Genomic DNA, 46,682 nt, shown 5'->3' with positions numbered 1-46,682 from the left:
ACCCCCCCTTTTCCTCCCCTGTATTTTTTTTTTGGGCTTGGCCTTTTGGGGGTTTCCCCGCGCTCCGGGCCCGGCCCAGGCAATCGAGAACGTTCAGATAATGGCCAATTCGTGACTGGCCGTTCCCGATCCGCGATGGATGTATTATCGTGGCGAGGTGCGCATATAACAGCAGCCCGAGCGATCGGGCACTTGCAAGACAATCGAGGGTGTCATGAGTAACGAAAGCATTAACTGGGACAAGCTGGGTTTCGACTACATCAAGACCGACAAGCGCTACCTGTCCGTATGGCGCAACGGTGAGTGGGACAAAGGCACCCTGACCGAAGACAACGTGCTGCACATCAGTGAAGGCTCCACCGCCCTGCACTATGGTCAACAATGCTTCGAGGGCCTCAAGGCCTACCGTTGCAAGGACGGCTCGATCAACCTGTTCCGCCCAGACCAGAACGCCGCCCGCATGCAGCGCAGCTGCGCGCGCCTGCTGATGCCGCAGGTGCCAACCGATGTGTTCATCGAAGCGTGCAAGCAAGTGGTCAAGGCCAACGAGAAGTTCGTCCCGCCGCACGGCAAAGGCGCCCTGTACCTGCGCCCGTTCGTGATCGGCACTGGCGACAACATCGGCGTGCGCACCGCCCCCGAGTTCATCTTCTCGATCTTCGCCATCCCGGTCGGCTCGTACTTCAAGGGCGGCATGAAGCCGCACAACTTCCAGATCTCCAGCTTCGACCGTGCCGCCCCTCAGGGCACTGGCGCAGCCAAGGTCGGTGGCAACTACGCTGCCAGCCTGCAGCCGGGCGCTGAAGCCAAGAAGGCCAACTTCGCCGACGCCATCTACCTCGATCCGCTGACCCACACCAAGATCGAGGAAGTCGGTTCGGCCAACTTCTTCGGCATCACCGCCAACAACGAATTCGTCACCCCGAAATCGGCCTCGGTACTGCCAGGCATCACCCGCCTGTCGCTGATGGAACTGGCACAATCGCGCCTGGGCCTGACCGTGATCGAAGGCGACGTCGAAATCAGCAAGCTCGACCGCTTCATCGAAGCCGGCGCTTGCGGCACCGCTGCGGTGATCACCCCGATCGGTGGCATCGAGTACAACGGCAAGCTGCACGTGTTCCACGACCTGGAAAAAGTCGGCCCGGTCACCCAGAAGCTCTACAACGAGCTGACCGGTATCCAGAGCGGCGACGTCGAAGCGCCAGCCGGCTGGATCGTCAAGGTCGCCTGAGCCGCTGCGCCACGCTGATCGACGGGGCATGCCAGACACTGGCATGCCCCGTTTTGTTTCACGCGCCGTAGATGAATTTTTCTTAAATCGCCGTTTGGCTATTCTTTGGCACAATCAAGTCTCCATTAGACGCCCAGGATCGAGCATGCCACGCGTACTGACCATCGAAGACGACGCCGTCACCGGCCAGGAAATCGTCGCCGAACTCTCCAGCCACGGCCTGGAAGTGGATTGGGCCGACAACGGCCGCGAGGGCCTGGCCAAGGCCATCGCCGGCGGTTACGACCTGATCACCGTCGACCGCATGCTGCCCGAGGTCGATGGCCTGACGATCGTCACCACCCTGCGCAACCTGAAAATCGCCACGCCGATCCTGATGATCAGCGCCCTCTCCGACGTGGATGAGCGCGTGCGCGGCCTGCGCGCCGGTGGCGACGACTACCTGACCAAACCGTTCGCCTCCGACGAGATGGCGGCACGGGTCGAAGTGCTACTGCGGCGCAACAGCGTGCCCATGACCCAGACCCGCCTGCAGGTCGCCGACCTGCAGCTGGACCTGATCAGCCACGAGGCCCGCCGTGGCGAGCACACCCTCAACCTGCTGCCCACCGAGTACAAGCTGCTGGAATACCTGATGCGCCACAGCGGCCAGGTGATCACGCGGATGATGATCTTCGAGGAAGTCTGGGGTTACCACTTCGACCCGGGTACCAACCTGATCGACGTGCACATCGGCCGCCTGCGCAAGAAGATCGACTCCCCCGGCCAGTCGCCGCTGATCCGTACGGTACGGGGCTCGGGCTATGCCATTGCTGAACCCGTCTAAGGGCTGGAGTTCGTCCACCAGCCGCCTGCTGGCGCTGTACAGTTTCCTGTTCGTGGCCTGGAGCAGCATCCTCATGGGCGTGCTGTACTTCGAGGTTTCCAGCTACCTGAACAAGCTCACCCGCCACTCCATGCTGCAGCGCCAGCACCTGTTCGCACACATGAGTGGCAAGCAGCTGGACGACGCCCTGATCGCCAGCCAGGCATTCGAAGAGCGCAGTTTCGATGCCTATGGCCTGTTCGATGCCCAGCTCAACCCGGTGGGCGGGCGTATTCGCGCGATCCCGCCTGACCTTGGCCTGGACGGCAAGGTGCACGAGCTCAAGCACTGCCTGGACGCCGACGACCCGCACATGCCACGTGACAGCTGCGATGCGGTGGCGATCAAGGTGCAGGATGGCCGTTGGCTGGTGCTGTTCCGCGACAATGGCTCGTTGTTCGTGGTCACCCGCATCATCCTGCATGCCTTGTTGTGGGGTATCTCGCTGACCCTGATTCCGGGGTTTGCCGGGTGGTACCTGCTGCGCCGCCGCCCGCTCAAGCGCATTCGTGCGATACAGGCGCAGGCCGAGCTGATCGTCGCCGGCGACCTCACCCACCGTTTGCCGCTGTCAGCACGCCGCGATGAGCTGGACATGCTCGCCGATATCGTCAACGCCATGCTCGACCGCATCGAGCGGCTGATGCATGAGGTCAAAGGCGTCTGCGACAACATCGCCCACGACCTGCGCACGCCCCTCACCCGCCTGCGGGCGCAGCTGTACCGTATTCGTCAGCAAAGCGCGCACGATTCACCACAAGCCGAAGCGCTGGACCAGGCGATCGGTGAAACCGACACCTTGATGGCACGCTTCCGTGGCTTGCTGCGTATCAGCGAGCTGGAAGACCGCCAGCGCCGCGCCGGCTTCGTTCAGCTTGATCCGCACGACTTGCTGGTGGAACTGCATGACTTCTATCTGCCACTGGCCGAGGATGGCGGCATCCGCCTGAATCTCGAACAGCCTGCCCAGTTGCCGGCGCTGCATGGTGATCGCGAGTTGCTGTTCGAAGCGCTGGCCAACCTGGTGGGCAATGCCATCAAGTTCACGCCCGAAGACGGCCGGGTTGCCATCAAGGCGACTCAGGATGAGCTAGGTGTGCACATTGCTATCGAAGACAGCGGGCCAGGGATTGCCGAAGAGGAGCGGACTGCGGTGCTGAAGCGGTTCTATCGCAGCGAGGAAGGCCACCGCCATTCCGGCTTCGGGCTGGGGTTGTCGATCGTTGCGGCGATCGTCGACCTGCACGGGTTTGGGCTGGAGATCGGCGAGAGCGAACTGGGTGGGGCGAAACTGGTGTTGCACTGCCCGCTGGCCGGTTTGGCCAAGTAAAGCTGGGGCCGCTTCGCGGCCCCAATTACATCGATCAGTCAGCCAGGCGCCAGGTGGTTGCACCCTTGCTGTCTTCCAGCACCACGCCCATGGCCGTGATCTGATCACGGATACGGTCGGACTCAGCCCAGTTCTTGTCTGCACGCGCCTGCAGGCGCGCCTGAATCAAGGCTTCCACCTCAGCCGCATCGACCTTGCCTTCGGCCCCGGCACGCAGGAAGTCATCGGCCTCCAGCTGCAGCACACCCAGCACATCACCCAGCTCACGCAGGCGACCGGCCAGGCCCGCCGCCGCGTCGACATCGCTGTCACGCAGGCGGTTGATCTCGCGCACCAGGTCAAACAGTACGGCGCAGGCTTCCGGCGTACCGAAGTCGTCGTTCATCGCCACGCTGAAGCGCTCGACGAACGCCTCGCCCCCCTTGGCGGCAACCCGCGGCAGGCCGCGCAGTGCGTGGTAGAAGCGCTCCAGGGCGCCCTTGGCATCGCGCAGGCTGTCTTCGGAGTAGTTGATGGCGCTGCGGTAGTGGCTGGCCACCAGCAGGTAGCGCACCACCTCGGGGTGGTACTTGTCGAGCACGTCGCGGATGGTGAAGAAGTTGTTCAACGACTTGGACATCTTCTCGCCATTGATACGGATCATGCCGCAGTGCATCCAGCTGTTGGCGTACTGCTTGCCAGTGGCCGCCTCGCTCTGCGCGATCTCGTTCTCGTGGTGCGGGAACTCCAGGTCGCTGCCGCCACCGTGGATGTCGAAGCTCTCGCCCAGGCAGCAGGTGGACATCACCGAGCACTCGATGTGCCAGCCCGGACGGCCCGGGCCCCACGGCGACTCCCAGCTTGGCTCGCCCGGCTTGACGCCTTTCCACAGGACGAAGTCCAGTGGATCATGCTTGGCCTCGTCGACCTCGATGCGGGCACCGATGCGCAGGTCTTCGATCTTCTTGCGCGACAGCTTGCCGTAGCCGACGAACTTGCCGACCCGGTAGTACACGTCGCCGTTGCCCGGCGCGTAGGCGTAGCCCTTGTCGATCAGGGTCTGGATCATCGCGTGCATGCCGGCGATGTGGTCGGTGGCACGCGGTTCCAGGTCCGGCTTGAGGATGTTCAGCCGGCGCTCGTCTTCGTGCATCGCGTCGATCATGCGCGCGGTCAGGGCGTCGAACGCCTCGCCGTTTTCGTTGGCGCGGTTGATGATCTTGTCGTCGATGTCGGTGATGTTGCGCACGTAGGTCAGGTCGTAGCCGCTTTTACGCAGCCAACGGGTGACCAGGTCGAACGCCACCATGCTGCGGCCGTGGCCAAGGTGGCAGTAGTCGTACACGGTCATGCCGCACACGTACATGCGCACCTTGTTGCCTTCGAGCGGCTTGAAGGCTTCCTTGGTCTTGCTCAGCGTGTTGTAGATGGTAAGCACGGCGATTCCTTAGCTGCCCCAGGAGTCACGCAGGGTGACGGTGCGGTTGAACACCGGGCGACCCGGCTGGCTGTCCTTGAGGTCGGCGCAGAAGTAGCCTTCGCGCTCGAACTGGAAGCGGTCCTCAGGCTGTGCCTGGCCCAGCGAAGGCTCGGCGCGGCAGCCCGTCAGCACTTGCAGCGAATCCGGGTTGATGTTGTCGAGGAAGCTGCCGCCATCTTCGGTCTTCTCCGGGTTGGCGGAGCGGAACAGGCGGTCGTACAGGCGTACTTCGCACTCGATGCTGCCTTCGGCCGGCACCCAGTGGATCACGCCCTTGACCTTGCGGCCTTCGGGGTTCTTGCCCAGGGTGTCCGGGTCGTACGAGCAGCGCAGCTCGACGATGTTGCCGTCGGCATCCTTGATCGCCTCGTCAGCGCGGATCACGTAGCTGCCGCGCAGGCGCACTTCACCGGCTGGCTCCAGGCGCTTGTAGCCCTTCGGCGGCTCTTCCATGAAGTCGTCACGGTCGATGTACAGCTCGCGGGCGAACGGCAACACGCGCACGCCCATGTCTTCCTTCGGGTGGCGCGGCAGTTCAAGCTGCTCGACCTGGCCTTGCGGGTAGTTGGTGATGACCACCTTCAGCGGGCGCAGCACGCACATGGCGCGTGGCGCGGTGCGGTCGAGGTCGTCACGGATGCTGAACTCGAGCATCGACATGTCGACCACGCCATCGGAACGGTTGGTGCCGATCATTTCGCAGAAGTTGCGGATCGACGCCGGGGTATAGCCGCGGCGGCGGAAGCCCGACAGGGTCGACATGCGCGGGTCGTCCCAGGCGCTGACGTGCTTTTCGTCGACCAGCTGCTTGAGCTTGCGCTTGGAGGTGATGGTGTAGTTCAGGTTCAGGCGGCTGAACTCGTACTGGCGCGGGTGCGCCGGTACCGGCAGGTTGTCGAGGAACCAGTCGTACAGCGGGCGGTGGCCTTCGAACTCGAGGGTGCAGATCGAGTGGGTGATGCCTTCGATGGCGTCCGACTGCCCGTGGGTGAAGTCGTAGTTGGGGTAGATGCACCACTTGTCACCGGTCTGGTGGTGGTGGGCATGGCGGATGCGGTACAGGATCGGGTCGCGCAGGTTCATGTTCGGCGAGGCCATGTCGATCTTGGCACGCAGCACACGCTCGCCGTCCTTGAACTCGCCGGCCTTCATGCGGGCGAACAGGTCAAGGTTTTCTTCGACGCTGCGCTCGCGGAACGGGCTGTTCTTGCCGGGTTCGGTCAGGCTGCCACGGTATTCCTTGGCCTGATCAGGGGTCAGGTCGCAGACATAGGCCTTGCCACGCTTGATCAGTTCAACGGCCCAGTCGTGCAGCTGGTCGAAGTAGTTGGAGGCATAACGCACGTCGCCGGCCCAGTCGAAGCCCAGCCATTTGACGTCGCTCTGGATGGCGTCGATGTATTCCTGGTCTTCCTTGGCCGGGTTGGTGTCGTCGAAGCGCAGGTGGCAGACGCCGCCGAACTCCTTGGCCAGGCCGAAGTTGACGCAGATCGACTTGGCGTGGCCGATGTGCAGGTAGCCGTTGGGCTCCGGCGGGAAACGGGTGACGATGCTGCTGTGCTTGCCCGAGTCCAGGTCGGCCTGGATGATCGGCCGCAGGAAGTTCGCAGGGACAGCGGGGGCGCCTTTGGCAGCGGCGTTGGGCGCGTTGTCGGCAGTGGGCTTGCTCATAGGATCCTTGAATGCACGTGTCCGGCCTGGGTAGGCCGATTGAATCAAAGGGCCTATCATAGCCGAAGCAGTCAAGCTGCTGACAGCCGGGCACCGACAAACTGGCGCGATTTATCGCGATCCGTGCAAAATGGCCGCTGCGCGGCATGAACCATGAACATGTGTCGCGGTTGCCCGATCCTGCGTCAGGTGACTACACGCGCCCTGCGCACCTATTCCCGAATGCCTTGAAAGAGCGAATTTCAGCATGTCCAAAGTCAAACTGAGCACCAACCACGGCGACATCGTCCTGCAACTGAACGCTGAAAAAGCCCCTGTGACCGTGGCCAACTTCATTGAGTACGTCAAGGCCGGCCATTACAGCAACGTCGTCTTCCACCGCGTGATCAAGGGCTTCATGATCCAGGGCGGCGGTTTCGAGCCAGGCATGAACGAAAAGCGTGACAAGCGTCCCAGCATCCAGAACGAAGCCGACAATGGCCTGAAGAACGACAAGTACACCATCGCCATGGCCCGTACCATGGATCCGCACTCCGCTTCCGCGCAGTTCTTCATCAACGCCTCCAACAATGACTTCCTCAACCACAGCGGCAAGAACACCCAGGGCTGGGGCTACGCCGTGTTCGGCGAAGTGATCGAAGGCCGTGAGGTTGTCGACGCTATCGAGAAAGTTGCCACCGGTTCCAAAGCTGGCCACCAGGACGTGCCGAAAGAAGACGTGATCATCGAGAAAGCCGAGATCATTGAGTGATCCTGCTGATCTCCGATCTGCATTTGCAAGAAGAACGCCCGGACATTACCCGGGCGTTTCTTGATCTGCTCGACGGCCGCGCCCGTCACGCCAAGGCGTTGTACATCCTCGGTGACTTCTTCGAAGCATGGATCGGCGACGATGCCATGACCCCGTTCCAGCAGTCGATCTGCCAGGCCTTGCGCCAGCTCAGCGACAGCGGCACGGCGATCTACCTGATGCACGGCAACCGCGACTTCCTGATTGGCCAGGACTTCTGCACGGCCGCCGGCTGCACGCTGCTGGCCGACCCGAGCGTGATCGAGCTGGGCGGTGAACAGGTGTTGCTGATGCATGGCGACACCCTGTGCACCCGCGACCTGGCCTACATGAAGATGCGCCGCTACCTGCGTAACCCGGTGAGCCTGTGGATCCTCCGGCACCTGCCGCTGACCACCCGGCAGAAACTGGCACGCAAGCTGCGCAGTGAAAGCCGTGCGCAGACCCGCATGAAGGCTACCGAAATCGTCGACGTTACGCCGGAAGAAGTACCGAAAGTGATGGCAGCGCACGGCGTACGCACGCTGGTGCATGGCCACACCCACCGTCCGGCGATCCACAAGCTGGTGGTGGATGGCGAACCGGCACGGCGCATCGTGCTGGGAGATTGGGACCGACGGGGCTGGACCTTGCAGGTTGATGGGCAAGGCTTTGCCCTGGAACCGTTCGAGTTCTCCTGACGGATTGAGCTGTCTTCTTCGCGGGTAAACCCGCTCCCACAGGAATTGCACCGCATGTAGCCTTGGTGCAGTCCCTGTGGGAGCGGGTTTACCCGCGAATAGGCCATGACAGGCTATCGCCTCAAGGCCGGCTGGCCACGGCCCCCTTGTCCCGCTCACTGATCACATACTGCCGATACTCCGGGTCCGCCTTGATCTGCGCCTCGGTAAACGGTATCGCTGCCAGCTGCTTGGCCGAGAACACCTTGGTCTGGTCACTGAAGTGCGCCGAGCCGGCCTCGCTGGACTGCGAGAACGCCAGCAGCCCGCGCGCCTGTGGCCCATCTTCAGTGAAATTCACCACCTGCAGGTAGCTGGTACCACTGACCACCAGGCGCTTACCCGGCCCGTGCGGCACGCTGAACATCGCGTTGTAGACCCCCAGCTGCTGCGGCCCGCCCGGTACCGGCGTGCCATCGGCGGCTTGCTGGATCTGCCCCCAACGGCTGCCCTCCTCCACACCGGCCTTGGCTACTTGCTGCAATGACGTCAAGGCCGCTTCGCGCAACAGCTTGCGCACTGCCGCCTGCTCCACCGCCAGGCCACGCGGGGTGTGCTGCGGGTCTGCCGGGTCGAAGGCCACACGCCAGCTTTGCGGGTGCTTGGCCAGGGCCTCGACCATGTTCTGGAAATGCACCAGGCCGATACCACTGTTCAGATCGGCCTTGCCATTCCAGGCGGCGAGGCTGGCGCACACGGCCTGCAGGTCGGCCTCAACCCCTTTGCACCACTGCAGCAGGTCGGGCAGTACCAGGCTGGCCAGGTACACGTCGTCATCCAGCACCATGCGCTGCAAGTCGTCGACGCTCAGCTTGGCGCTGCCTTGCAGGCGCTCGAGGGCAAAGCGGCCGCGCATGCCCAGTGGCTGGTCGCTGCGGCTGATCAACGGCGAGAAGCCGGTCAACGGCTGGGCCGGGTTGGCCATCCACGCCGGGTCGTTGGAGTTCTGCACAAAGTCGTTGCGCTCCAGGCTGGGCAGCATCCGTGCCGGGAAGATGCCAGGCTGCGCGGCCTGGGCATCGACCTTCCACTGGCAGGCGCTGCGCGACCCGTCCAGCACCACCAGAGGGCCTTGCGCCGCCGGGTTGCTGCATTCACTCAGCAGTTGCTGATCGACATAGGGCACCACCGACTGGTTCAGGTACAGCGCCGTGCCTGCAGCATCGACCGCCAGGGTGTTGACCCAGGGGATGCCCTGCAACTGTTCGATGGACCCCTTCAGGGCCTCCAGGCTGTCGGCACGGTTGATGCGGTACCACTGTTGCAGCACGCGCGTGTTGTCCAGGTTGGCATCGCGCAGGCTATAGGCTGCCTGGGTGTCCCAGTCCAGTCGACCTGGCCACTGCACCACCGGCCCGAAACTGGAGCTGTAGACCTGGCGCTCGATCTGGCTGAGGGTGCCATCGGCGGCCTTGACCGTGACGCTCACGGTTTGCCGTACCATGGGGATGGACTTGCCATCCTGCAGGTAATGGGTCGGTTCCTTGGGGTCCAACTGCAAGCGATACAGGGTGAAGTGCTTCGAGGTATCCACCGTATGGGTCCAGGCCAGGTGGCGGTTGAAGCCGATGTTCACCACAGGCAGGCCAGGCAGGGCCGCTCCCATCACATCCAGCTTGCCAGGGATGGTCAGCTGCATCTGGTAAAAACGCATGCCACCCACCCACGGGAAGTGCGGGTTGGCCAGCAACAGGCCACGGCCATTGGCCGAGCGCTGCGCCCCCACTGCCACGGCGTTGCTGCCGCGTTCGGAGGCAAAGCGCTGCTGCTGGGCCAGTGCCACGTCAAAGGCTGGAGTTGCTTGCTGGGCTGCCAGCCTGGGCGGCTGAGCGCCCGCCAGCGCTTCGGCAAACTGGCCCACGCCGCCTTCGGCCAGCAGGCGACGGGTCAGTTTGACCAGGTCCTGGCTGGCGATCGGGCGCACCCACTGGCCATCGCCACACTCCGCTGGCAGGCCTTGGCTACGCCGCTCGGCCAGGGCGCGGTTGAAACCGCTGGCATAACCCTCCAGCAGCTCGCGCACCTGCGCTGGCTGGGCCTGCAGGAAGCCACTGACTGCTGCCGGCGTGTTGAGCCAAGTGAAGAACAGGTCGCTGGCCAGGTTGTCGCGTTGCTCGAGGGTTTTGGCCTGGGCGCCGAAATAACGCGAGCGCTCACCGTTGACCGTCAGTACTTCATTGGCCAGCAGGCACAGGTTGTCCTGAGCATAGGCATAGCCAATGCCATATCCCAGGCCGAGCTCGTCCTTGGCGACGATATGCGGCACGCCAAAACTGGTGCGGCGAATCTGCGCACTGGCATCAGCGCTGGTTTCCCGCGCCTGCACGGCTACGCTGGAGGCGACCAGGGCAGCCGCCAGGCTGGCACAGGTCAAGGGACGCGAAATTGGCAACACGGGCATTCCTCGGATTCAGGGGGTCATTCCCGATCAAACGAATGGCTGGATGAAAATTTTACGCACACAGGCGCCGCGAACCGTCTTCAAGAAACACCGGCAGCATTTTTTCAGGCAGAAGCTGCAGATTTTCCGTTCTCATTCGTCCTAATCAGTGAGGCACCCATATTTCGGGACAGTCCACGAAAAGGAGCATTCACATGTACAACCCGCAACCCACATTGCAGACCGGGTGCGTGCCGGGCAAGGCCGCCAATGGAGCGGCCGCCTGCGTGGACGAGCGTACCGGCAACGAGCAGATACGCGAACTGCTGCGCAACTACGGCCTGCGCACCAGCCTCATTCGCCTGAAGGTGATCGATGCGCTGTACACCGCAGATCGCACCGGGCGCAGCATCGGCGTGCGCGGCGTGCATGCGCAACTGGAGCAACTGGACATACCGTTGTCGTTCCTGAGCGTGCGCGAGGTGCTCAAACGGCTGTGCACGGAGGGGGTGATCAGCCTTGGCAGCGACAAGTGCTACAGCCTCAAGCCCGAAGCACGCGCCGTGCTCGCACAGCCCTTGTCGCGCTGACTGAAGGCCGGCCAGACGCGGCCGGCCGGCAAGCGTCAGGGTTTGACCTTGCGCCGCAGAATCCCGTTGATCACCACCACGACCACGGCAATGGCAATGGCCAGCATCTGGAAGGTCTGTTCACTGATCGTGCCTTGCTTCTGCAGATGCGACAGGCCCAGCATGAGGCCCAGCACCACCAGGATGATCAGAAGCGAGTATTTGAGGCGCTGCACGTGTGTCATCGAAAAATCCTTCAACATCGGGGGTGTTTGCTCACAACGAGCGGCAACAATGATACAACGCTGACGCCTTGCAGCGCTGTATTTCCTGCTTAGCGTGGCATGTCAGGCCTGAAAGCATCGGCTTTCCCCAATCCATGCTGGAGGCACCATGCGCAGGTTCGCGCTGTTCATCATACTGTTCGCTCCGTCACTTCCCATCCAGGCCCTGGACACCCGCCAGGCGCCGCCTGAGCAATTGCTCGAACTAGGTGGCCAGCTGGCTGCCCATGCTGGCAGCAGCCAATGGCAACAACTGTGGCAAAGAACCCGCGCAGCCGGGCACCTGCACGCCAGGCCCGGCCATGCCTACTTCACCGTCCCGCACCCGCTGCTGCCAGAACTGGCTCGCCAGGCGTTGGCCCAGGCAGACCAGGTCGAGCCCTTGGGCAACACCGTCGCCCGCTATCGGCGGACCTTTCCCGACAGGGTCATAGGCATGCTCGATAACCAGCCATTGAACAGCCTTTGCCTGGTCATCGACTGGCGCACCTTGCCACAAGTGCAGCCAACTAAAGCGCATGCCTACCTTGCAGGTGCAAGCCTGCTGAACAGTTATCCCTGTGAATAAGGGGGCTGGAACTTACTTGCTCCATGGAAAAGCAACTCTACGGGAAATCGGGCCTGCACGGCAGCATAGAGGCAACTTCCTACATCGCACGACACCGTTGCCTGCAAGCCCTGCTCACCAAAACTACAACTGCCAGCCCACTTGGCGCCTAGCGGCAACATTCGACACTCACCGAGAATTCCCCCATGCCAACGATAGGCATCGCGCCCCAACCACCGCGAGGAAGTCTCATATGGAACTGCCAGATCTCACATCCATCGACATCGGCCAGTTACCGCATTCGTTGCAGGCCCTGATCGAATGCATCGGCCTTGAAAACGCCTACCAGCTGACCTGCGCCTACGGCGGCAGGCCCAAATACATACCCAAGCATCGCGAACGCACCAAGCTCGCTGATGTACTCCCGGCAGACGCACTTGATGCCTTGATCAAGCGCTTTGCCGGCGTGGCCCTGGAAATCCCCAAGGCAGACCACTTTGTGCGCCAGCTGCGCAACCTGCAAATCCAGAAAGAAAGCGCCAACGGCCTGTCACGCAGCCTGCTGGCCGACAAGTACGGCTTGAGCCTGCGTCAGATCGGCAACATCCGTCGGCAGGAACATTGTTCACGCTGACGCCCCGCTGCGGCCCCCAATAGTGGCCGCACCCTCAACCCTGAAAAGAAGAGAAGACGCATATGTCCATCGACAACAGCCTCATCGGCTCGGTCATCAATGCCTTGCCCATGGACCGCATGATCGCCGCACCGCTGCAAGCCATGGTGCAGGCGCAGGTCACAGCCAGCAAATCCTATGCAGACTTCCTCATGCAGGTCTGCGTGCAAGATGGCAAAGCCGTTGCCATCCAGTTCGACTACGACGAAACCATCGTTGACGAACAAGGCGAGTACAAAGGCGTCGTCAGCAAGTCCATGAAGGTGCCACTGCTGGCAGCCATTACCCACCCGAACATCACCATCGAAGAAGGTAACGTCGAGTTCGAACTGACCATCAGCCAGATGGCCGAGGACTTCAGCGAGTCCAGCAAAAGCGGCGATCTGGCGGCCTCACTGGGTTGGGGGCCTTTCAAGCTGGATGTGAAAGGCAGCATCAGCAGCAAGTCCACGCAAACCCGCAAGACCGATACCCGGGCACGCTATGCGTTCAATACCTCGCTGCGCCGCCAGGATCCGCCAGAAGCCATGATGCGGGTGATCGACTTCCTCACCGAGGCCGCCACCAAGCCTACAGTGGTCAAGACTTCAACCCTGGAAAGCCAGGATGCAATTTCGCAGGGCGACACCCTCAAAAACTCCCCTGCCATCACCAACAACGCAGCCGCAGGTGCCACTACCCCTTGATGGTCCGCTCGTTGTTTGACCGGTTGCCCTGCGCGTGCCAGCGGGGCCTCTTCCTGCCTCAGGAGCCAACATCTTGGACAACCCACCAGCCCCCATGACCGCCATCGACCTGCGCGATATCACCCGCGGTCTCCAGGAGGCCGCTGCGGCCACCAACAGCCTGATAGCCCAGCAGTACATCAACCTGTTCGATCAATTTTTCGACTGCGACACCCAAGCGCTTGGTAGCCCGATGAAGGCGAAGATGGTCGAGGTTGCCATGGACGACCGCCACCTCATGCGCGTGCCTCTGTTCGCCCTGGTGGCACCCAAGGGCCTGACCCTGGAGCGCATGCAGGTAGACCTGTCGGTGCGGGTAAAGGCCACCGAGGGGCTGCATGCCTTACGCGAGGCAAGTGAACAGGCCGGTGCCGCCAGCTTCAAGGTGACGATCGGCGCACAGGGCCGCCAGGCTGAAGCCCGGGACCCTGACGAAGTGCAGATCCGCATGCAGTTTCATGCCAGCGAACCACCCGAGGCACTCAACCGCCTGATCGAGGAGTACACCAAGCTGATCACCCCCATCCGCAAGCCCGACACGCCTGCCCCCGCCGAAACCAACGAATTCATCGAGGCCGCCACCGTACGCTGACGCGCCCTCAGAAGTCTCGCTTGTAGAAAATATCCAACGAGCTTGCCAGCCCGCTGGCGGCTTCGAGATACACCTTCTTGCTGAGTTTGTAACGCAGCGCAATGGTGTTGGCCGGCTCGAACACCCCGACCCCGTAGCGCAAGCTGAGCTTCTCGGACAGGTTGCCACTGGCTACCACGCTGGTGCTGTTACCGGAGCCTTCGGTGTCCAGCTGGAAGTCATCGATCCCCAGGCCCGATGCCAGGCTGCCGGTAATCCCGGCACTGCCCGCCAGGCCCAGGCCCAATGCCGCTTCGGCGAGCATGTTGTTGTCCTCACCAGAGGTCCCCAGCGGGCGCCCGAGCACCAGATAGGACAACGCCTGCTCCTGGCTCATGGCCGGTTCCGAGAACACCGTGGTAGTCGGCTGCTCGGCACTGCCACTCAGGCGGATACCGGCAATCACATCGTCGACCTTGCGGATGGCCTCGATGTCCAGGTAGGGCTGGTCGATCGGCCCGGCGAACAGCAGCCGTGCGCGGCGAATGATCAGGCGCTGGCCGTAGGCACGGTAGCGGCCATCGGCCAGGCTCAACTCGCCTCGGGTGTCCATGTTGTCGCCAATGTGCACATGGCCAAGCAAGTTGGCGGTCAGGCCGAAGCCGCTGAACGACAGCGTGTCCTGCCCCACGACCACGTCGATGTCCATGGCCATCGCCATGGGCGGTTTACCCTCTTCGGTCTGGTGGCCAACAATGACCGTGTCGTCCGAGACCTTGACGGTAGAGGGTGGCAACTCGCGCACAACGATCTTGCCTTTGGGCACCAGCACCTTGCCGGTCACCGCCAGCTTGTCGTCGATCAGGCGCAGGTTCAGGTCTGGTGCAACTTCCAATGTGGCGTATGGCTCCACGGTCACGGGCAGCTGCTGGCCCTGCAGACGCAAGTCCATGCCCAGGGCCTGGCCCCAGGTCAGGTGACCGTTGAGCTGGCCGCGCCCGGCTTCCCCGCTGCGCCAGCCGCCATTGATCTGCACCTGCTCACCGGCGATCAAGGCCTGTAGCGACAGATCCTGCAGGCTGACCGGCAACTCGGCACCACTGACCTCGCCACCACTGAGCATCAGGTTGCCGTTGACCTGTGGCGCCAGCAAGGTGCCGGTCAAGCGCCCGCTGCCATTCAACTGCCCGGCCAGGCGCTCGACCATTGGCACAAACGGACGGGCGATCGACAGGTCCAGCCCGGCCAGGCGGAAGTCGCCCGACAGCGGCTTGTTCTTGCCCAACGGATCGAGGCGCGTGTTCAGGCTCAGTTCACCCAGGCGTTCACCGCGAAAATCCAGGCGTGTGTCGACCCTGCGTGGCGCCAGGGTGCTGTCCAGGCGCAGGGCCTGGTATGGGAAGTCGATCCAGCGGCCCTTGTCGCGAACGCGCAACGTACCGCCACTGGCATCGATACGCACGTTGCCTTTCGGGCCGCTGGCCGGAATATCCAGGTTCACGTCGGCGTTGAGCATGCCCTGCCAGGCAAAGTCCTTCGGCAGCCATTGCGCCAGGCTATCCAGCGGGAACTGCTTGAGGTGATAGCGCAGACGCGGCTCAGGCGCCAGGCGTTGGTCCTCGCCGCACAGGCTGGCCTGACCGGAGCGCCAGCAATGAGCAGCGAAATCCATCTGGCCACTGGCCAGCCGCTGCAGGCGGGCCGGAGCCTGCAGTTGCCAGTCCTGGCCGCCGGCCTGGATCCTGCCGCTGGCCAGGCGACCACGCCAGTCGCCCTTGTTCAGTTGACCATCCAGACCCAGGTCGAGCTTGAGCTGTGGGCCGTCCAGCGCCAGGGTCAGTGCCTGCTGACGGATGTCGCCCTTGCCATTGGCCTGCAAGGTGCCCAGCAGCGTGTCACCCAGGCGGATGCCGCTGGCCTTGAGGTCGATCACGCCCCGTTGAGCGCTGTCCAGGCGGGCCTCCAGATCAAGCCGCTGGAGGCGGTTTTCTTCCTGTGCCAGTTGCTGGCCCTGCAGGGTCAGGTTGCCCTGCGGCGCATTTAGCGTGCCGCTGACGTCCAGGCGCCCTTTTACCTGCCCTTGCAGCCTCGGCCACAGCTGGCCGAGCCGCGGCAGGTCGAGGTCGACACGCCCGGCCAGGCGCTGCTGCAGGCTGCCACTGCCGTTGATCCGGTTATCGCCCAATTGCACGGCCAGGGCGCCGAGCGTCCAGTTCTGCCCGGCCCCTTGTGCCTCGACCTTGAGCACCGCCGGCTGCCCGCGCAGGCGCCCCTTGAGGTCGAGCTGGGCATTCAGGCTGAGCTGCTCACCTTTCATTTCACCCTTGCTGCGCAACGGCCCGGCGAGGGTGCCGGGCAGCTCGGCGAGCCAGTAGGCAGGGTCCAGGGCCGACAACTGCAGGTCGACGTCCCAGGCCAGGGTATCGGCGAAGCGCACCGCGACGCTGCCCGCCGCCTTGCCCTGCCCGGCCGTCAGCGCCAGTTGCGGCAGGCGCACCTGGCCCAGGTCACCTTCGAACGGGCTGGCCAGGGTGAACGCCCCGGCCGGGCCATCGAGGTCACCGTTGAAGGTGCCTTGGTAATTGCCATCCTGGTATTGAACCTGGGCATTGAAACGCTTGAGGGTAACCTGCGGCGGTGTTTCCAGCGGATACAGGCGCAACCACGGAAAGTCCTGCCAATCCAGTTGGGCGTCGGCCTTCAGCGCCTGCTGCCAGTCTGCGCTGGCCTGCAGCTTGACGCGCTGGGTGTCACTGGCGGTCAGGTCCAGGGCATCCAGCTTGGCGCCCTTGGCGTCCACCTTGCCGGTCAGCACCAGTGCGATCGGTGCCTGCTCGGCCGGCAGGCTGGCGCTACCCGACAGTTGATAGCCTTTGAGCAGGTCGCCCCGGGCATCCAGCACGAGCTGATCGAGCTGCAACGTGTCGGGCAACGAAGCCGCTGGCTTGAAGGCCTCGGCGCGAATCTGCAGGTGCGCCGGCAGGTGTTCGGCAAGGGCCTGTACCGTCCCGCTCAGGCGTGCATCAAGGTAGCCGCTGCTGGTGGCATCGAGGGTAAGGGTTTTCTGCAATTCACCCTTGGCGTTCAGCGCCAGTTGCCATGCCTTGCCCTCTACCTCAGGCAACTGCACCTGGCCTTGAAGTTGTAGCGGCCAATCGCCTTCAGGCTGTAGATCGCCCTGCACTTGCACGTGCAAATCGTCACGTTGCAATTGCAGGCTGTCGATGCGCAGGCCACTCGCTGTCCAATGCGCCGCCAGTTGCAGATCGCCAAGCAGATCACTGCCATCCAGGCGCAACTGCCCTACCTTCACCTCGCCCACCTCGATCGCCACTGGCAAGCGCAGTGCAGGTAACTGCAGCGGACCGCTTTCGGCTGGTTGATCGCTTGGCACGAAGGCCATGTCGACCCGCTGGGCATGCAACCGGTCGATACACAGCGTGGCGCGCATCAGGCAAGCCGGGGACCAGCTCAGTAGCGGCGCCTCCACGTGCACCGTGTTGCCGCCGTCGATCCAGCTCAAATGGCTGGCCTGCCAGGTACCCGCCAGGCGCCCCTGGAAATCGTCGATCGTCAGCCCTGGCACCCGGCCGAGTGCCCAGCGGCTGCCAGCTTCGGTACCCAGCAACAGGCCCAGGGCCAGGGCCACCAGTAGCACACTGCCGAGCACGCCCAGCAGAATGAATTTCAACACACGCATCACAGCTCAGGCCCCATGGAGAAGTGCAGGCGAATACCGCCGTCGTCATCGAGTGCCTTGGCCAGGTCCAGGCGCAACGGCCCTACCGGCGAGACCCAGCGCACGCCGAAACCGACCCCGGTCTTGAGGCTGGGCAGCTCCAACGTGTTGAACGCGTTGCCCTGGTCGATGAAGGTTGCCACGCGCCATTTTTCGGCCAGCGAATACTGGTACTCGACACTGCCCGCGACCAGATAGCGGCCGCCGATGCGGTCGCCGTCGCTGTTCTTCGGCGACAAGGTCTGGTAGTCGTAGCCGCGCACGCTCTGGTCGCCACCGGCAAAGAAACGCAGCGACGGCGGAATGTTGTTCTTGTAGCCGTTGGTGGCGCTGCCACCGAACTGCACCCGCCCAAGGAAACGGTGATTGTGGCCGACGGTGGTCAGACCCTTGAGCAGCACATTGCCGTGCAACAGGTTGGTGTCGGACATCAGCCCTTCCTTGGCTACCTGGGTGTCGAACTGCAAGCGGTAACCGTTGTGCGGGTCGATGCGGTTGTCACTGCGCAGGTAGGAAAAGCTCACGCCTGGCATCAGCAGATTGCTCAGCCCCGAATCATCGCCCAGGCGATACTCTTCGCGCTGGTACTTGAGCGAGATCACCCGCTGCCAGCCACTGGCCAGCTTGCTGTGCCACTCCGGGCCGACGGTCAGCAGCTTGCTGAGGGTGTCGGTGCCGGCGATTTCTTCGTTCTGGTAGCCGCCGGCGAAGCGCAGTTTGTCGGTCAGGGGAGGATCCAGCGGCACGTCGTACCACAAGCCGACGTTCTGCCGCGGCGCCGAAATCTCGGTTTCCCAGCCATAACTGTGGCCTTGCGGGTTGACCCAGTGCCGTGTCCAGTTGGCCTTGCCACGCGGCCCCACGTCAGTCGAGAAGCCCAGGCCCAGGCCCATGGTGCGGGGCTTGCGGGTGTCGAGGCGGACGTCCACCGGGATGTCTTCGCCCACCGCCGCAGTAGGCGCGGCATCGACCCGCACGCCTTCGAAATAGCCGCTCGATTGCAGGTCGTTGTTGAGTTGGGCGATCAGTTCGGAGTCGTAGGGCGTGCCAGGCTTGAACGAGACCATGCGCTGCAGCAGGTCTTCGTCGAGCGGCGTGTCACCCGTGAATTTCACCGCCCCGAGGCGATAACGCGGACCGCTCTGGTAAACCAGCTCGATATCCGCCACACCGGCCTGAGGGTCGACCGCCAGGCGCTGGCGCGTGAAGTGGCCATTGAAGAAGCCATAGCGCGAAGCCTGGTTCTGGATCAGCCGCTTGGCATCTTCATACAGGCCATGGTTGAGTTGTTCGCCCGCCCTCAGGGCCCTGCTGTCAGGCACGCGAAAGGCTTTCATCTCGCTGGCCGGCCCTTCGACGCGCACGGTCACGTTGCGCAGGCGCACCGGCTCGCCGGGGTCGATCTTGATGATCAGTTGGGGGGGCTGGTCGGCCTTGGCTGGCGGCTTGACCTCGGTATCGATCTGCGCCTGATAGTAGCCAAGTGCCTGCGCAGCCTTGCGCGCCTGCTCCTCGGCCCCACGACTGAAACGCAGCAGCGCTTCTTCATCGCGGTCTCCGAGGGTACCGATATAGCCTTCGACATTGGCCTTGAGCTCCTTGTTGGCGGGTTTAACCTTCACCAGCAACTCGCTCTGGCCCCATGCTGCAAAACTGGCGGCCCAGAAAACCAGGCCCCAGGTTAGTCTTCCTGAATACGTCATGCGGCGCATGCTACCAGAGCCAGGCGCTCAAGGGAGGCGCCTGGCGGCCCACTTCAAGCAATTGATGGTATGGATGACACTGGATTGGGATGAAAGAACACTCTTTCTCGGATTGGCCCTACAGCGACCTCGCCTATCTCTTCATAGCCCTGGCGCGCGTAAAAGGCCAGGTAATGCTCGTTGCCAGAGTCCAGCACCACGCCCTGGGTGTTGGGGTCTTCCGCACACCAGTCGTGAACCGCTTGTAACAATTGTTCGCCGTAGTGGCAGCCGCGAAATTGTGGATGCACCCCCAGCAATGGCAGCATGTGCACCTGCCCGGTCGGCAGACAGCTGGCCAACGCCGCCTGGTAATCCATGTAACGCCGGGTGCAGCGCTGGCCGGTGCCCAGCAACATGCGCAAACGCCAGGCCCAGCTGTCGGCCACACCCAGGCGACGTTGCGGCGGCACGATCAGGGCCAGGGCGATCAGGCGGTCATCGAGCAGCAGGCCGATGGCCGGCAATTGCAGATAAAAGTGCTGGCGTACCCACTCGCGCACCATTACCCGCAGCCGGCGCTCGTAGCCTGGGCGCTGGGCTTCGAAGATATAGGCGAAGGTCGGTTCGTGACGGTAGGCGTTGTACAACAGCGAGCGTGCCTCACGGCTGTAGCCGTCATCGAGGGTGCAGATACGCGCCTGGGCGGCAGGGGCTTCGAGCATGGCGGGTAGTCCTCCTGGAAAGGGCATGTCAATGCCTTGGAGGTGCTCCACTGCGCATCGTTCACCTCATCCAGCACGTTAGCAGTGCCCGGACCAAGCTGCCACGCTGGTGATGAATGCCGATGTCGGCTAGCATCCGGCCTTTTACCAGGATTGTCTTTCCATGAAGATCGTCTGTTTCAACATCAACGGCCTGCGGGCCCGCCCGCACCAGCTGGCGGCGCTGATCGAAAAGCACCAGCCGGACGTGATCGGCCTGCAGGAAACCAAGGTCAGCGACGATCAGTTCCCGCTGGCCGATGTCCAGGCGCTGGGCTACCACGTGCACTATCACGGCCAGAAGGGCCACTACGGGGTCGCCCTGCTCTCGCGCCAGGCGCCGCTGAGCCTGTTCAAGGGCTTTGCCACCGATGAAGAAGATGCCCAGCGCCGCTTCATCTGGGGCACCTTCGCCGATGCCGACGGCACCCCGATCACCATCATGAACGGCTACTTCCCGCAAGGTGAAAGCCGTGACCACCCCACCAAGTTCCCGGCCAAGCAGCGCTTCTACAGCGACCTGCAGGCGCTGCTCGAAGGGCAGTTCAAGAACGACCAACCGGTGTTGGTGATGGGCGACATGAACATCTCGCCCCAGGACTGCGATATCGGTATCGGCCCGGACAACGCCAAGCGCTGGCTGAAAACGGGCAAGTGCAGCTTCCTGCCGGAAGAGCGCGAGTGGATGGAGCGCCTCAAGGGCTGGGGCCTGGTGGACAGCTTCCGCCACCTGTACCCGGAGGTGGCAGACCGCTTCAGCTGGTTCGACTACCGCAGCCGCGGCTTCGAGGACGAACCCAAGCGCGGGCTGCGCATCGACCTGATCATGGCCTCCCAGGCCCTGGTGCCGCGGATCAAGGCGGGCGGCGTGGACTATGAGTTGCGGGGGATGGAAAAGCCTTCGGACCATGCGCCGATCTGGCTCGAACTGGGATGAGTTGTCCGTGGTGCATGCCGTCAGGGATGTGTCGCCGGTGAGACCGAGCGCCGCGCGGGCGGCGCTCGACCTCAAATCCCCTGCATGCCTCAAGCCAGAAACACCCGCTACAACCCCAACCGCAACGCCTCCCCCACACCCGCCCCACGCCCATCGTCCGCCGCACTGACCAGGGCAAAGTTGTACGCCCCGTGCGACCAGTACCGCGCCTCCAGCTGCCCATCGACCCGTTGCCCCTGCGGCATGCGCTCATAGCGATCACCCGGCGAGCGCAGGAACAGGCTGATGCGCTGGCCGTTGCGATCCTGGAACACCAGCAGCGCCGCCGGCCCCTGCTCGTTGCTAAGCAACCGCGCGCCCACCGGTTGAAAACCGTAACCCGCCAGGTCCGGCAACTGCCCCACGCGGCTGAAATGCCGGCCCAGCCAGTCGCGCAGCTGCGCCTGGTCACTGGCCTGGATATCCAGTGCCTCACTGCCAGCGAACAACCGATGAGCCTGCACCGCATCGGCCATGGGCAAGTCATGGCTGGCCAAGGTCACCTGCCGCGCCTGCCACCCCCCCACTCCGCCGACCCCCATGGCCAGCAACAACACCGCCGCCGAAGCCAGCCGCCGCTGCCGGCGCTGGCGCACCCGCTGCTGCACCTGACGCAAATCGAGGGTGGCCGCCCCAGGCTGCTCGGCAAACCCTGCCAAGGCCGCACGCAAGCGCCGGGCATCGTTGCGCCAGGCCTCGACCCGCGCTGCTTGCTGCGGGTTGGCCGCCAGCCAGGCCTGTACCTCGGCGCGCCGCGCGGGCGCCAGGCGGTCGTCGATATAGGCGTGCAGCTCGTCTTCACCGGGAATCAGGCGTGTCATTTGAGTCTCCGCAAGGCCGGCGGCTGGGGGTTGCCCTCGGTCAGTTCTCGCAAGGCAGCACGGGCACGCGACAGGCGCGACATCACCGTGCCAATAGGAATTTGCAGGGCCTGGGCCGCTTCCTTGTAACTCAGCCCCTCGATGCTGACCAGCAACAGCAAGGCCCGCTGCTCGGTCGACAGGTGGGCGAAGGCCTGCAAGTCGGCCTGGGCCAGGACGATGTCCTCGGTATTGTCGCCCACCGCTTCGTGTTCAACGGCGCCGCGGCCGAACCACGACAGCCAGCGGGCATGCAGGCGCTCGCGGCGCTTACCATCGAGAAACAACCGATAAAGAATGGTGAACAGCCAGGCGCGCAGGGCCTCGGCTTCGCGTTGCTGGCCACGGCGGCTCAAGGCGCGCTCGACCGTGGCCTGAACCAGGTCATCGGCGCTGCCGGGCTCACGGGTCAGCCACACGGCAAAGCGGCGCAGGCGCTGCAACAGCTCACGCCATTGCTGTTCGTCCAGATCGTGCATGGTCAGGTACCGGGCGCTGGGGTTGTCAGTGTATGGGGCAGACGCTTGGCAAGAAAATCTATTCCCGCCGCTGGAATAAGTTTTTCCCTGACCCGTCGTACCGGCACCTTCACTGAACCGGATGACTACCATGAACTCACCCTTGCAAGGCCCCGCCAAGGCGCTGCGCCTGGCCGGCATAGGCGCCGTGATGCTGGCGCTGGGGGCCGGCTTCGCCTATGCGGCCGGCTGGATCGGCGGGCCGCAACTGACCCCGCAACGCATCATCGACACCTTCGAGGCCCAGGCCGGCCACCATCCGGGCTACCGCAAGAACCACGCCAAGGGCCTGTGCATCAGCGGCTACTTCCAGCCCAGCGGGCAGGCCGCGACCTTGTCCACTGCACGGGCCTTCAGCCAGGCCCGGGTGCCGGTGATCGGCCGCTTCGCCATCGGCGGTGCCAACCCGTTCGCCCCGGACACTGGCGTACCGGTGCGCAGCCTGGCAATCCAGCTGAGTACCGATGACGGCCAGATCTGGCGTACCGGCATGAACAACCCACCGGTGCTGGCGGTGAGTACCCCGCAAGGCTTCTACGACCAGGTGCTGGCAGGCGCGCCAGACCCGGCCACCGGCAAACCGGACCCGGCAAAGCTGCAGGCATTTTTCGCCGCCCACCCGGAAAGCGCAGCGTTTCGCCAGTGGGCGGCGGGCTACAAGCCCAGCGACAGCTTCGCCAGCACCCAGTATCACAGCATCAACGCCTTCCGCCTGATCGATGCCAGCGGCACGGCGCACCCGGTACGTTGGCAGCTCGAACCGCAAACGCCATTCACCGCCCTGCCCGGCCAGGTCGACGACAAGCAGTTCCTCCAGCACGACTTGCAACAGCGCCTGGCCCAAGGGCCACTGCGCTGGACCCTGCGCCTGGTGCTGGCCGACCAGGGCGACGCGGTGGACGACCCGGCCCGCCCTTGGCCGGCCGAGCGCCGTAGTGTCGATGCCGGCACCCTGGTGGTCGAACAGGTCGACGCCCCCGAACAAGGCGCCTGCCGTGACCTGAACTTCGACCCATTGATCCTGCCCAGCGGCATAGAGCCCTCCGCCGACCCGATCCTCGCCGCCCGTTCGGCGGCCTATTCGGAATCCTTCAACCGCCGCAGCCGCGAGACTCTCGGCGCAGGAGCACAGCGATGAAACCTGAAGTCTTCCACCCCTTGGCGCGCCTGGTGCACTGGCTGATGGCGATCCTGATCATCAGCATGCTGTTCATCGGCGTGAGCATGATCGGTGACCTGTCACCGCGCCACCCGCTGCTGATCGAACTGCACAAGGCCACCGGCCTGGCATTGCTGGTGCTGGTCATCGTGCGCATAGGCCTGCGCCTGACCTTGCCACACCCGCCGTTGCCAGCCGACCTGCCCGCGTTTCAGCGTTTTGCTGCTGGCGCCTCGCATCTGCTGCTCTACGGCCTGATGCTGGCCATGCCGCTGCTGGGCTGGGCGATGCTGTCGGCGGGCGGCTACCCACGCCCCCTGCAACTGCCGGCGATCGCCCCGCACGACCTGCAACTGTATGCCGTGCTGCGCCAGGCCCATGGCTGGGCCGGTTACCTGCTGTTCGCCACTGTGCTGGTGCATTTGGGCGCGGCATTGATGCATGCCCTGGTGCGCCGGGACGGCGTGTTGCGTAGCATGTGGCCAGGCCCCGTGCGGCGCAGCGAATGACAGGCTGATGCCCGGGGGCCCTCGACAAACAACAATTATTCTCATTAAGCTCGACAGCTCTCTTGTCGACCTGCCCTGGACTGCTGATGAACGTCGCAAAGGATCCTGCATTACTGACACCCGCCAACACGCTGGACATGCGCCCGCTGCTGCTGGCCAACATGGCCTGCACCATGTCGATGATGGCCTTTGTCGCGCTGATCGGGCCGATCTCGCGCCTGCTCGGCATGGCCACCTGGCAGGCCGGCGCGGCGGTGACCGTGGCCGGTGTGGTCTGGGTACTGCTGGCCCGGCCATGGGGGCGGTTGTCCGACCGCCTGGGGCGCCGCCGGATCCTGCTGCTGGGCAGCGCCGGCTTCACCGTGGCCTACTGGCTGCTGTGCCTCTTTGTAGAAGGGGCACTGCGCTGGTTGCCGGGGGCGGGCCTGGCATTCGTCGGGCTGATGCTGGCACGCGGCTGCATCGGTGCCTTCTACGCCGCCATCCCGGTGGGCTGCAATGCGCTGATCGCCGACCATGTCGAGCCGCAGCGGCGGGCGCGAGCCATGGCTTCGCTGGGCGCGGCGAATGCCGTCGGCCTGGTGGTGGGGCCGGCGCTGGCAGCGGTGCTGGCACAGCACAGCCTCAGCCTGCCGTTTCACATCATGTCGTTGCTGCCAGCCAGCGCCTTCCTGGTATTGCTGTTCAAGCTCAAACCCCAGCCCCTGGCGCAAAGCCATGCGCCCAGCCCCGTCCGGCTCAGCGACCCGCGCTTGCGCCGGCCGCTGCTGGTGGCGTTCAGCGCCATGCTCAGCGTCACGGTGTCACAGATCGTCGTCGGCTTCTTCGCCCTTGACCGCCTGCAACTGGCGCCGACCGATGCCGCGCAGGCTGCCGGTATCGCCCTGACCACCGTCGGCGTGGCGCTGATCCTGTCGCAGGTATTGCTGCGCCAGCTGGAGTGGCCGCCGTTGAAGATGATCCGGGTCGGCGCCAGCGTGTCGGCGCTGGGTTTCGCCTGTGGCGCGCTGGCCACCACGGCGCCCTGGCTGTGGAGTTGCTACTTTGTCGCTGCGGCCGGCATGGGCTTTGTGTTCCCGGCGTTTTCCGCGCTGGCGGCCAATGCCATGCAGGCCTCGGAGCAAGGCGCCACCGCAGGCTCGATTGGCGCCGCCCAGGGCATGGGCGCGGTGATCGGCCCGCTGGCCGGAACGCTGGTCTATGCCCTGGACCCACGCCTGCCGTTCCTGGCAGTTGCACTGCTGTTGCTGCTGGTTGGGCTGTGGCCGCTGCCGCGTGACCAACGTGCCTGAAAGCACAGCGCGCAAGCGTGCAGAGTATGTTTTAATGCGTCGCTAATTATTTTAAACACCTCTGATTACAAGGCGGCTATGGACACGGGGACGCGACTCAAACTGGTGCGTGAACGCAACAACCTCTCCCAACGGGAACTGGCCCGCCGCAGCGGGTTGACCAACTCGACGATCTCGCAGATCGAACAGAACCGTGTCAGCCCATCGGTCAGCTCCCTGAAAAAACTCCTCGAAGGGATCCCCATGACCCTGGCTGAGTTCTTCAGCTTCGACGAGCCGGTGCGCGAAGAGCGCTTCGTGTTCCGCGCCAGCGAGCAGCCGGACCTGGGCCGCAATGGCCTGCGCATGCTGCTGGTCGGCGCCAGCGTCGAGGCCCGGCAGATGCGCATGCTGCGCGAGCTGTATGCCCCGGGTGCCGATTCGGGCGAGCCGATCGTGCATGCCGAAGGCGAAGAATGTGGCCTGGTTACCCGTGGCACCGTGGAACTGTGGGTCGATGGCCAGGTGAGCGTCCTCAACTCGGGCGATGGCTACTACATCCCCACTACCCTGCCGCACAGTTTCAAGAACATTGGCCAGGACGAGGCGGAAATCATCAGCGCCAACACCCCGGCGAATTTCTGAGCCAGGTTTGGCCTCGCCCATGGCGAGGCCATCCAGCCTCAACGGCTCAACGCTTCTTCGACGAAATCCAGGCGATCCTGGCCGAAGAACATCTCCCCGTCGACAAAGCAGGTCGGCGCACCGAACACGCCCCGCGCAACCGCCTCCTCGGTCACTCGCTTGAGTTCGGCCTTTACCTCGCCATCCGCCGCCAGCGCATGAAATGCCTCCGGGTCGAAGCCGGCCTGGCGCAGCGTTTCATCCAGTGTCGGGCCATCGCTCAAGTTACGCCGGTGTTGCCAAAGCCCTTTGAACAGCACGGCCAACAATGCTTCGAATTGCGCTGGCGCACGTAGCTGCATGCCGATGGCGCCGCGCATCAGGGTCAGCGTGTTCACCGGGAACCCCGGCGGCAGCCCGAACGGCACGCCATAGCGGCGGGCGTAACGGCCAAGGTCGGTGGTCATGTAGCGGCCCTTGGCAGGGATCATCGCCGGCGACGCGTTGCCGGTGGCCTGGAACACCCCACCCAGCAGCATGGGCCGGTAAATCAAAGCCGCACCCTGCCTGGCGCAAAGTGCAGGCAGCTGGGTCCAGGCCAGATAACTGGCCGGGCTGCCCAGGTCGAAGTAGAACTCCACGGTCTTGCTCATACGTCACGCTCCTTGGTCAGTAAGGCTTACCAGCGCTCCATCCACGGGCGCAGGTCCAGTTCGAAGGTCCAGGCATCACGGGGCTGGGCATGCAGGAACCAGTAGCTGTCGGCGATGTGCGCCGGGTCGAGAATGCCGTCCTGGTCCTTCAATGCGTAGCGTTCGGGGAACGTGTCGCGGATGAACGCGGTGTCGATGGCACCATCCACCACCACATGGGCAACGTGGATGTTTCGCGGGCCAAGCTCCCGCGCCATGCTCTGGGCCAGGGCACGCAGGCCATGCTTGGCCCCGGCGAAGGCGGCGAAACCGGCAGCGCCGCGCGTGCCTGCGGTGGCGCCTGTGAAGAGGATGGTGCCGCGCTCACGGGTGACCATGCGCCGGGCCACGGCCTGGGCGGTCAGGAAGCCCGCGAAGCAGGCCATTTCCCAGATCTTGAAGTATTTGCCCGGTGTCTCCTCCAGGATACTGCACGGCACATTGGCGCCGATATTGAAGACAAAGGCTTCGATCGGGCCGATATCACGCTCGATGGTTTCGACCAGCTCGGTAACCTCCTGTTCCTTGCGCGCATCCGAGCCGAAGCCATGGGCCTGGCCCCCTTCAGCACGGATTTCGTCGATCAGCGGCTGCAGCTTTTCGACCTGACGGCGGGTGACACACGCGACATAACCCTCACGGGCAAAGCGCTTGGCGATCGCGCCACCGGTGGCGTCCCCGGCACCGATCACCAGCACCACTTTTTGTTGTTCTGCCATGCCTGCCTCCCGAGTGAATGATCATCTGGCCAACGAACGCTATGTTATGATCACGCGCCCCGTCAAAGCTCATCTCGGCCAGAACTGCCTCCATAATGAAGCCATTCCTCCTTCTGCTCGCGCTGCTGGCAACCCCCGCGCTGGCCGAACAGGCCTGCCCGCCCGGGCAGTATCAGGTGTGCCTGATGGGCTGTTTCTGCGCGCCGATCGACCCCGGCCAGGCCGGGCAGATTCTCAAGGATGTCGAGACCGTGGCGTCTAGTAGCCTGGCGTTTGCCTTGCAACAGGCTCGCGACGAGGCCACCGCCAGCGGCAGTCAACCGATCCCTTTGCACATCCGCGCGCAACTGGAGCCCTGGTATGACTTTGCCGTGCTCGATGCCGCGCGCTACCGGGTCGGTAACGAGCAGCAGGTCACGGCGGCCAACGCCATGCTGCAGAACCCGGACGTGAACGCGGTGACGCTGATCGACACCATCATCTTCCGCCATGCCAGCGATGCCGAGGACAACGTAGCGTTGTGGGCCCATGAACTGAAGCATGTGCAGCAGTATCAGCAACTGGGCGTGAATGAGTTTGCCCGGCGCTATACGCGCAACTACGAAGAGCTGGAAGGGCCGGCCTACAAGATCGAGGCCGAGGTGGGCAAGGCATTGCGCGAGCGCAGTTCCGGGCAGGCTCGATAGCCTGTACCGGCCGCTGCGGGAGCGGCCGGTACAGGCACCATGCAGCTATCAGGAAGAAGCAGTAGCCCCCTCACCCACCTGCTCACGGCTGGCATAACGCTGCGCCAGCACCGCACATACCATCAACTGGATCTGGTGGAACAGCATCAACGGCAGAATCATCGCGCCGATGCCACTCCCCACGAACAGCACCTGGGCCATAGGCACCCCGGTGGCCAGGCTCTTCTTGGAACCGGCGAACAGGATGGTGATGCGGTCTTCCAGGCTGAAGCCCAGCACCTTGCCCAACATACGCGTACCGAACAGCACCAGCGCCAACAGGATCCCGCAGACGGCGAACAGCCCGGCCAGGTGCTGCGGCGACACGGTGTGCCACAGGCCGGTGACCACCGCTTCGCTGAACGCGGTGTAGACCACCAGCAGAATCGAACCCTGGTCGACGATCTTCAGCCAGCGGGCATTCTTCTTGACCCAGGCGCCGATCCAACGCCGTGCGATCTGCCCGGCCACGAACGGCACCAGCAACTGCAGGGTGATCTTCAATACGGCGTCCAGCCCTGAACCGGTATCGCCACTGGCGCCCAGCAGCATCACCACCAGCAGCGGGGTAAGGAAGATGCCGATCAGGCTGGAAGCCGCCGCGCTGCAGATGGCTGCCGGCACGTTGCCGCGGGCCAGCGAGGTGAAGGCGATGGCCGACTGTACGGTGGCAGGCAGCGCGCACAAGTACAGCACGCCGAGGTACAACTCGTTACCCACCAATGGTACGAACAGCGGCTTGAACGCCAGGCCCAGCAGCGGGAACATCACGAAGGTGCAGGAGAACACCAGCAGGTGCAGGCGCCAGTGGCCAGCACCGGCGATGATCGCCTCGCGCGACAACTTGGCACCGTGCAGGAAGAACAGCAGGCCTATCGCCAGGTTGGTCAGCCAGCCGAAATACACCGCGCCGTCGCCCGAGCAAGGCAGCACGGTGGCGATCAGCACCACCCCGAGCAGGCATAGGGTGAAGTTGTCGAACAACATGCGCAAATACTTCATAACAGTTTCCATCTTGTCGTTGTGCAAGGGCAGACGATAAGGTCTTGGGTTTTTTCCCGCTAACGCCGGAACCCCCATTGGTGTCGCTCAACGGACACACCCACGAAAAGGACCTTACATGCCGCTCGTACGTCTTGCTCCACTGTTCATCCTGTTCGGCGTCGCCTGCGCGCACGCTGGCGAGCCGTTGCAAGCCCAGGTGGACGGGGTCATCAGGCCGCTGATGAAAGAACAGGACATCGCCGGCATGGCGGTGGCGGTCTACGCCAACGGCCAGGCCCACTACTTCAGCTATGGCGTGGCCAGCAAGGCCGACGGCAAGCCGGTGACCGCCGACACCCTGTTCGAAATCGGTTCGCTGAGCAAGACCTACACTGCCACCCTCGTGGCGCTAGCCAGTGCTGAAGGCAAGCTCGACCTCGACGCCCCTGCCCGGCGCTACGAACCGGCCCTCGCCGGTGCACCGTTGGGCGAAGCCAGCGTGCTGGAGCTCGGCGCCTACAGCGCCGATTGCCTGCCATTGCAGTTCCCCGATGAAGTACAGACGCCGGAGCAGACGCTGGCGTTCTTCCGCAACTGGAAGCCGCGCACCGCGCATGGCACTCAGCGCTGCTATTCCAACCCGAGCCTGGGGCTGTTCGGCGACCTCGCGGCACGTGCGCAACACAAGCCATTCGCGACCGTCATGACCCAGCAGTTGCTACCGCAGATGGGCCTGCAGCATACCTACCTGCAGGTGCCGCAGGCTGCACAGGCACTGTACGCACAGGGCTATGACGCGCAGAACCGCCCGGTGCGGGTCAGCCCCGGCCCCTACGCCGACGAAGCCTACGGCATCAAGACCAGCGCCAGCGACCTGCTGCGCTACGTGCGCCTGCACATGCAGCCTGCCGCACTGCCGCCGGCACTGCGCAAGGCGACCGAAATCACCCAGGCCGGCTACTTCAAGGTTGGTGCCATGACCCAGGGCCTGGGCTGGGAGCGCTACCCGTACCCGGTCGCGCTGGACACGCTGGTCGATGGCAACAGCCCGCGCCTGATTCGTGAGCCGCAGACCACCCAGCGCCTGAACCCGGCGCTCCCGGCCCTGCCTGCAGCCTGGTACAACAAGACCGGATCCACCAACGGTTTCGGCGTCTACGCCGCCTTCATCCCGTCCGAAGGCAAGGCCATTGCCCTGCTTGCCAACCGCAATTACCCCAATGAAGCCCGTGTGCGTGCGGCGTTCCAGATTCTTTCCGGGCTCGACCGCTGAGTCACCGCCGAACGGATTGCCAGACAATATGACAAAAATGTAGTGACTAAAAATATTCACTACAAAACCATTGACGCCGTTCCTCAGCCTTGTGCATGATGAAGCCGTCTCCCTGATCGGGAGCGGTGGCAAGGGTGTTCCAGACGGCTTGCGCGGTAACGCAGGCCGTCCGTGGAGAGGGAATCTGTCCAAAAGGCAGCGTGAGAAAGCCCCTGTTGCGATGCTGCTGTAGCAGCCTTGGTAGTGCGCTACAACCTGTAGTGCCAACTGTGACAATCAAAAACAAATAGGTGATGGGGGCTTTATGATGAACTTGAACAACAATCCGACTATCGACCAATTGGCCCAGCTGTTCGCGGTACGCAAGGACAGCCTCGACGACCATCTGCTGTGGGTCAGCCAGACCGGCGAGGTGCGCATCGACCGCCTGCCGCCGAACACGGTCGAAGATGAATTCGAAGCGCACCTGCCCAGCATGCGCGCCCGCTTCAAGGTCTACCGCCGTGGCCAGGGCTACGTCGGCAAGAAGGCCGCCGCCGATACCGAGTTCGTCGGCCGCGTGCTACAGACCCTGCAACAAGAATGGCCCGCCGCCCGTGAGCGGCAGGCAGTCAAGGTGATCGAACCGCTGAACTGAGGGTTCGCCACCACTTATGGAGCCCGGCCTGCATAGGCCGGGCTTTTTCATGCCCGCCGTCGCCGCCGCGGCATCGGTAACGCGCCGATCGCCAGCGCCCTGGCGCGGTCCACCCCCCACACCAGCGCACGGGTCATGGTTTCGCCAGGCCGCGCCGGGTAGTACTCCTCCAGCAGTGCCCTGCCGTCCTGGCCGTACAGCCCAAGGAACAGCTGCGTGGCGCCGAGCCGCGACAGGCGCACCTGGATATCCAGCGAAGTGCCGTCACTGAGCACTTCGTCATGGCAGCGGCTATGCAACTGTGCGTCGGCCCACTGCCAATAGGTCTCGTCCCTGACTCGCATGAAAAATCAATCCTCTCTTTCCTGGATGCCGCGCCAGAAGACCACAACTGCGCCGCCGCTGCGAGGGCAACCCGCAGTTACCATGAGCAGGATCAAGCAACACCCACAAAAAACCCCGCTGGACGGCGGGGTGGTGTGAGCAGGTTCACTTTTTCGAGGCTTACTTCCTGGCAGGCACCCGTGGCGTGAAACGGCCCTTCTTGCTGCGCTGCAGATGTGCAGGCTTGAGGTCTTCCGATTCATCCAGGGTCATGTGGGCGAAGCCCAGGCGGAACGCCGCCTGACCGCAACGCACCTGGCTGTTGATCGGGTATGCATCGTTCATGTCTTCGAAAAAGGACTCGCTCATGCCCTAGCTCCATTCAGTGGCGACCGCGTCAGCCAGCAAATGGGCTGACCTGAAAAACGCGACCTATGCCAGTGAGACTAGCCGGTCACAAGCGGACTGCCTGGACGAAACCTGCAGACCCGACCAGTGGCACTTGGCTACTTCAGCCGCACGGCAGTACCGGTGGCGAACACCACGACCATGCCGCCTTGCACCGACGGCATGCTGATCTCGAAGTCCACGCCTACCACGGCATCGGCTTGCAACTGCCGTGCCCGCGCCATGAGTTCCTCGGTGGCCTGCTCGCGGGCCTCGCGCAGGGCGCTTTCCAGGGTTTGCGAACGGCCACCGAAGAAGTCGCGAAAGCGTGTGAAGAAATCGCGCACGAAGTTGATGCCCTGCACCGATTCGGAGCTGACCACGCCAAGGTACTCGGCGATCGGGCGGCCTTCGAGCTGGCTGGTGGTGGAGATGATCATGTAGAGCTCCTTGGCCTTGCAAAAAAGGCCAAGTCTAACAAATGCGCCGGCCGCTTCCGCTATTGCGCGCTGGCCGCGCGCAAGCGCTGCCCCAGCTTCGGCCCGAACACGTTGACCAGCAAGCCAAGCATCACCAGTAATGCGCCCCAGCCCTGCACCGCTGTCAGCCGCTCACCGAGCAACCAGGCCGACGAGCTCAGGCCGATCACCGGCACCAGCAGCGAAAACGGCGCCACCTTGCCCGCCGGGTGGCGCGACAGCAGCTTGCTCCACAGGCTGTAGCCGATCATGGTGGCGACGAATGCCAGATACGCCAGCGCCAGCACCGAGCTCCAGCTGATATTGGCCAGCGCATGGCCGATCCGCTCCGGCCCTTCCAGCCACCACGACAAGGCCAGGAACGGCAGCGGCGGAATCAACCCGCCCCAGATCACCAGTGCCACCAGGTCCACCGAGCCGAAGCGGCGGGTGATGATGTTGCCCATGCCCCACATGGCCCCGCCGCACAAGGTCAGCAGCAGCGCCACCAGCGGCACATGGCCGCTGTCCTCGCTGCCGATCAGCGCCAGGCCGCTGGCCGCCACCATCAGGCCGAGCACGCTGGCCAGGCGCAGGCGTTCACCGAGGAACAGCGCGGCAAAGCCGAGGGTGAAGAACGCCTGCGACTGCAGCACCAGCGAAGCCAGGCCCGGAGGCATGCCGCTGTACATGGCCTGGAAGAGAAAGGCGAACTGGCCCAGGGAGATGGTCGCGCCATAGGCGATCAGCCAGCGCCAAGGCAGCTTCGGTCGCCTGACCAGGAGCACGGCCGGGAACGCCACCAGCAGAAAGCGCAATGCCCCCAGCAGCATCGGCGGCAAGCCATCGAGGCCGACCTTGATGACCACGAAATTGACTCCCCAGGCGACGATCACCACCAGGGCGATCAGCAGGTCCTTGAGCGGCATTGCAGCTTCCTTCTTCAGGCGTTCTAGACATATTTCGTAACAGCATAAGGCCATTTTTCGGGCTGGGACCAGCACAGTTGTGGCTAACCCTTACGCAACAGATTGGCTGTTATGCCCTGCAGACTTCACTTGACCCTACTTGTATAGACATGCTGATATCAGGCAGACGCCATCCGCGCCACGCACCGCCGATGGCCCTCCCCTGACAAAAAAACAATGAAGTGGAGCCCTCAATGTCTCGCAAATCCGTGCTCGAACGGCGCTCTATCGACTACATTCCCGAAGCCGAGCGCCATGGCAAGCTGTACAGCCAGTTCACCCTCTGGCTCGGCGCCAACCTCCAGATTACCGCCATCGTCACCGGCGCCCTGGCCGTAGTGCTCGGCGGTGACGTGTTCTGGTCGCTGATCGGCCTGCTGTTGGGCCAGTTGATTGGCGGCGCGGTCATGGCCCTGCATGCGGCCCAGGGCCCGCGCCTGGGCCTGCCCCAGATGATCTCCAGCCGTGTGCAGTTCGGGGTGTACGGCGCGGCCATCCCGATGGTGCTGGTGTGCCTGATGTACCTGGGTTTCACCGCCACCGGCACGGTGCTGTCCGGGCAGGCCATTGGCCAGTTGCTGAGCGTCAGCGACAGCACCGGCATCCTCATCTTCGCCTCGGTGATCGTGCTTGCCACCCTGGCCGGCTACCGGGTGATCCACTGGATCGGCCGGGTCGCAAGCGTGCTGGGGATCATTGCCTTCGTCTACCTGTTCAGCCGCATCCTGATGCTCGCCGACATCGGCCAGTTGCTGGAGAACCGCCACTTCAGCTGGGCCACCTTCCTGCTCGCGGTGTCGCTGGCGGCGTCCTGGCAGATCGCCTTCGGCCCCTACGTGGCGGATTATTCGCGCTACCTGCCGAGCAGCACCTCGCCGGTGAAGACCTTCCTCGCCGCCGGCCTCGGTTCGGTCATCGGCGCACAGGCGTCGATGATCCTCGGCGTGTTCGCCGCGGCGATCGCCGGCGGGCAGTTCAGCGGGCGTGAAGTAGCCTACATCGTCGGCCTCGGTGGCGCCGGTACCACCGCCGCGCTGCTGTACTTCTGCATCGCCTTCGGCAAGGTGACCATCTCGACGCTGAACTCCTATGGCAGCTTCATGTGCATCGCCACCATCATCAGCGGCTTTCGTGGCCACCTGGCAATCAGCCGCGTACAACGCCTGGTGTTCGTGCTGGCCATCGTCGGCGCTGCCACCTTGGTGGCCCTGCTCGGCCAGCACTCGTTCCTCAGTGCGTTCAAGTCGTTCATCCTGTTCCTGCTGACCTTCTTCGTGCCCTGGAGCGCGGTCAACCTGGTGGATTACTACTTCATCACCAAGGAGCGCTACGACATCCCTGCCCTGGCCGACCCGGAGGGCCGCTATGGCCGCTGGAACTGGCCTGGCATCAGCGTCTACACCCTCGGCGTGCTGGTGCAGATGCCGTTCATCGACACCAAGCTGTACACCGGCCCCATGGTCGCGCACCTGGGTGGCGTGGATGTGTCATGGCTGATCGGCTTGGTGGTGCCGAGCGTTCTGTACTACTGCGTGGCGCGCAGGCGTGCCGCCGAGGCACCGGCCAGCATGATCGTGCCGCAGGCGCGCTGATTGCCGCCAGGCGGGCGGCTGTCAGTCGCGATAGCCAGGGGCGACTCGCTCCAGCATTCGCAACAAAGCCGCCCACGCCAGCTGCAGCGCATCCGGGTCGCTCAGCTCGCCCGGCTTTAGCCCGCGCATCGGTTCATTGAACTGCCGCTCGGTATGCGCGCACACCGCCTCCGACGGCAACACCAGCTGCCCAGCACTCTGCGCCGCCAGCTGAATGTCACAGGCCTTTTCCAGGTAATACATGCGCAGGAACGCCTCGGCCACCGAGCGCCCGGTGGTCAGCAAGCCATGGTTACGCAGGATCATCACCGGCTTGTCGCCCAGGTCGGCCACCAGCCGCTGCTGCTCGTCCAGGTCAAGCGCGATGCCTTCATAGGCGTGGTAGGCGACCTTGCCATGGAATTCCATCGACATCTGGTTGACCGGCAGCAACCCGCACTCCAGCGCCGCCACCGCGCAACCGGCGCGGGTGTGGGTGTGCAACACGCACTGGGCGTCCTCCCGGGCGGCATGGATGGCGCTGTGGATGACGAAGCCGGCCGGGTTGACCGGGTATTCGCTGGGCGCCACCGGTCGGCCTTGCAGGTCGATTTTCACCAGGCTGGAGGCGGTGATTTCATCGAACAGCAGCCCATAGGGATTGATCAGGAAATGGTGCTCGGGGCCCGGCAGGCGTAGGGAAATATGGGTGAAGATCAGGTCCGACATGCGGAAATGGGCAATCAGCCGATAGCAGGCGGCCAGTTGCTGGCGCAGGGTCTGTTCCGTGGCAGTCATTGTTGTTCTCCTGTTGGCATTCGGGGCCGCTTTGCGGCCCCGACAAACTACATCATTTGCTGGCCCAGGCATTGAAGCGCTGTTCCAGCTCTTCGCCGTGATCGACCCAGAACTCCACATTCATCGCCAAAGCGCCCTGCAGGTTCTCCGGCGAGGTCGGCACCCAGCTGGCCAGCGACGGGTCAAGCCTTGCCGCCGCCTGGGTATTGGTCGGCCCATAAGGGATCTGCTCGACGTAACGCACCTGGGTATCCGGCTGGTTGGCGTAGCTGATCAAGCGTTTGGCCTGATCGACATGCTTCGAGCCCTTGATGATCGCCCAGTAGTCCATGCCATACAGGCTGCCAGGCCAGACCACCGCCAGCGGGCTGCCTTGCTGCGCGGCCACGGCGATGCGGCCGCTGTAGGTCGAGGTCATCACCACATCGCCCGCCGTCAGCCACTGCGCCGGTTGCGCGCCGGCATCCCACCACTGGATATACGGCTTGAGTTCGGTGAGCTTGGCAAAGGCGCGCTCGACACCCGCCGGGGTCGACAGCACCTTGTACACGTCATCGACCTTGACCCCGTCGGCCAGCAAGGCGAATTCCAGGTTGTACACCGCGCGCTTGCGCAGGCCGCGCTTGCCCGGGTACTTCTGCACGTTCCAGAAGTCGGCCCATGAGGTCGGCGCCTGGGCCAGCTTGTCGCGGTCGTAGGCAATCGCCACGCTCCACACCAGCGCCGCCGAGCCGCAATCCTGGGCGGCAGCGGGGATCAGTTCGGCGGCATGCCCCAGGCGCTGCCAGTCGAGGTGCTCGTAGATGCCTTCGTCGCAGCCGCGCATCAGGTCCGGCCCCTCGATCTGCACCACGTCCCAGTCGACATTGCCGGTATCGGCCATCACCTGGATGCGCGCCATCTCGCCGTTGTATTCGCTCTGGATCAACTGGCTGCCGTCCTGGGCGCTGAAAGGCTGGAAGATCGCCACATCCTGGGCTTTCTGACCGGCGCCGCCATAGCCGACCACGACCATCTGCGGCGCCGCTTGCGCACTGCCCAGGCCCAAGGCCAGCAGCGCTGCGCAAAGGCCGGTACTGCGAGGGAATGCCTGCATCGAGTTGCCTCCTGTCGGTACCGCCGCGCGTTAGCTCGAAGGCCCGTTTCTTGTTGTAGTGAGGTCACGCGCCACTGCCGTGGCTGGGAAAAAGCTAGTCGGGCACCAGTAAAAAAACAAGTTGATTTTTTACTGACGCTACACTTTCATGAGAAAAACAAGAACAGCACCGCACCGGAGCCGCCCGCATGACGACCGCCTTCGCCCACCTCTTCGAACCGCTGCAGATCCGCGGCAAACGCCTGAAGAACCGCATCATGTCGACCGGCCACGACACCTGCCTGCCCACCGACAACCTGGTCAACGACAAGCTCATCGCCTACCAGCGCGCCCGCGCCGCCGGCGGCGTCGGCCTGATCGTGCTGCAGGTGGCCGGGGTGCATGACAGTGCGCGCTACACCTCGCATGTGCTGATGGCCACCGACGACGCCTGCATAGACGGCTACCGGCGCCTGGCCGAGGCCTGCCATGCCCATGACACGGTGGTGCTGTCGCAATTGTTCCACCCGGGGCGGGAGATCATGGAGTCGGCGGACGGCCTGCTGGCGGTCGCTTACTCGGCCTCGTCGGTGCCCAACGAGCGCTTCCGGGTGATGCCGCGGGCGCTGGACCAGGCGATGATCGACGAGATCGTCCAGGGCTATGCCAGCGCCGCCCGGCGCCTGCACCAGGCCGGCCTGGACGGTGTCGAGGTGGTGGCCAGCCATGGCTACCTGCCGGCGCAGTTCCTCAACCCGCGGGTCAACCAGCGCAACGACGGCTACAACGGCGAACTGGAACAGCGCCTGCGCTTTTTGCGTGAAGTGCTGGCAGCAGTCAGGGCGGCCACCGACGAGCAGTTCATCGTCGGCCTGCGCATCAGCGCCGACGAGCGCGACAGCGACGGCCTGAGCGAAGACGAATCGCTCGCCGCCGCCCAGGCCCTGCAAGACCAGGTCGACTACCTGCACATCGTCGCCGGCACCTCGGCGTCGCTGGGCGGCGCCGTGCATATCGTGCCGCCAATGGCCATCGCTCCGGCCTACCTGGCGCGCGAGGCCGGCACCTTCAAGCAGCACCTGGACATCCCGCTGTTCGTCACCGGGCGCATCAACCAGCCGCAGGAAGCCGAGCTGATCCTGGCCCGTGGCCAGGCCGATGTGTGTGGCATGACCCGCGCACTGATCTGCGACCCGCAGATGCCGGCCAAGACCGAGCGTGGCCAGGTCGAGGATGTGCGCGCCTGCATTGCCTGCAACCAGGCCTGCATCGGCCACTTCCACCGGGGGCTGCCGATCTCCTGTATCCAACACCCGGAAACCGGGCGCGAATTGCAGTACCAACACCCTGCCCCCGCTACCGCGCGCAAGCGCATCCTGGTCGCGGGTGGTGGCCCCGCCGGCATGAAGGCTGCAGCCGTTGCCGCCGCCCGTGGGCATGAGGTAACGCTGTACGAAGCCAGTACACAACTCGGCGGCCAGATACAGCTCGCCCAGCTGCTGCCCCGGCGCAGCGAGTTCGGCGGCGCCAGCACCAACCTGCAGCGTGAGATGGAACTGGCCGGCGTACGCGTAGTACGTAATACGCGTGTCGACCGCGCCCTGGTCGAACGCGAACACCCCGACCTGGTGATTGCCGCCACCGGCGCCACGCCCTACTGGCCATCGTTCGAACGCAGCGGCGAGCTGCAGGTGGTGGATGCCTGGCAGGTCCTGCGCAATGAGGCCATCCTCGGCCGCTCGGTGCTGGTGATCGACTGGCGCTGCGACTGGATCGGCCCCGGCATCGCCGAGCGCCTGGTGCGCGCCGGCCACCAGGTGCAACTGGCGGTGAACGGCACCCACTGCGGCGAAACCTTGCCGCTGTACGTCCGCGACCAGATGGCCGGCGAACTGCACCGTCTGGGCATCCCCATCACGCCATATGCCCGCCTGTACGGCTGCGACGACAACACCGTCTACCTGCAGCACACCGCCAGCGGCGAGCCGATGATCTTCGAAGGTATCGACACCCTGGTGCTGTGCCTCGGCCACCAACCTCAGGACACCCTGGCAGCAGAACTGGCAGGCCTGGTGGAGGTGCGGCGCATCGGTGACTGCCTGGCCCCACGCACAGCCGAAGAGGCCATCCACGACGGCCTGACTGTTGCCTGGGCGCTCTGAGCCTGGCCATACTGCGGCTTTCCCGATGGACCGAAGCGCATGAGCCAACAACCCCAGTTACCGCCCGCCGCCGAAGACGGCGGCAGCGCGCCGCAGTTTCTCGGTGGCCGCATCCGCGGCCTGCGCAAGCGCCGCGGCATGACCCTGGCGGAGCTGGCGGCGCACAGCGAGCTGACCGCCGGCTACATCAGCCAGCTGGAGCGCAACCTGTCATACCCGTCGATCCCGGCGCTGTTCAACATTGCCCGCAGCCTCGGTGTGACTATCCAGTGGTTCTTCGCCAGCGAAGCCACCACCGCCCCCGAAGACCAGGGTTACGTGGTGCGGCGCAACAGCCGGCTGAGCGTGCATTACGAGGACGGCATCGTCGACCAGCTGCTGACCCCGCAACCCAACCGCCAGCTCGAGATGCTGCACTCGCGCTTTCCGCCAGGCACCTACAGCCAGCAGAGCTATAGCCATGAAGGTGACGAAGCGGGCTATGTGCTCTCGGGCAGCTTCGAGGTGTGGGTGGGTGAACGCCACTTCCTGCTGGGCGAAGGCGACAGTTTCAGTTTCTCCAGCCAGGAGCCGCACCGTTACGGCAACCCTGGCGAAGTGGATGCCGTGGTGATCTGGGTCATCACCCCGCCAACATTTTGAAAAGATCTGCCAGCTGGCCCCGTAACATCGTTGCCTGCAATTACGGTCTACTGTGTCTTTCGGACTTTCCAGGAGCACAACGTTGAACAATATCCTGATCATTGGCACCGGCATCGCCGGCCCATGGAGCGCACTGAGCGCCATTCGGCAACTGAACCTGCAAGGCCAGAAGGGTGCCCAGGTGACCTTGCTGGCCCCCCAGACTGGCCTGCAGCAGCCGTTCGATCACGGCAACCTGTGCCTGGTCCAAGGCACCACCTCGCATGTCGATGCCGCCGACCGACGCGTCCACTACCGCACCCCTTCCGGCACCCGCTGCAGCCTTTCATACGACCGCCTGATCGCAGCGCAACTGTGGCCCAGGTGAGCCACGCGGCCAACGCACCTTGCAGCTGACGCCCGCGCCCAATGCATTTGCGCTTTTCTCCGAACCCATGGCATAGATGCAAGTCCACGCCTTTGCGTGGACGCTTTCGCGCTTTCCAAGGAGAACCTCTGCATGAGCAAGCCCCCCTACATCCCGCCCAAGGTCTGGCGCAACGAAGCCGCGTCCGGTGGCCAGTTCGCCAGCATCAACCGGCCGATCGCCGGGCCGACCCATGACAAGGACCTGCCCGTCGGCAAGCACCCGCTGCAGCTGTACTCCCTGGCCACCCCCAACGGCGTCAAGGTCACCATCCTGCTCGAAGAACTGCTCGCTCAGGGCCACAGCGGCGCCGAATACGATGCCTGGCTGATCCGCATCGGTGACGGCGAGCAGTTCTCCAGTGGCTTCGTCGAGGTCAACCCCAACTCGAAGATCCCCGCCCTGCTCGACCGCAGCGTCGAGCCGCCAGTGCGGGTGTTCGAGTCTGGTTCGATCCTGCTGCACCTGGCGGAAAAGTTCGGCGCCTTCCTGCCCAAGGCAGCGGCCGCACGCACCGAAACCCTGAACTGGCTGTTCTGGCAGATGGGCTCCGCGCCTTACCTGGGCGGCGGCTTCGGCCACTTCTATGTGTACGCGCCGGAGAAGTTCGAATACGCCATCAACCGCTTCACCATGGAAGCCAAGCGCCAACTCGACGTGCTGGAGCGCCGCCTGGCGGTCAGCCGCTACCTTGGAGGCGACGAATACAGCATCGCCGATATCGCCGTATGGCCGTGGTATGGCCAACTGGTGCGCGGCAACCTGTATGGTGCAGCCGAGTTCCTGGCGGTGGATGAATACCCGCAGGTGCAGCGCTGGGCCGAAGAAATTGCCCAGCGCCCGGCCGTGCTGCGTGGCACCCGGGTCAACCGCACCTGGGGCGATGAAGCCAGCCAGGTGCCCGAGCGGCACTCGGCAGCCGACCTGGATTGAGGCTATCGGGGCCGCTGCGCGGCCCCGACAATGCCCCGTTGCAAAAAACCATTTCTCCCGCGCAAACCTCCCAGCCCTGATCCCTTCTTGTACACTCCTCGCACTAGCCCCAACCTGCACAAATTTTGGTGAAAGCATGATCGAGGTAACCGAGGTTTCCATTGCCGAGCTGCGCGACGCACTCGAAACGGGCCGCACGACGGCAGTCGAGCTGGTCAAGGCCTACCTGGCGCGCATCGATGCCTACGATGGAGCCGACACCGCCACCGCGCTGAACGCCGTGGTCGTGCGCAACCCTGAAGCGCTCAAGGAGGCCGAGGCCTCCGACGCTCGCCGCGCCAAGGGCCAGACCTTGAGCCCGCTGGACGGCATCCCCTACACCGCCAAGGACAGCTACCTGGTCAAGGGCCTGACTGCCGCCTCCGGCAGCCCGGCGTTCAAGGACCTGGTCGCCCAGCGCGACGCCTTCACCATCGAGCGCCTGCGCGCCGCCGGGGCCGTGTGCCTGGGCAAGACCAACATGCCACCGATGGCCAATGGCGGCATGCAGCGTGGTGTCTACGGCCGCGCCGAAAGCCCGTACAACGCCCAGTACCTGACCGCACCATTTGCCTCTGGCTCGTCCAACGGCGCCGGTACCGCCACCGCCGCCAGTTTCAGCGCCTTCGGTCTGGCCGAGGAAACCTGGTCGAGTGGTCGTGGCCCTGCCTCGAACAACGGTCTGTGCGCCTACACCCCGTCGCGTGGCGTGATCTCGGTACGTGGCAACTGGCCGCTGACCCCGACCATGGACGTGGTGGTGCCCTATGCCCGGACCATGGCCGACCTGCTGGAAATCCTCGACGTGGTAGTCGCCGACGATGCCGACAAGCGCGGCGACCTGTGGCGCCTGCAGCCGTGGGTACCGATCCCGGCCGCCTCCTCCGTGCGCCCGGCTTCCTACCTGGACCTGGCCGTCGATGCCAGCTCGCTCAAGGGCAAGCGCTTTGGCGTACCGCGCATGTACATCAATGCCGACGCCCAAGCCGGCACCGCCGAGAAGCCAGGCATCGGTGGCCCGACCGGCCAGCGCATCAACACCCGCGACAGCGTCATCGAATTGTGGAAGCAGGCCCGCCAGGCCCTGGAAGCGGCCGGCGCCGAAGTACTGGAAGTCGACTTCCCGCTGGTGTCCAACTGCGAGGGCGACCGCCCGGGCGCGCCGACCGTCTACAACCGTGGCATCGTCAGCAAGGAATTCCTCCATGACGAACTGTGGGAGCTGTCGGGCTGGGCCTTCGACGACTTCCTGCGCGCCAACGATGACCCCAAGCTCAACCGCCTGGCCGATGTCGATGGCCCGCAGATCTTCCCGCACGACCCGGGCACCCTGCCCAACCGTGAGGACGACCTGGCCGCCGGCATGGACGAATACGTCAACATGGCCAAGCGCGGCCTGAAGACCTGGGACCAGATCGAGACCCTGCCCGATGGCCTGCGCGGGCTGGAAAAGACCCGCAAGATCGACCTCGAAGACTGGATGGACGCGCAAGGCCTGGACGCCGTGCTGTTCCCGACCGTGGCCGATGTGGGCCCGGCCGATGCCGACGTCAACCCGGCCTCGGCCGACATCGCCTGGAGCAACGGCATCTGGGTGGCCAACGGCAACCTGGCCATCCGCCACCTGGGCGTGCCGACCGTGACCGTGCCGATGGGCGTGATGGCCGACATCGGCATGCCGGTGGGGCTGACCTTTGCCGGCAAGGCCTATAGCGACAATGCGCTGCTGAGCTTTGCTGCGGCCTTTGAAGCGACCGGCTCGCGCCGCAAGGTACCGCCGCGCACGCCGCCCCTGGGCTGAGCATCCTGGCCCCATCGTTGGCTTGCCGACGCTGGGGCCAGCTGGTATGACATCCTTCCTTTGTGTTGCGCAATCAGAAGGTTTTCATGCCCCTCCATATCCAGACGCCCCTCGTCGAATCCCGCCCCCTTTCGCTGGCCGCTGGCCGTTCGGTGTGGCTCAAGCTCGATGCCCTGCAGCCGTGCGGCTCGTTCAAGCTGCGCGGAGTCGGCCATGCCTGCGAGGTGCACCACGCCCGTGGTGCGCGCCATTTCGTCTCCTCGTCGGGCGGCAATGCCGGGCTGGCCGTGGCCTATGCCGGGCGCAAGCTGGGGGTGCCGGTGACCGTGGTGGTGCCTGAGACCACTACCGAGCGGGCCAAGGAACTGCTGCGCCTGGAAGACGCCAAGGTGGTGGTGCATGGCAGCTCATGGCAAGAGGCCAACGAGTTGGCACTGACCCTGGTCGGTGCGGGCGATGCCTTCATCCACCCGTTCGACGACCCGCTGCTGTGGGCCGGGCATGCCAGCCTGGTCGATGAAGTGGCGGCGAGCGGGTTCAAACCGGGTGCGGTGGTGCTGTCGGTGGGCGGCGGCGGCCTGCTCAGCGGTGTGGTCGAGGGCTTGCAGCGCAATGGCTGGGGCGATGTGCCGGTGCTGGCGGTGGAAACCACCGGGGCCGCTTCGCTGCATGCCGCCATGCAGGCCGGGCACACGGTGGAGCTGCCACGCATCGCTTCGGTGGCCAGTTCGCTGGGCGCCAAGCGCGTGGCCGAACAGGCGCTGGCCTGTACCCGACAGCATCCGGTGCAAAGCCACCTGGTCAGTGATCGGGCAGCGCTGGAGGCCTGCGAGCGGTTCCTGCTGGACCATCGGGTGCTGGTGGAGCCGGCGTGTGGCGCGGCATTGGCACTGGCTTATGAAGCCGCTGCCCTGGCCAGCTACCAGCACGTGCTGGTAGTGGTTTGTGGCGGGGCCACTGCTACGCTGGAGCAGATTCAGGCCTGGCTTAAGCAGGTCGATTGACGCGCCCCGCGAAAGGGCCGGAACAGGAAATTGAACGTCGCTGTCATCAGGATGTTCATTTCCCCCTGTACTACTGAACCCGCCACTGCCGAAACATTTCACCTGCAACCACCGCCACGCAGACGAAATACACCATCCGCCCTTTCGATCTGCGGCAAGTGAAGGCACAATGCGGGTCTTTTTTTTGGCCGGCCTGGCCGGGGGCCTTTAAATGATCAAGACGCCGTACTACCTCATCGACAAAACCAAGCTCCTGAGCAACATGGAGAAGATCGCCTACGTGCGCGAAAACTCCGGTGCCAAGGCGCTGCTCGCCCTCAAGTGCTTCGCTACCTGGTCGGTGTTCGACCTGATGCAGCAGTACATGGACGGCACCACTTCGTCCTCGCTGTTCGAGCTCAAGCTCGGCCGCCAGAAATTCGCTGGCGAAACCCACGCCTACAGCGTGGCCTGGGCCGATGACGAAATCGAGGAAATGCTCGAGAACTGCGACAAGATCATCTTCAACTCGATCGGCCAACTGCAGCGCTTCGCCGAACAGTCCGAAGGCAAGGTCCGCGGCCTGCGCGTCAACCCGCAAGTGAGCAGCTCCGACTACCTGCTGGCCGACCCGGCCCGCCCGTTCAGCCGCCTCGGCGAATGGGACCCGGTGAAGATCGAACAGGTGATCGAACAGATCTCCGGGTTCATGTTCCACAACAACTGCGAGAACGGTGATTTCGGCCTGTTCGACAAGATGCTGTCGCACATCGAAGAACGCTTCGGCCACCTGCTGCACAAGGTCGAGTGGGTCAGCCTGGGTGGCGGCATCCACTTCACCGGCGAAGGCTATGCACTGGACGCCTTCTGCGCGCGCCTGAAAGCCTTCTCCGAGCAATACGGCGTGCAGGTCTACCTGGAGCCGGGCGAAGCGGCCATCACCAACAGCGCCTCGCTGGAAGTGACCGTGCTCGACACCCTGTACAACGGCAAGCACCTGGCCGTGGTCGACAGCTCGATCGAAGCACACCTGCTCGACCTGCTGATCTACCGCCTCAACGCCAAGATGGCCCCCAACGACGGCGAGCACACCTACATGGTCTGCGGCAAGTCGTGCCTGGCCGGTGACATCTTCGGCGAGTACCAATTCGATCGTCCGCTGGCCATCGGCGACCGCCTGTCGTTCATCGACACGGCCGGCTACACCATGGTCAAGAAAAACTGGTTCAACGGCCTGAAGATGCCATCGATCGTGGTCAAGCAGCTCGACGGCAGCGTCGAGGTGGTCCGCGATTTCGGTTTCGAAGACTACGTTTCCAGCCTGTCGTAAGACCGGCTTTCCAAGTAAGGAGCAAAAGTTAAATTGAAGAAGAACGTTCTTATCATTGGTGCAGGAGGTGTCGCCAAGGTGGTGGCCCACAAGTGCGCGCAGCATAACGACGAACTGGGTCGTATCGCTATCGCGTCACGGAACATCTCCAAATGCCAGGCCATCATCGACAGCGTCAAGGCCAAGGGTAGCCTCAAGGTACCCGCCGACATCCAGGCCTTCTCGCTCAACGCCCTCGATGTCGAGGCGACCAAGGCACTGATCCGCGAGACCGAATCGCAGATCGTGATCAACGTCGGTTCCGCTTTCCTTAACATGTCGGTGCTGCGTGCCTGCATCGATACCGGTGTCGCCTACCTGGACACCGCCATCCACGAAGAGCCGGGCAAGATCTGCGAGACCCCGCCGTGGTACGGCAACTACGAGTGGAAACACCTCGAAGAGTGCCAACAAAAGAACATTACCGCCATTCTCGGCGTCGGTTTCGACCCGGGTGTGGTGAACAGCTACGCAAAACTTGCGCAGCAGCAATACTTCGACAGCATTGATTCGATCGACATTCTCGACGTCAATGCCGGTTCGCACGGCAAGTACTTCGCCACCAACTTCGACCCGGAAATCAACTTCCGCGAGTTTACCGGGCAAGTGTGGAGCTGGCAGAACAGCCAGTGGACCAGCAACACCATGTTCGAAGTCAAGCGTACCGACGACCTGCCGGTAGTAGGTTCGCAGAACCTGTACCTGACTGGCCATGACGAAGTTCATTCGATCTCGAAGAACCTCAACGTGCCTAACGTGCGTTTCTGGATGAGCTTCGGCGAGCACTACATCAATGTGTTCACCGTGCTGAAGAACCTTGGCCTGCTCTCCGAGCAACCGGTAAAAACTGCCGAAGGCCTGGAAGTGGTCCCGCTGAAAGTGGTCAAGGCCGTGCTGCCTGACCCGGCCTCGCTGGCCCCGGGCTACACCGGCAAGACCTGCATCGGTGACCTGGTCAAGGGCACCAAGGACGGTAAGCCGCGCGAAGTGTTCATCTACAACGTGGCCGACCACGAAGAAGCCTACGCCGAGACCGACAGCCAGGGCATTTCCTACACCGCCGGTGTACCGCCAGTGGCCGCGGCCCTGCTGGTCGCCCGTGGCGAGTGGGATGCCAAGCGCATGGTCAACGTCGAGGAACTGCCAGCCGAGCCGTTCCTCAAGGCGCTCGACGTGATGGGCCTGCCGACCCGCGTGAAAGATGAAAATGGCGATCGTCCCTGGGACGCTGAAGCCTAAGCAGTAAACCAGAAGGGGTGCCAACAGGGCGCCCCTTCTGCATTTCAGGCCCGAAATGAATGCCGATGCAGGTTGCCTTCATTTCCTGCTGCCAGGAAATACTACCGAATCGTTCACTCCCGCCTGTTATCGCTAGGGTGGCCCTGCTCGGAGACCCACCGTTTCTGATCTTTGCCACAGGAAGCGCTATGAACAGTGAAACAGTTTCCCCGTATTGGGCAGAACAGACGTTTATTGGAAAATTGTACGTCCAGGTACAAAACCAAAAAGCCGCTATTAATGTAGGCAACGAACCTTCAATAGCTGCTGAAAACGAAGATTCGTTAAGGGGCCCAACTCCACCCCCTACTCCCATCCCCTTGCTCATGCCTGGCACTCAGGAAGCATTCAAGCTCGTCTTCAAGTTCAGCAGCAAGTCGTCGAATCGCTTCAGCTATCAGTTGCTGGATGCGGCTGGCCCGGCCTGTTGTACGCTTGACGAACACGGCCACATCATACTCAGCGGCGCACAACAGACCACCTTTGAACTTGAAGTGCTTTCAGCACAGGCCAATTCGCTGCGCTGCATCATGTACAGC

Annotated in this window: 46 protein-coding genes (1 of these 46 running past the window's edge); 28 read left to right on the top strand and 18 right to left on the bottom strand. The window is 63.9% G+C overall.

The window, feature by feature from the left end; translation table 11 throughout:
- The first annotated feature begins 214 nt into the window (after nucleotides 1–214).
- The 3 genes from ABE528_RS12490 to ABE528_RS12480 all read left to right on the top strand — a co-directional run bounded on the left by ABE528_RS12490 (nucleotide 215) and on the right by ABE528_RS12480 (nucleotide 3,429).
- Nucleotides 215–1,234 carry a branched-chain amino acid aminotransferase gene (locus ABE528_RS12490; protein ID WP_060507415.1) on the top strand — a complete coding sequence of 340 codons (1,020 nt, stop codon included), beginning with the start codon at nucleotides 215–217 and terminating at the stop codon, nucleotides 1,232–1,234.
- A gap of 145 nt (nucleotides 1,235–1,379) precedes the next feature.
- On the top strand, nucleotides 1,380–2,060 hold the full coding sequence (locus ABE528_RS12485) for a response regulator transcription factor (RefSeq protein WP_085677062.1): 681 nt from the start codon (nucleotides 1,380–1,382) through the stop codon (nucleotides 2,058–2,060).
- On the top strand, nucleotides 2,038–3,429 hold the full coding sequence (locus tag ABE528_RS12480) for a HAMP domain-containing sensor histidine kinase (RefSeq protein WP_346653132.1): 1,392 nt from the start codon (nucleotides 2,038–2,040) through the stop codon (nucleotides 3,427–3,429). The genes ABE528_RS12485 and ABE528_RS12480 overlap by 23 nt, the downstream gene beginning before the upstream one ends.
- 34 nt (nucleotides 3,430–3,463) lie before the next feature.
- On the opposite strand, the gene cysS is transcribed toward ABE528_RS12480, so the two are convergent.
- Nucleotides 3,464–4,846, bottom strand: a complete 1,383-nt coding sequence (gene cysS / locus ABE528_RS12475) for a cysteine--tRNA ligase (RefSeq protein WP_346653131.1) — start codon at nucleotides 4,844–4,846, stop codon at nucleotides 3,464–3,466.
- A gap of 9 nt (nucleotides 4,847–4,855) precedes the next feature.
- Entirely contained in the window at nucleotides 4,856–6,559 is a 1,704-nt protein-coding gene (locus ABE528_RS12470; protein WP_152957873.1) for a glutamine--tRNA ligase/YqeY domain fusion protein, read from the bottom strand.
- Nucleotides 6,560–6,806: 247 nt separating this feature from the next.
- Here ABE528_RS12470 and ABE528_RS12465 point away from each other — a divergent pair, with 247 nt between their 5' ends.
- Both ABE528_RS12465 and ABE528_RS12460 read left to right on the top strand, forming a co-directional pair.
- Nucleotides 6,807–7,310 carry a peptidylprolyl isomerase gene (locus ABE528_RS12465; RefSeq protein WP_152957872.1) on the top strand — a complete coding sequence of 168 codons (504 nt, stop codon included), beginning with the start codon at nucleotides 6,807–6,809 and terminating at the stop codon, nucleotides 7,308–7,310.
- Entirely contained in the window at nucleotides 7,307–8,029 is a 723-nt protein-coding gene (locus ABE528_RS12460; RefSeq protein WP_346653130.1) for a UDP-2,3-diacylglucosamine diphosphatase, read from the top strand. Before ABE528_RS12465 ends, ABE528_RS12460 begins: the two co-directional genes overlap by 4 nt.
- 121 nt (nucleotides 8,030–8,150) lie before the next feature.
- Here the strand turns inward: ABE528_RS12460 and ABE528_RS12455 are convergent, their stop codons facing one another.
- A complete protein-coding gene (locus ABE528_RS12455; protein ID WP_346653129.1) occupies nucleotides 8,151–10,463 on the bottom strand; it encodes an acylase in 2,313 nt (770 codons plus the stop codon).
- A 200-nt stretch (nucleotides 10,464–10,663) separates the two neighbouring features.
- Between ABE528_RS12455 and ABE528_RS12450 the strand changes: the two genes are divergently transcribed.
- Nucleotides 10,664–11,038: a fe2+ zn2+ uptake regulation protein gene (locus ABE528_RS12450; RefSeq protein ID WP_152957870.1), complete on the top strand. Its 375-nt coding sequence runs from the start codon at nucleotides 10,664–10,666 to the stop codon at nucleotides 11,036–11,038.
- A 35-nt stretch (nucleotides 11,039–11,073) separates the two neighbouring features.
- Here ABE528_RS12450 and ABE528_RS12445 read toward each other — a convergent pair whose 3' ends face one another.
- Complete coding sequence (locus ABE528_RS12445; protein WP_003248064.1) at nucleotides 11,074–11,262, bottom strand: hypothetical protein; 189 nt, start codon at nucleotides 11,260–11,262, stop codon at nucleotides 11,074–11,076.
- A gap of 148 nt (nucleotides 11,263–11,410) precedes the next feature.
- On the opposite strand from ABE528_RS12445, the gene ABE528_RS12440 reads away from it, so the two are divergent.
- From ABE528_RS12440 to ABE528_RS12425, 4 genes are all read left to right on the top strand, one after another.
- On the top strand, nucleotides 11,411–11,869 hold the full coding sequence (locus tag ABE528_RS12440) for a hypothetical protein (RefSeq protein WP_346653128.1): 459 nt from the start codon (nucleotides 11,411–11,413) through the stop codon (nucleotides 11,867–11,869).
- 232 nt (nucleotides 11,870–12,101) lie between these two features.
- On the top strand, nucleotides 12,102–12,482 hold the full coding sequence (locus ABE528_RS12435; protein ID WP_152957868.1) for a Mor transcription activator family protein: 381 nt from the start codon (nucleotides 12,102–12,104) through the stop codon (nucleotides 12,480–12,482).
- Between the two features lie 62 nt (nucleotides 12,483–12,544).
- Nucleotides 12,545–13,207 (top strand): DUF2589 domain-containing protein, encoded by a 663-nt coding sequence (locus tag ABE528_RS12430; RefSeq protein ID WP_346653127.1) that lies wholly within the window; start codon nucleotides 12,545–12,547, stop codon nucleotides 13,205–13,207.
- A gap of 73 nt (nucleotides 13,208–13,280) precedes the next feature.
- Nucleotides 13,281–13,838 (top strand): DUF2589 domain-containing protein, encoded by a 558-nt coding sequence (locus tag ABE528_RS12425; RefSeq protein WP_346653126.1) that lies wholly within the window; start codon nucleotides 13,281–13,283, stop codon nucleotides 13,836–13,838.
- Nucleotides 13,839–13,845: 7 nt separating this feature from the next.
- Here the strand turns inward: ABE528_RS12425 and ABE528_RS12420 are convergent, their stop codons facing one another.
- Genes ABE528_RS12420 through ABE528_RS12410 form a run of 3 tightly spaced genes read right to left on the bottom strand, consistent with a single transcriptional unit; the run spans nucleotide 13,846 to nucleotide 19,963 of the window.
- Nucleotides 13,846–17,520, bottom strand: a complete 3,675-nt coding sequence (locus tag ABE528_RS12420; RefSeq protein WP_346653125.1) for a translocation/assembly module TamB domain-containing protein — start codon at nucleotides 17,518–17,520, stop codon at nucleotides 13,846–13,848.
- Entirely contained in the window at nucleotides 17,517–19,259 is a 1,743-nt protein-coding gene (locus tag ABE528_RS12415; RefSeq protein WP_346653135.1) for an autotransporter assembly complex family protein, read from the bottom strand. The genes ABE528_RS12420 and ABE528_RS12415 overlap by 4 nt, the downstream gene beginning before the upstream one ends.
- Nucleotides 19,260–19,312: 53 nt before the next feature.
- Entirely contained in the window at nucleotides 19,313–19,963 is a 651-nt protein-coding gene (locus ABE528_RS12410) for a GNAT family N-acetyltransferase (protein ID WP_152957865.1), read from the bottom strand.
- Between the two features lie 163 nt (nucleotides 19,964–20,126).
- On the opposite strand from ABE528_RS12410, the gene xthA reads away from it, so the two are divergent.
- A complete protein-coding gene (gene xthA, locus ABE528_RS12405; protein ID WP_152957864.1) occupies nucleotides 20,127–20,939 on the top strand; it encodes an exodeoxyribonuclease III in 813 nt (270 codons plus the stop codon).
- Between the two features lie 107 nt (nucleotides 20,940–21,046).
- Here xthA and ABE528_RS12400 read toward each other — a convergent pair whose 3' ends face one another.
- Together ABE528_RS12400 and ABE528_RS12395 are read right to left on the bottom strand one after the other, a co-directional pair.
- Nucleotides 21,047–21,799 (bottom strand): anti-sigma factor, encoded by a 753-nt coding sequence (locus tag ABE528_RS12400; RefSeq protein WP_346653124.1) that lies wholly within the window; start codon nucleotides 21,797–21,799, stop codon nucleotides 21,047–21,049.
- Nucleotides 21,796–22,317, bottom strand: a complete 522-nt coding sequence (locus ABE528_RS12395) for a sigma-70 family RNA polymerase sigma factor (protein WP_346653123.1) — start codon at nucleotides 22,315–22,317, stop codon at nucleotides 21,796–21,798. Before ABE528_RS12395 ends, ABE528_RS12400 begins: the two co-directional genes overlap by 4 nt.
- A gap of 130 nt (nucleotides 22,318–22,447) precedes the next feature.
- Here ABE528_RS12395 and ABE528_RS12390 point away from each other — a divergent pair, with 130 nt between their 5' ends.
- From ABE528_RS12390 to ABE528_RS12375, 4 genes are all read left to right on the top strand, one after another.
- Nucleotides 22,448–23,494, top strand: a complete 1,047-nt coding sequence (locus ABE528_RS12390; protein WP_346653122.1) for a catalase family peroxidase — start codon at nucleotides 22,448–22,450, stop codon at nucleotides 23,492–23,494.
- Nucleotides 23,491–24,024 carry a cytochrome b gene (locus ABE528_RS12385; protein WP_152957860.1) on the top strand — a complete coding sequence of 178 codons (534 nt, stop codon included), beginning with the start codon at nucleotides 23,491–23,493 and terminating at the stop codon, nucleotides 24,022–24,024. Before ABE528_RS12390 ends, ABE528_RS12385 begins: the two co-directional genes overlap by 4 nt.
- Before the next feature lie 86 nt (nucleotides 24,025–24,110).
- Entirely contained in the window at nucleotides 24,111–25,316 is a 1,206-nt protein-coding gene (locus tag ABE528_RS12380; RefSeq protein WP_346653121.1) for an MFS transporter, read from the top strand.
- Between the two features lie 78 nt (nucleotides 25,317–25,394).
- Nucleotides 25,395–25,940: a cupin domain-containing protein gene (locus tag ABE528_RS12375; protein ID WP_012314247.1), complete on the top strand. Its 546-nt coding sequence runs from the start codon at nucleotides 25,395–25,397 to the stop codon at nucleotides 25,938–25,940.
- Between the two features lie 38 nt (nucleotides 25,941–25,978).
- On the opposite strand, the gene ABE528_RS12370 is transcribed toward ABE528_RS12375, so the two are convergent.
- Complete coding sequence (locus ABE528_RS12370) at nucleotides 25,979–26,572, bottom strand: 2-hydroxychromene-2-carboxylate isomerase (RefSeq protein ID WP_152957858.1); 594 nt, start codon at nucleotides 26,570–26,572, stop codon at nucleotides 25,979–25,981.
- 26 nt (nucleotides 26,573–26,598) lie between these two features.
- Nucleotides 26,599–27,330 (bottom strand): SDR family oxidoreductase, encoded by a 732-nt coding sequence (locus tag ABE528_RS12365; RefSeq protein WP_346653120.1) that lies wholly within the window; start codon nucleotides 27,328–27,330, stop codon nucleotides 26,599–26,601.
- A gap of 95 nt (nucleotides 27,331–27,425) precedes the next feature.
- On the opposite strand from ABE528_RS12365, the gene ABE528_RS12360 reads away from it, so the two are divergent.
- Nucleotides 27,426–28,016, top strand: a complete 591-nt coding sequence (locus tag ABE528_RS12360; RefSeq protein ID WP_152957856.1) for a DUF4157 domain-containing protein — start codon at nucleotides 27,426–27,428, stop codon at nucleotides 28,014–28,016.
- Nucleotides 28,017–28,064: 48 nt separating this feature from the next.
- On the opposite strand, the gene ABE528_RS12355 is transcribed toward ABE528_RS12360, so the two are convergent.
- Nucleotides 28,065–29,069, bottom strand: coding sequence for a bile acid:sodium symporter family protein (locus tag ABE528_RS12355; RefSeq protein ID WP_152957855.1), 1,005 nt, complete (start codon nucleotides 29,067–29,069; stop codon nucleotides 28,065–28,067).
- 106 nt (nucleotides 29,070–29,175) lie between these two features.
- On the opposite strand from ABE528_RS12355, the gene ampC reads away from it, so the two are divergent.
- Complete coding sequence (ampC, locus tag ABE528_RS12350) at nucleotides 29,176–30,312, top strand: class C beta-lactamase (RefSeq protein WP_346653119.1); 1,137 nt, start codon at nucleotides 29,176–29,178, stop codon at nucleotides 30,310–30,312.
- Nucleotides 30,313–30,616: 304 nt separating this feature from the next.
- A complete protein-coding gene (locus tag ABE528_RS12345) occupies nucleotides 30,617–30,949 on the top strand; it encodes a hypothetical protein (RefSeq protein ID WP_027916800.1) in 333 nt (110 codons plus the stop codon).
- A 47-nt stretch (nucleotides 30,950–30,996) separates the two neighbouring features.
- Here the strand turns inward: ABE528_RS12345 and ABE528_RS12340 are convergent, their stop codons facing one another.
- From ABE528_RS12340 to ABE528_RS12325, 4 genes are all read right to left on the bottom strand, one after another.
- Nucleotides 30,997–31,293 carry a hypothetical protein gene (locus tag ABE528_RS12340; RefSeq protein ID WP_346653118.1) on the bottom strand — a complete coding sequence of 99 codons (297 nt, stop codon included), beginning with the start codon at nucleotides 31,291–31,293 and terminating at the stop codon, nucleotides 30,997–30,999.
- 160 nt (nucleotides 31,294–31,453) lie between these two features.
- On the bottom strand, nucleotides 31,454–31,642 hold the full coding sequence (locus tag ABE528_RS12335) for a hypothetical protein (RefSeq protein ID WP_152957848.1): 189 nt from the start codon (nucleotides 31,640–31,642) through the stop codon (nucleotides 31,454–31,456).
- A 137-nt stretch (nucleotides 31,643–31,779) separates the two neighbouring features.
- Nucleotides 31,780–32,100, bottom strand: coding sequence for a YbjQ family protein (locus ABE528_RS12330; RefSeq protein WP_254485177.1), 321 nt, complete (start codon nucleotides 32,098–32,100; stop codon nucleotides 31,780–31,782).
- A gap of 59 nt (nucleotides 32,101–32,159) precedes the next feature.
- Nucleotides 32,160–33,047, bottom strand: coding sequence for an EamA family transporter (locus ABE528_RS12325; RefSeq protein ID WP_346653117.1), 888 nt, complete (start codon nucleotides 33,045–33,047; stop codon nucleotides 32,160–32,162).
- Between the two features lie 233 nt (nucleotides 33,048–33,280).
- Between ABE528_RS12325 and ABE528_RS12320 the strand changes: the two genes are divergently transcribed.
- Nucleotides 33,281–34,678, top strand: a complete 1,398-nt coding sequence (locus ABE528_RS12320) for a cytosine permease (protein WP_152957845.1) — start codon at nucleotides 33,281–33,283, stop codon at nucleotides 34,676–34,678.
- A gap of 21 nt (nucleotides 34,679–34,699) precedes the next feature.
- Here ABE528_RS12320 and ABE528_RS12315 read toward each other — a convergent pair whose 3' ends face one another.
- The gene (locus ABE528_RS12315) at nucleotides 34,700–35,455 is read right to left on the bottom strand and encodes a class II aldolase/adducin family protein (RefSeq protein WP_256669382.1); all 756 of its coding nucleotides are present in this window, start codon (nucleotides 35,453–35,455) and stop codon (nucleotides 34,700–34,702) included.
- A 52-nt stretch (nucleotides 35,456–35,507) separates the two neighbouring features.
- Nucleotides 35,508–36,551: an ABC transporter substrate-binding protein gene (locus tag ABE528_RS12310; protein WP_152957843.1), complete on the bottom strand. Its 1,044-nt coding sequence runs from the start codon at nucleotides 36,549–36,551 to the stop codon at nucleotides 35,508–35,510.
- A gap of 188 nt (nucleotides 36,552–36,739) precedes the next feature.
- Here ABE528_RS12310 and ABE528_RS12305 point away from each other — a divergent pair, with 188 nt between their 5' ends.
- From ABE528_RS12305 to ABE528_RS12265, 9 genes are all read left to right on the top strand, one after another.
- Nucleotides 36,740–38,692, top strand: coding sequence for an FAD-dependent oxidoreductase (locus ABE528_RS12305; RefSeq protein ID WP_346653116.1), 1,953 nt, complete (start codon nucleotides 36,740–36,742; stop codon nucleotides 38,690–38,692).
- Nucleotides 38,693–38,731: 39 nt separating this feature from the next.
- A complete protein-coding gene (locus ABE528_RS12300; protein WP_152957841.1) occupies nucleotides 38,732–39,334 on the top strand; it encodes a cupin domain-containing protein in 603 nt (200 codons plus the stop codon).
- A gap of 82 nt (nucleotides 39,335–39,416) precedes the next feature.
- Entirely contained in the window at nucleotides 39,417–39,701 is a 285-nt protein-coding gene (locus ABE528_RS12295; protein WP_346653115.1) for a hypothetical protein, read from the top strand.
- A 132-nt stretch (nucleotides 39,702–39,833) separates the two neighbouring features.
- Nucleotides 39,834–40,673 (top strand): glutathione-dependent disulfide-bond oxidoreductase, encoded by an 840-nt coding sequence (gene yghU / locus ABE528_RS12290; RefSeq protein WP_346653114.1) that lies wholly within the window; start codon nucleotides 39,834–39,836, stop codon nucleotides 40,671–40,673.
- Between the two features lie 136 nt (nucleotides 40,674–40,809).
- Nucleotides 40,810–42,513: an amidase gene (locus ABE528_RS12285; RefSeq protein ID WP_346653113.1), complete on the top strand. Its 1,704-nt coding sequence runs from the start codon at nucleotides 40,810–40,812 to the stop codon at nucleotides 42,511–42,513.
- Nucleotides 42,514–42,599: 86 nt separating this feature from the next.
- Entirely contained in the window at nucleotides 42,600–43,517 is a 918-nt protein-coding gene (locus ABE528_RS12280; protein WP_346653112.1) for a pyridoxal-phosphate dependent enzyme, read from the top strand.
- Between the two features lie 211 nt (nucleotides 43,518–43,728).
- Nucleotides 43,729–44,826 (top strand): carboxynorspermidine decarboxylase, encoded by a 1,098-nt coding sequence (locus ABE528_RS12275; RefSeq protein WP_346653111.1) that lies wholly within the window; start codon nucleotides 43,729–43,731, stop codon nucleotides 44,824–44,826.
- A gap of 33 nt (nucleotides 44,827–44,859) precedes the next feature.
- Nucleotides 44,860–46,104: a saccharopine dehydrogenase family protein gene (locus ABE528_RS12270; RefSeq protein ID WP_054887353.1), complete on the top strand. Its 1,245-nt coding sequence runs from the start codon at nucleotides 44,860–44,862 to the stop codon at nucleotides 46,102–46,104.
- Nucleotides 46,105–46,292: 188 nt separating this feature from the next.
- Nucleotides 46,293–46,682: the 5' portion of a hypothetical protein gene (locus ABE528_RS12265; RefSeq protein WP_152957835.1), read on the top strand. 117 nt of this gene lie beyond the right edge of the window; the window shows 390 of its 507 coding nt (coding positions 1–390); it begins with the start codon at nucleotides 46,293–46,295; the stop codon falls past the right edge of the window.

Origin of the sequence: Pseudomonas sp. TWI628 (assembly GCF_039673865.1) — a bacterium.
GTDB lineage: Bacteria > Pseudomonadota > Gammaproteobacteria > Pseudomonadales > Pseudomonadaceae > Aquipseudomonas.
Note: the sequence above shows the minus strand (reverse complement) of the source record. Positions and strands in the feature narration are given on the sequence as shown.

Coding starts and splice junctions, on each gene's coding strand:
- ABE528_RS12490 (WP_060507415.1), top strand. CDS start 215: ATGAGTAACGAAAGCATTAACTGGGACAAGCTGGGTTTCGACTACATC.
- ABE528_RS12485 (WP_085677062.1), top strand. CDS start 1,380: ATGCCACGCGTACTGACCATCGAAGACGACGCCGTCACCGGCCAGGAA.
- ABE528_RS12480 (WP_346653132.1), top strand. CDS start 2,038: ATGCCATTGCTGAACCCGTCTAAGGGCTGGAGTTCGTCCACCAGCCGC.
- ABE528_RS12470 (WP_152957873.1), bottom strand. CDS start 6,559: ATGAGCAAGCCCACTGCCGACAACGCGCCCAACGCCGCTGCCAAAGGC.
- ABE528_RS12465 (WP_152957872.1), top strand. CDS start 6,807: ATGTCCAAAGTCAAACTGAGCACCAACCACGGCGACATCGTCCTGCAA.
- ABE528_RS12450 (WP_152957870.1), top strand. CDS start 10,664: ATGTACAACCCGCAACCCACATTGCAGACCGGGTGCGTGCCGGGCAAG.
- ABE528_RS12445 (WP_003248064.1), bottom strand. CDS start 11,262: ATGACACACGTGCAGCGCCTCAAATACTCGCTTCTGATCATCCTGGTG.
- ABE528_RS12440 (WP_346653128.1), top strand. CDS start 11,411: ATGCGCAGGTTCGCGCTGTTCATCATACTGTTCGCTCCGTCACTTCCC.
- ABE528_RS12435 (WP_152957868.1), top strand. CDS start 12,102: ATGGAACTGCCAGATCTCACATCCATCGACATCGGCCAGTTACCGCAT.
- ABE528_RS12430 (WP_346653127.1), top strand. CDS start 12,545: ATGTCCATCGACAACAGCCTCATCGGCTCGGTCATCAATGCCTTGCCC.
- ABE528_RS12415 (WP_346653135.1), bottom strand. CDS start 19,259: ATGACGTATTCAGGAAGACTAACCTGGGGCCTGGTTTTCTGGGCCGCC.
- ABE528_RS12410 (WP_152957865.1), bottom strand. CDS start 19,963: ATGCTCGAAGCCCCTGCCGCCCAGGCGCGTATCTGCACCCTCGATGAC.
- xthA (WP_152957864.1), top strand. CDS start 20,127: ATGAAGATCGTCTGTTTCAACATCAACGGCCTGCGGGCCCGCCCGCAC.
- ABE528_RS12400 (WP_346653124.1), bottom strand. CDS start 21,799: ATGACACGCCTGATTCCCGGTGAAGACGAGCTGCACGCCTATATCGAC.
- ABE528_RS12395 (WP_346653123.1), bottom strand. CDS start 22,317: ATGCACGATCTGGACGAACAGCAATGGCGTGAGCTGTTGCAGCGCCTG.
- ABE528_RS12390 (WP_346653122.1), top strand. CDS start 22,448: ATGAACTCACCCTTGCAAGGCCCCGCCAAGGCGCTGCGCCTGGCCGGC.
- ABE528_RS12385 (WP_152957860.1), top strand. CDS start 23,491: ATGAAACCTGAAGTCTTCCACCCCTTGGCGCGCCTGGTGCACTGGCTG.
- ABE528_RS12380 (WP_346653121.1), top strand. CDS start 24,111: ATGAACGTCGCAAAGGATCCTGCATTACTGACACCCGCCAACACGCTG.
- ABE528_RS12375 (WP_012314247.1), top strand. CDS start 25,395: ATGGACACGGGGACGCGACTCAAACTGGTGCGTGAACGCAACAACCTC.
- ABE528_RS12370 (WP_152957858.1), bottom strand. CDS start 26,572: ATGAGCAAGACCGTGGAGTTCTACTTCGACCTGGGCAGCCCGGCCAGT.
- ABE528_RS12365 (WP_346653120.1), bottom strand. CDS start 27,330: ATGGCAGAACAACAAAAAGTGGTGCTGGTGATCGGTGCCGGGGACGCC.
- ABE528_RS12360 (WP_152957856.1), top strand. CDS start 27,426: ATGAAGCCATTCCTCCTTCTGCTCGCGCTGCTGGCAACCCCCGCGCTG.
- ABE528_RS12355 (WP_152957855.1), bottom strand. CDS start 29,069: ATGGAAACTGTTATGAAGTATTTGCGCATGTTGTTCGACAACTTCACC.
- ampC (WP_346653119.1), top strand. CDS start 29,176: ATGCCGCTCGTACGTCTTGCTCCACTGTTCATCCTGTTCGGCGTCGCC.
- ABE528_RS12345 (WP_027916800.1), top strand. CDS start 30,617: ATGATGAACTTGAACAACAATCCGACTATCGACCAATTGGCCCAGCTG.
- ABE528_RS12340 (WP_346653118.1), bottom strand. CDS start 31,293: ATGCGAGTCAGGGACGAGACCTATTGGCAGTGGGCCGACGCACAGTTG.
- ABE528_RS12335 (WP_152957848.1), bottom strand. CDS start 31,642: ATGAGCGAGTCCTTTTTCGAAGACATGAACGATGCATACCCGATCAAC.
- ABE528_RS12330 (WP_254485177.1), bottom strand. CDS start 32,100: ATGATCATCTCCACCACCAGCCAGCTCGAAGGCCGCCCGATCGCCGAG.
- ABE528_RS12325 (WP_346653117.1), bottom strand. CDS start 33,047: ATGCCGCTCAAGGACCTGCTGATCGCCCTGGTGGTGATCGTCGCCTGG.
- ABE528_RS12320 (WP_152957845.1), top strand. CDS start 33,281: ATGTCTCGCAAATCCGTGCTCGAACGGCGCTCTATCGACTACATTCCC.
- ABE528_RS12315 (WP_256669382.1), bottom strand. CDS start 35,455: ATGACTGCCACGGAACAGACCCTGCGCCAGCAACTGGCCGCCTGCTAT.
- ABE528_RS12310 (WP_152957843.1), bottom strand. CDS start 36,551: ATGCAGGCATTCCCTCGCAGTACCGGCCTTTGCGCAGCGCTGCTGGCC.
- ABE528_RS12305 (WP_346653116.1), top strand. CDS start 36,740: ATGACGACCGCCTTCGCCCACCTCTTCGAACCGCTGCAGATCCGCGGC.
- ABE528_RS12300 (WP_152957841.1), top strand. CDS start 38,732: ATGAGCCAACAACCCCAGTTACCGCCCGCCGCCGAAGACGGCGGCAGC.
- yghU (WP_346653114.1), top strand. CDS start 39,834: ATGAGCAAGCCCCCCTACATCCCGCCCAAGGTCTGGCGCAACGAAGCC.
- ABE528_RS12285 (WP_346653113.1), top strand. CDS start 40,810: ATGATCGAGGTAACCGAGGTTTCCATTGCCGAGCTGCGCGACGCACTC.
- ABE528_RS12280 (WP_346653112.1), top strand. CDS start 42,600: ATGCCCCTCCATATCCAGACGCCCCTCGTCGAATCCCGCCCCCTTTCG.
- ABE528_RS12275 (WP_346653111.1), top strand. CDS start 43,729: ATGATCAAGACGCCGTACTACCTCATCGACAAAACCAAGCTCCTGAGC.